General features: G+C 35.6%; 44 protein-coding genes, 5 tRNA genes, 1 other RNA gene and 4 pseudogenes (1 of these 54 running past the window's edge). 14 read left to right on the plus strand and 40 right to left on the minus strand.

The features are described 5' to 3' along the window. From tuf to tcdA, 7 genes are all read right to left on the minus strand, one after another. A partial coding sequence (tuf, locus tag A9G24_RS02230; protein WP_065637586.1) for an elongation factor Tu occupies nt 1–1,038 on the minus strand: 1,038 nt, incomplete at its 3' end. Nucleotides 1,039–1,221: 183 nt separating this feature from the next. Further along, a tRNA-Thr gene (locus A9G24_RS02235) sits at nt 1,222–1,297 on the minus strand. 3 nt (nt 1,298–1,300) lie between these two features. Continuing rightward, nucleotides 1,301–1,375 (minus strand) — tRNA-Gly (locus tag A9G24_RS02240). Between the two features lie 55 nt (nt 1,376–1,430). Beyond that, nucleotides 1,431–1,515, minus strand: a tRNA-Tyr gene (locus tag A9G24_RS02245). Between the two features lie 33 nt (nt 1,516–1,548). Then, a tRNA-Thr gene (locus A9G24_RS02250) sits at nt 1,549–1,624 on the minus strand. Nucleotides 1,625–1,786: 162 nt separating this feature from the next. Next, the gene (gene adhE, locus A9G24_RS02255; protein ID WP_065637587.1) at nt 1,787–4,471 is read right to left on the minus strand and encodes a bifunctional acetaldehyde-CoA/alcohol dehydrogenase; all 2,685 of its coding nucleotides are present in this window, start codon (nt 4,469–4,471) and stop codon (nt 1,787–1,789) included. 306 nt (nt 4,472–4,777) lie between these two features. Continuing rightward, a complete protein-coding gene (tcdA, locus tag A9G24_RS02260; protein ID WP_065637588.1) occupies nt 4,778–5,572 on the minus strand; it encodes a tRNA cyclic N6-threonylcarbamoyladenosine(37) synthase TcdA in 795 nt (264 codons plus the stop codon). A 284-nt stretch (nt 5,573–5,856) separates the two neighbouring features. On the opposite strand from tcdA, the gene A9G24_RS02265 reads away from it, so the two are divergent. Together A9G24_RS02265 and dhaL are read left to right on the plus strand one after the other, a co-directional pair. Then, a complete protein-coding gene (locus tag A9G24_RS02265; RefSeq protein ID WP_065637589.1) occupies nt 5,857–6,861 on the plus strand; it encodes a dihydroxyacetone kinase subunit DhaK in 1,005 nt (334 codons plus the stop codon). 1 nt (nt 6,862) lies between these two features. Next, entirely contained in the window at nt 6,863–7,492 is a 630-nt protein-coding gene (gene dhaL, locus A9G24_RS02270) for a dihydroxyacetone kinase subunit DhaL (protein WP_065637590.1), read from the plus strand. A gap of 191 nt (nt 7,493–7,683) precedes the next feature. On the opposite strand, the pseudogene A9G24_RS02275 reads toward dhaL, so the two are convergent. Then, nucleotides 7,684–8,160, minus strand: a pseudogene (locus A9G24_RS02275) (IS5 family transposase); the annotation flags it as partial. Nucleotides 8,161–8,226: 66 nt separating this feature from the next. On the opposite strand from A9G24_RS02275, the pseudogene A9G24_RS02285 reads away from it, so the two are divergent. Further along, nucleotides 8,227–9,292, plus strand: a pseudogene (locus tag A9G24_RS02285) (IS3 family transposase). An 18-nt stretch (nt 9,293–9,310) separates the two neighbouring features. Here the strand turns inward: A9G24_RS02285 and A9G24_RS02290 are convergent. Further along, a pseudogene (locus A9G24_RS02290) lies at nt 9,311–9,600 on the minus strand (transposase); the annotation flags it as partial. A 220-nt stretch (nt 9,601–9,820) separates the two neighbouring features. Further along, a complete protein-coding gene (locus A9G24_RS02295; protein ID WP_065566497.1) occupies nt 9,821–10,666 on the minus strand; it encodes a DMT family transporter in 846 nt (281 codons plus the stop codon). A 121-nt stretch (nt 10,667–10,787) separates the two neighbouring features. Here A9G24_RS02295 and A9G24_RS02305 point away from each other — a divergent pair. Next, nucleotides 10,788–11,869: pseudogene (locus A9G24_RS02305) on the plus strand (IS3 family transposase). A gap of 159 nt (nt 11,870–12,028) precedes the next feature. Then, a complete protein-coding gene (locus A9G24_RS13280; protein WP_141673032.1) occupies nt 12,029–12,184 on the plus strand; it encodes an integrase core domain-containing protein in 156 nt (51 codons plus the stop codon). Between the two features lie 51 nt (nt 12,185–12,235). Here the strand turns inward: A9G24_RS13280 and A9G24_RS02315 are convergent, their stop codons facing one another. The 5 genes from A9G24_RS02315 to A9G24_RS02335 form a co-directional block, all read right to left on the minus strand. Continuing rightward, nucleotides 12,236–12,898, minus strand: a complete 663-nt coding sequence (locus A9G24_RS02315) for a class II aldolase/adducin family protein (protein WP_065637593.1) — start codon at nt 12,896–12,898, stop codon at nt 12,236–12,238. A 27-nt stretch (nt 12,899–12,925) separates the two neighbouring features. Further along, nucleotides 12,926–14,989, minus strand: a complete 2,064-nt coding sequence (locus A9G24_RS02320) for a BglG family transcription antiterminator (RefSeq protein ID WP_065579788.1) — start codon at nt 14,987–14,989, stop codon at nt 12,926–12,928. Nucleotides 14,990–15,082: 93 nt separating this feature from the next. Continuing rightward, nucleotides 15,083–16,468, minus strand: a complete 1,386-nt coding sequence (locus A9G24_RS02325; protein ID WP_065637594.1) for a PTS galactitol transporter subunit IIC — start codon at nt 16,466–16,468, stop codon at nt 15,083–15,085. Nucleotides 16,469–16,478: 10 nt separating this feature from the next. Further along, the gene (locus A9G24_RS02330) at nt 16,479–16,757 is read right to left on the minus strand and encodes a PTS sugar transporter subunit IIB (protein WP_065566501.1); all 279 of its coding nucleotides are present in this window, start codon (nt 16,755–16,757) and stop codon (nt 16,479–16,481) included. Between the two features lie 9 nt (nt 16,758–16,766). Further along, entirely contained in the window at nt 16,767–17,243 is a 477-nt protein-coding gene (locus A9G24_RS02335) for a PTS sugar transporter subunit IIA (RefSeq protein ID WP_065579785.1), read from the minus strand. 460 nt (nt 17,244–17,703) lie between these two features. Here A9G24_RS02335 and glnD point away from each other — a divergent pair, with 460 nt between their 5' ends. After that, nucleotides 17,704–20,358, plus strand: a complete 2,655-nt coding sequence (gene glnD, locus A9G24_RS02340; protein WP_065637595.1) for a bifunctional uridylyltransferase/uridylyl-removing protein GlnD — start codon at nt 17,704–17,706, stop codon at nt 20,356–20,358. Nucleotides 20,359–20,382: 24 nt separating this feature from the next. Beyond that, nucleotides 20,383–21,306 carry an AEC family transporter gene (locus A9G24_RS02345; RefSeq protein ID WP_065637596.1) on the plus strand — a complete coding sequence of 308 codons (924 nt, stop codon included), beginning with the start codon at nt 20,383–20,385 and terminating at the stop codon, nt 21,304–21,306. A 117-nt stretch (nt 21,307–21,423) separates the two neighbouring features. Here the strand turns inward: A9G24_RS02345 and A9G24_RS02350 are convergent, their stop codons facing one another. The 4 genes from A9G24_RS02350 to A9G24_RS12795 all read right to left on the minus strand — a co-directional run bounded on the left by A9G24_RS02350 (nt 21,424) and on the right by A9G24_RS12795 (nt 25,383). Next, a complete protein-coding gene (locus tag A9G24_RS02350; RefSeq protein ID WP_065637597.1) occupies nt 21,424–22,092 on the minus strand; it encodes an HD domain-containing protein in 669 nt (222 codons plus the stop codon). A 17-nt stretch (nt 22,093–22,109) separates the two neighbouring features. Beyond that, nucleotides 22,110–23,633: a hypothetical protein gene (locus tag A9G24_RS02355; RefSeq protein ID WP_065637598.1), complete on the minus strand. Its 1,524-nt coding sequence runs from the start codon at nt 23,631–23,633 to the stop codon at nt 22,110–22,112. A 114-nt stretch (nt 23,634–23,747) separates the two neighbouring features. Then, on the minus strand, nt 23,748–25,238 hold the full coding sequence (locus A9G24_RS02360) for a hypothetical protein (RefSeq protein WP_141673033.1): 1,491 nt from the start codon (nt 25,236–25,238) through the stop codon (nt 23,748–23,750). Next, nucleotides 25,201–25,383 (minus strand): hypothetical protein, encoded by a 183-nt coding sequence (locus tag A9G24_RS12795; protein ID WP_065637600.1) that lies wholly within the window; start codon nt 25,381–25,383, stop codon nt 25,201–25,203. Before A9G24_RS12795 ends, A9G24_RS02360 begins: the two co-directional genes overlap by 38 nt. 319 nt (nt 25,384–25,702) lie before the next feature. Between A9G24_RS12795 and mprF the strand changes: the two genes are divergently transcribed. Together mprF and A9G24_RS02375 are read left to right on the plus strand one after the other, a co-directional pair. Then, nucleotides 25,703–28,306, plus strand: coding sequence for a bifunctional lysylphosphatidylglycerol flippase/synthetase MprF (mprF, locus tag A9G24_RS02370; protein ID WP_218056195.1), 2,604 nt, complete (start codon nt 25,703–25,705; stop codon nt 28,304–28,306). 1 nt (nt 28,307) lies between these two features. Beyond that, on the plus strand, nt 28,308–29,600 hold the full coding sequence (locus tag A9G24_RS02375) for a virulence factor family protein (protein ID WP_081303049.1): 1,293 nt from the start codon (nt 28,308–28,310) through the stop codon (nt 29,598–29,600). 72 nt (nt 29,601–29,672) lie between these two features. Here the strand turns inward: A9G24_RS02375 and A9G24_RS02380 are convergent, their stop codons facing one another. After that, a complete protein-coding gene (locus A9G24_RS02380; protein ID WP_065637602.1) occupies nt 29,673–30,569 on the minus strand; it encodes a DMT family transporter in 897 nt (298 codons plus the stop codon). Between the two features lie 1,918 nt (nt 30,570–32,487). On the opposite strand from A9G24_RS02380, the gene ssrA reads away from it, so the two are divergent. Next, nucleotides 32,488–32,852, plus strand: a transfer-messenger RNA (tmRNA) gene (gene ssrA / locus A9G24_RS02385). Between the two features lie 46 nt (nt 32,853–32,898). Here ssrA and A9G24_RS02390 read toward each other — a convergent pair. Further along, complete coding sequence (locus tag A9G24_RS02390) at nt 32,899–33,132, minus strand: hypothetical protein (protein WP_141673034.1); 234 nt, start codon at nt 33,130–33,132, stop codon at nt 32,899–32,901. Nucleotides 33,133–33,430: 298 nt separating this feature from the next. Between A9G24_RS02390 and A9G24_RS13125 the strand changes: the two genes are divergently transcribed. Continuing rightward, complete coding sequence (locus tag A9G24_RS13125; protein WP_255307220.1) at nt 33,431–33,559, plus strand: hypothetical protein; 129 nt, start codon at nt 33,431–33,433, stop codon at nt 33,557–33,559. Between the two features lie 100 nt (nt 33,560–33,659). Here the strand turns inward: A9G24_RS13125 and A9G24_RS02395 are convergent, their stop codons facing one another. The 3 genes from A9G24_RS02395 to A9G24_RS02405 form a co-directional block, all read right to left on the minus strand. Beyond that, complete coding sequence (locus tag A9G24_RS02395) at nt 33,660–34,358, minus strand: hypothetical protein (protein ID WP_065637604.1); 699 nt, start codon at nt 34,356–34,358, stop codon at nt 33,660–33,662. A gap of 326 nt (nt 34,359–34,684) precedes the next feature. Beyond that, nucleotides 34,685–35,359 (minus strand): hypothetical protein, encoded by a 675-nt coding sequence (locus A9G24_RS02400; protein ID WP_065637605.1) that lies wholly within the window; start codon nt 35,357–35,359, stop codon nt 34,685–34,687. A 34-nt stretch (nt 35,360–35,393) separates the two neighbouring features. Further along, complete coding sequence (locus tag A9G24_RS02405; protein ID WP_065637649.1) at nt 35,394–36,302, minus strand: DUF5655 domain-containing protein; 909 nt, start codon at nt 36,300–36,302, stop codon at nt 35,394–35,396. A gap of 416 nt (nt 36,303–36,718) precedes the next feature. On the opposite strand from A9G24_RS02405, the gene A9G24_RS02410 reads away from it, so the two are divergent. Further along, on the plus strand, nt 36,719–37,288 hold the full coding sequence (locus A9G24_RS02410) for a hypothetical protein (protein WP_065637606.1): 570 nt from the start codon (nt 36,719–36,721) through the stop codon (nt 37,286–37,288). A gap of 200 nt (nt 37,289–37,488) precedes the next feature. Here A9G24_RS02410 and A9G24_RS02415 read toward each other — a convergent pair whose 3' ends face one another. The 5 genes from A9G24_RS02415 to A9G24_RS02435 form a co-directional block, all read right to left on the minus strand. After that, entirely contained in the window at nt 37,489–38,019 is a 531-nt protein-coding gene (locus tag A9G24_RS02415; RefSeq protein WP_065637607.1) for an STY0301 family protein, read from the minus strand. Nucleotides 38,020–38,141: 122 nt separating this feature from the next. After that, complete coding sequence (locus A9G24_RS02420) at nt 38,142–38,669, minus strand: STY0301 family protein (protein WP_065637608.1); 528 nt, start codon at nt 38,667–38,669, stop codon at nt 38,142–38,144. Nucleotides 38,670–39,266: 597 nt separating this feature from the next. Next, a complete protein-coding gene (locus A9G24_RS02425; RefSeq protein WP_065637609.1) occupies nt 39,267–40,004 on the minus strand; it encodes a carbonic anhydrase in 738 nt (245 codons plus the stop codon). Between the two features lie 394 nt (nt 40,005–40,398). Next, a complete protein-coding gene (locus tag A9G24_RS02430) occupies nt 40,399–41,811 on the minus strand; it encodes a hypothetical protein (RefSeq protein ID WP_141673035.1) in 1,413 nt (470 codons plus the stop codon). 1,097 nt (nt 41,812–42,908) lie between these two features. After that, a tRNA-Asn gene (locus A9G24_RS02435) sits at nt 42,909–42,984 on the minus strand. Between the two features lie 148 nt (nt 42,985–43,132). Here A9G24_RS02435 and A9G24_RS02440 point away from each other — a divergent pair. Next, entirely contained in the window at nt 43,133–43,708 is a 576-nt protein-coding gene (locus A9G24_RS02440; protein ID WP_065637611.1) for a TIGR00730 family Rossman fold protein, read from the plus strand. A gap of 57 nt (nt 43,709–43,765) precedes the next feature. Here A9G24_RS02440 and fruA read toward each other — a convergent pair whose 3' ends face one another. From fruA to glnA, 11 genes are all read right to left on the minus strand, one after another. Further along, a complete protein-coding gene (gene fruA, locus A9G24_RS02445; RefSeq protein WP_065637612.1) occupies nt 43,766–45,457 on the minus strand; it encodes a PTS fructose transporter subunit IIBC in 1,692 nt (563 codons plus the stop codon). Nucleotides 45,458–45,466: 9 nt separating this feature from the next. Beyond that, nucleotides 45,467–46,402 carry a 1-phosphofructokinase gene (fruK, locus tag A9G24_RS02450; RefSeq protein ID WP_065637613.1) on the minus strand — a complete coding sequence of 312 codons (936 nt, stop codon included), beginning with the start codon at nt 46,400–46,402 and terminating at the stop codon, nt 45,467–45,469. Continuing rightward, complete coding sequence (fruB, locus tag A9G24_RS02455; protein WP_065637614.1) at nt 46,403–47,605, minus strand: fused PTS fructose transporter subunit IIA/HPr protein; 1,203 nt, start codon at nt 47,603–47,605, stop codon at nt 46,403–46,405. Between the two features lie 225 nt (nt 47,606–47,830). Next, on the minus strand, nt 47,831–48,835 hold the full coding sequence (gene cra, locus A9G24_RS02460; RefSeq protein WP_065637615.1) for a catabolite repressor/activator: 1,005 nt from the start codon (nt 48,833–48,835) through the stop codon (nt 47,831–47,833). A gap of 190 nt (nt 48,836–49,025) precedes the next feature. Next, entirely contained in the window at nt 49,026–49,781 is a 756-nt protein-coding gene (locus tag A9G24_RS02465) for an iron ABC transporter ATP-binding protein (protein WP_065637616.1), read from the minus strand. Further along, nucleotides 49,778–50,749: an iron chelate uptake ABC transporter family permease subunit gene (locus A9G24_RS02470; RefSeq protein ID WP_065637617.1), complete on the minus strand. Its 972-nt coding sequence runs from the start codon at nt 50,747–50,749 to the stop codon at nt 49,778–49,780. The genes A9G24_RS02465 and A9G24_RS02470 overlap by 4 nt, the downstream gene beginning before the upstream one ends. Next, nucleotides 50,739–51,698, minus strand: coding sequence for an ABC transporter permease (locus tag A9G24_RS02475; protein ID WP_218056196.1), 960 nt, complete (start codon nt 51,696–51,698; stop codon nt 50,739–50,741). The genes A9G24_RS02470 and A9G24_RS02475 overlap by 11 nt, the downstream gene beginning before the upstream one ends. Nucleotides 51,699–51,706: 8 nt before the next feature. Beyond that, the gene (locus tag A9G24_RS02480) at nt 51,707–52,660 is read right to left on the minus strand and encodes a siderophore ABC transporter substrate-binding protein (protein ID WP_065637618.1); all 954 of its coding nucleotides are present in this window, start codon (nt 52,658–52,660) and stop codon (nt 51,707–51,709) included. A gap of 220 nt (nt 52,661–52,880) precedes the next feature. Beyond that, entirely contained in the window at nt 52,881–54,335 is a 1,455-nt protein-coding gene (gene glnG, locus A9G24_RS02485) for a nitrogen regulation protein NR(I) (protein WP_065637619.1), read from the minus strand. An 11-nt stretch (nt 54,336–54,346) separates the two neighbouring features. Then, on the minus strand, nt 54,347–55,396 hold the full coding sequence (glnL, locus tag A9G24_RS02490; RefSeq protein WP_065637620.1) for a nitrogen regulation protein NR(II): 1,050 nt from the start codon (nt 55,394–55,396) through the stop codon (nt 54,347–54,349). Nucleotides 55,397–55,471: 75 nt separating this feature from the next. Continuing rightward, entirely contained in the window at nt 55,472–56,881 is a 1,410-nt protein-coding gene (gene glnA / locus A9G24_RS02495; RefSeq protein WP_065637621.1) for a glutamate--ammonia ligase, read from the minus strand. 536 nt (nt 56,882–57,417) lie between these two features. Between glnA and A9G24_RS02500 the strand changes: the two genes are divergently transcribed. Then, a protein-coding gene (locus A9G24_RS02500) for a rhodanese-like domain-containing protein (protein ID WP_065637622.1) crosses the window boundary here: on the plus strand, nt 57,418–57,671 show its 5' portion. The gene runs 187 nt beyond the window's last position; 254 of the gene's 441 nt are visible here — the first part of the coding sequence; it begins with the start codon at nt 57,418–57,420; its stop codon lies off the right edge, out of view.

Below are 57,671 nucleotides of genomic sequence, written 5' to 3' on the forward strand. Positions count from 1 at the left end.
TTCTGGTAATTCGATAGTACCTGTTACGTCAGTTGTACGGAAGTAGAACTGTGGACGGTAACCTTTAAAGAATGGTGTATGACGACCACCTTCATCTTTACTTAAGATATACACTTCTGATTCAAAATCAGTATGTGGTGTAATTGAACCTGGTTTTGCAAGTACTTGACCACGTTCGATTTCTTCACGTTTTGTACCACGTAGTAATACACCAACGTTTTCACCCGCACGACCTTCGTCAAGTAATTTACGGAACATTTCAACACCAGTACAAGTTGTTTTAGTTGTCGGTTTGATACCCACGATTTCAACTTCTTCACCAACTTTGATAACACCGCGTTCAACACGACCTGTGACCACTGTACCACGACCTGAAATTGAGAATACATCTTCAATTGGTAATAGGAATGGTTTGTCGATATCACGTTCTGGCTCTGGGATATAGCTGTCTAATGCTTCAGCTAATTCAACAATTTTGTCTTCCCATGCTGCTTCGCCTTCTAACGCTTTAAGCGCTGAACCACGAATAACTGGTGTGTCATCACCTGGGAAATCGTATTGAGATAGAAGTTCACGTACTTCCATTTCAACTAATTCTAATAACTCTTCATCATCAACCATATCACATTTGTTTAAGAATACGATGATGTAAGGAACACCTACTTGACGACCTAAAAGAATGTGCTCACGAGTTTGTGGCATAGGACCATCTGTTGCTGCTACGACTAAGATAGCACCGTCCATTTGTGCCGCACCAGTGATCATGTTTTTAACATAGTCAGCATGGCCCGGGCAGTCTACGTGTGCGTAGTGACGAGTTGGTGTATCGTATTCAACGTGTGAAGTATTGATGGTGATACCACGTGCTTTTTCTTCTGGTGCGTTATCGATTTGATCGAATGCACGAGCTTGACCGCCGTATTTTTTAGCAAGAACAGAAGTAATTGCTGCAGTTAAAGTTGTTTTACCGTGGTCAACGTGGCCGATTGTACCAACGTTAACGTGGGGTTTTGTACGTTCAAATTTTTCTTTAGACATTGATTGTCCCTCAAATGTAATACAAATCGGTGGTGATTCACCACATTAACCAAGTATCATATTTAATATCAACATAATACTAACTTAAAATTAGCTCTGAATGATAACAGATAAAGCTATCTAGTGACAAGCATTAAAGCAGGCAAATTCGATATTTTTAGAAGTTTAGGAAATTAACAAGAATGGTGCTGATAGGCAGATTTGAACTGCCGACCTCACCCTTACCAAGGGTGCGCTCTACCAACTGAGCTATATCAGCAATTGGAGCGGGCAGCGGGAATCGAACCCGCATCATCAGCTTGGAAGGCTGAGGTAATAGCCATTATACGATGCCCGCATGTTCAAACTCGGCTACCTAAATGCTTCAATTAGCTATTGCTAATATTAGATGATGGTGGTGGGGGAAGGATTCGAACCTTCGAAGTGTGACACGGCAGATTTACAGTCTGCTCCCTTTGGCCGCTCGGGAACCCCACCCCGAATCTTTATAAATTTGTCTACTTAGGAAAATGGTGCCGGCTGCCGGAATCGAACTGGCGACCTACTGATTACAAGTCAGTTGCTCTACCTACTGAGCTAAGCCGGCCTAAGTGCTGCGCATTATGAACTAGAACATTTAACCTTGCAAGCAAAAAAAACAAATTTTATTTTGTTTGATTAAAAAAAAATCAAAAACATAAAAAAGACCTGAAATTCAAACTATTCCAGGTCTTTTTTTAATCAAAGTGTAAATTTATATTATTTCTTTTTAGCTAGTTTTTTTAGAACTCTCCACACCTTTTGCTGCGGTATGTACAGCAACATCCTCACTAATGTCCCCTCTATCCTGATATGCACGACCATAATAAGTATCAAGCAGAATTTGTTTTAACTCTGCAATTAAAGGATAACGAGGATTTGCCCCTGTACATTGGTCATCAAAAGCATCAACAGCCAATTGATCAACCTGTGCTAAGAAAGTGTTTTCATCGACTCCAAATTCCTTAATTGAGAATGGGATATCAAGATCTTTTCTAAGCTGATCTAACCAAGCAATTAATTTCTCGACTTTCATCTCATCTTTATCAGTAGCTGCGGTTAAACCTAAATGATCAGCAACTTCTGCATAACGGATAATTGCTTTAGGATAACCATATTGGCTAAATGTGCCCTGCTTAGTTGGTTTGTCAGTTGCATTAAAACGCACCACATTACTAATTAACATCGCATTTGCCACACCATGTGGAATATGGAAAGCTGCCCCAATTTTATGCGCCATTGAGTGACAAACGCCAAGGAATGCCTGAGCAAAAGCAACACCGGCTAATGTTGCTGCACTATGCACTTTTTCTCGAGCAACAGGATTTTTGGCACCTTCTTTATAACTTGTCGGTAAGTAGGTTTTTAACAGACTTAATGCTTGTAAAGCTTGGCCATCAGAAAACTCACTTGCCATCACCGACACATAAGCTTCTAAAGCATGTGTTACTGCATCATAACCACCAGCAGCACAAAGTGAGCGAGGCATATTCATCACTAAATTTGCATCAACTATTGCCATATGAGGCGTAATAGCATAATCCGCTAATGGATATTTTTGACCTGTTGCATCATCAGTAACAACGGCAAACGGAGTCACTTCAGAGCCTGTACCTGATGTGGTTGTTACACAAATAAGTTTTGCTTTTTGTCCCATATTTGGGAAGTGACAAGCACGTTTACGGATATCCATAAAGCGCAATGCTAATTCTTCGAATTTAGTTTCAGGATGCTCATATAAAACCCACATGATTTTAGCAGCATCCATTGGTGAACCACCACCTAAAGCAATAATGGTATCCGGTTGGAATGCTTGCATTGAGTCGGTACCTTTACGGACAACACTTAATGTTGGATCTGCTTCAACATCAAAGAAAGTTTCGCAAATAACACCTTGTGCTTCTAATTGATCAGTGATTTGTTTTGAATAACCGTTGTTAAATAGGAATTTATCCGTTACTAAAAATACGCGTTTTGCGCCTTGCTCAACCACTTCACTTAAAGCAACAGGTAATGAGCCACGTTTAAAATAGATAGAACTTGGTAGTTTATGCCATAACATATTTTCTGCTCTCTTAGCGATTGTTTTCTTATTGATTAAGTGCTTTGGTCCAACATTTTCAGATACCGAGTTTCCACCCCAAGAACCACATCCTAAAGTTAAAGATGGTGCTAAATCAAAATTATACAAATCACCAATACCACCATGAGCTGCTGGTTGATTAATTAAAATACGGCAAGTTTTCATTTTACTACCAAAATAAGCAATACGTTCACGGTTGCTATCTTGATCAGTGTAAAGAACAGAAGTATGCCCCATTCCCCCCATTTCAACTAACTTTTCTGCTTTATCAACAGCCTCATAAAAATCTTTCGCTTTAAACATAGCAAGCGTTGGGGAAAGTTTTTCATGGGCAAATGGCTCAGATAAATCAACATTATTCACTTCACCAACCAGGACTTTTGAACCAGCAGGCACTTTAAGACCAGCCATTTCAGCAATTTTTGTTGCTGGTTGACCAACAATATTGGCATTTAATGCACCTTTATCGTTTAAAATGATGCCTTGCACTGCTTGTGTTTCTTTAGCATTTAAAACATATGCGCCATATTGGGTTAATAAACGGCGCACTTCATCATACACAGAATCAACCACGACAATAGCTTGTTCTGAAGCACAAATCATACCATTATCAAAGGTTTTAGACATAAGTACAGAAGCCACAGCACGTTTTAAATCAGCCGTTTCATCAATAACAACAGGTGTATTACCCGCTCCAACACCTAATGCTGGTTTACCTGAACTGTACGCTGCTTTGACCATACCCGGTCCACCCGTTGCTAAAATAGCAGCCACATCATCGTGATGCATTAATGCATTTGATAATTCGATAGATGGTTCATCAATCCAACCAATAATATCTTGTGGTGCACCCGCTTTAATTGCCGCATCTAACACAATTCGAGCTGCTTCAATCGTTGATTTTTTAGCTCTAGGATGTGGAGAGAAGACAATTGCATTACGTGTTTTTAGACTAATTAAGGATTTGAAAATTGCGGTAGAAGTTGGATTAGTGGTAGGAACAATTCCACAAATAATACCAAGTGGTTCTGCTATAGTAATAGTACCAAATGGTTCATTCTCGGCCACGACGCCACAAGTCTTATCGTGACGATATTTATTTAAAATATACTCAGCGGCAAAAAGATTTTTTATGACTTTATCTTCAACAATTCCCATTCCTGACTCAGCAACAGCTTGCTGTGCAAGAGGGATACGTGCAGCGGCAGCGGCGGTTGCTGCTGCCACAAAGATTTTGTCAACTTGCTCTTGAGTATAAGTTGAATAAGTCTCCTGCGCTTTTTTGACACGAACCATTAACTCATTTAACTCATTCATATTAGTTACTGCCATAGATTTCTCCTTGAAATTAAAAAATAAATCGGGATCGTTTGGCGTCTTCCATGAAACTATTTAATGCTTAAGCATAATAACAAAACGAAATTGACGTTATCGTAAATCAGATTTTTACTTTATACAATAATATATTGAATAAAAAAAAGCATGTTACTAAAAGTAACTAATTTATTTATGCTTTGAACCACTGAAAAAGAAAAGAAGTCATTAGACAGTAAACAAAAGGGTAACTACTTGTAATAAATAAGTAGTTATCTTTTAATGCGATTTGTGATCAAGAAAAAAGTGATTAGTTCTAAAAAGTTATACGTTACACAATTTATTTAACACATAACTAACAGCCACAAAACCAAAGGTAGCAGTAACTGTTGTAATTGCTCCAAATCCTGATTCACAGTCCATTTTTTTAGGTCCTTCTGCGTCACTTTTTGTAAAGCATATTTGTCCATTTTTAGCTGGATACGTTAATTGTTCCGTTGAAAATACACAAGGAATGGCATATTTACCTTTACTATCTTTGTTTAATTTATAATTGTGCTTTAGCTTTTCACGTAACTTCGCCGCTAATGGATCTTGAATGGTTTTGGCTAAATCAGCAATTTTAATTTGTGCTGGATCTTTTTGCCCACCAGCCCCACCAATAGTAATCACTTTTAATTTTTGTCGCTTACAATATGCAAGAACCGCTGCTTTATCATGAACACTATCAATTGCATCGATAATATAGTTATACCGTGGTGATTGCTTTGTTCCCAAATATTCGCTGACGTTATCGATATTAATAAAGTCATCAATTTCATTCACCACACATTCAGGATTAATTTGTAAAATACGCTTTGCCATCACTGAGGTTTTAGCTTTACCTATATTAGATTGTAAAGCATGAATTTGACGATTAGTATTTGTCACACATACATCATCCATATCAATTAAGGTAATTTGACCAATTCCGCTACGCGCAAGCGCTTCTGCAACCCAAGATCCCACACCGCCAATGCCAATTACACAAATATGCGCTTGCAAAAAACATTGCAAGGCTGATTCACCATAAAGCCTTGCAATACCGCTAAAACGTTGAAGATAAGATTCTGTATTCATAGACAATGATTAATGGTGCTTATACTCAAACACCTACTCTCCTGAAACTTTTTCACAAATTATAACTGTAATATTATTTTATAAACAAGTTAATAATAAATATTAGTGATACTATACCTTTTCAAGAATAAAAAACTAAATTTCTAGCTCTCATAAAGATCAACTAAATCATCCCGATGATGCGCAATAAGTAGGATATTATTTGTCATTAATTGTATTCGTTTGAGTTATTAATTTTCCCTACAATAAAACGTTGTTAACTATAATTAAAGAGGAAATAAAGAATGCGCAAACCCAAAAAACTACTTAATGATCCCAATAATGTAAGACAAGAAGTCATGCAGGGATTGATCTATGCCTATCAGGGTAGATTAACTGCAATTTCTGAACATTGTGCCGTTTATGGTAACCATATTGCTAACGATCAAATTGTTATTGTCTCGGGTGGTGGTAGTGGACACGAACCAACCTTTGCAGGATTTATTGGTAAAGGCGGTATTGATGGCTGTGCAATTGGCGAAGCTTTCACATCGCCATCTCCAGATCAAATTATTGAAGTCACCAAAGCTATAGAAAAAGGAAAAGGCGTACTATTTTTGTATGGCAACTATTCTGGTGACGGAATGAATTTTGATATTGCAGCCGAAATATTAGGAGAAGAAAATATTGTCATCAAAACGATTCGAGCAACGGATGATATTGCTTCAGCACCATTATCTAAGATTTCTGATCGCCGTGGCGTTGCTGGTATTATGTTTTTATACAAAATTGCTGGCGCTGCCGCACAATTTGAAAAATACGATCTTGAAAATCTCTACCAAGTTGTATCAAAAGCAAACAACAATGTTCGTACCATCGGTGTCGCCCTAGATGGATGCGCATTACCTCAATCAAATCATTTCAATTTTGAATTAGATGATAACGAAATTGAAATTGGTATTGGTATTCATGGTGAAGCAGGGTTGCGTCGACAAGCTATAACATCATCTGATGAGGTTGTTAAAGAGATGATAGACAGCCTGTGTAATGATTTACCGTTTAAAAAAGGCGACCGCGTGTGTGTATTAATTAATAATTTAGGCGCACTGAGTAATGCCGAACTGTTCATTGTAACACGTAAAGTCGGTATTGAGCTGGATACACGCGGCATAATCAGCCACGATGTCGTTGTTGGCCATTTTTGTACATCCCTTGAAATGTCTGGTTTTTCAATTAGCTTAATGAAATTAGATGAAGAATTACAACATCTTTATGATTTACCTTGCCAAACATTAGGATGGAGGAAATAGAATGAATTTATTACAAGTTCGTAAAATGATGTTATTTACTGCCGAAAAAATGATCGAAAGTGAACCAACATTAACCGCTTTAGATCAATTAGTGGGCGATGGTGATCACGGCATCGGTATGAAACGTGGATTTACAGCTATCATGGTGCTACTACAAGACGAAAAATTTCAACCAACGAATATAGGTGATTTTTTTACGCAAATTGGTACAAAATTAATGATAAGTATGGGCGGAGCTTCTGGTGCTATTTTTGGTACTTTATTTAGAGCGGGCGGAAAAAGTATTACAGGCGTAACAGAGTTTGATTCCGATACATTATCAAAACTCCTTAACGAAGGTTGGCAGGCAGTCTATCAACGCGGCAAAGCCAAACCAGGGGATAAGACTATGGTTGATGCCTTAGCCGCTAGTGCAACAACCGCAAGTCAATTAACATCTACGAAGTTAATCGATGCGCTACCTAAAATAGCACAATCTGCTATGGAAGGCGCGGAAAAAACGAAACAGATGATTGCTGTATTTGGACGAGCTAAAAATTTAGGCGAACGCGCAATTGGTTACATGGATCCGGGAGCGGCTTCAATGGCGTATATCTTAAAATATATGAATGAATATATCCAAACCCAATAAAACAATAAATCCGCCGATATCATCGGCGGACATCATCATCACAATATCGATAAAATAATATTCTAAGTATTATTGATAAAATGTCTAAGTATTCAAACAACATCTAATTTTTTAATATAAAATTTTTTACTGATGCACTATTTTTCTATTAATTGACTAGGGGCTGTTGATCTTTGCTGTACATAAATCACTCAACAATACATTGGCAGCCACATTAACATAAATGCCAGTGATACCATACTGGCATAATTCCTTTCTAACTTATCGTATCTAGTTGAGATTGAACGATATTGCTTGATTCTAGCAAAGGCATTCTCGACTAAATGACGATAGCGATAAAGGCACCTATCCATACTGCTTTTATCTATATCCTTACCATAATTACGTTTAGCAATCACCGTTCGTCCGCCTTTTTGACGAACAAAGCACCGAAAAGGCTCGCTGTCATAACCTTTATCGGCTATCACTGTATTCACTTCATCGAGCTTTTCAACTAGGTTTTCTGCATAAGTGATATCATGTCGTTGTCCTTCAGAAAGCTCAAAAAAAATAGGCAAACCACCACTATCAACCGCAAGATGAATTTTAGTTGAATGACCGCCACAGCTCTGACCTATTTGCTCGGAATGCTCCGTTGCAGCGCCTGTACTATGTTGATGAGCCCTGATCCTCGCCAAAAAAGTGGACAAAAGTCGCCTCTATGATATAAACAAAAATTATAGGAGACAAATATCATGGTCAAAAAATTTAGTATCGAATTCAAACAACAATCAGTGGATTATGCGTTATCTAATGCACACCTTTCTATCAGCGAACTTGCCAACCCTCTAGGTGTGGGTAAATCAACCCTAGATAAATGGATTAGGCAACTTTCCCCGAATAAAACTAGCCGTCGAGAGTTAACCGCTGAGCAACAGCGGATTATGGCGTTAGAAAAAGAGATTAAAGAACTGAAAATGGCCAATGATATACTAAAAAAGGCGCATGTGTACTTCATCAACAATCCAAGTCGGTGAAGTACGCTTATATGAAAAATCATTTAATCTGCTATTCCGTTACTAGGGTATGCTCATTACTTGGTGTCAGTTCATCGGGTTATTTAGCCTAGCTAAAAAGAGCAAACAAATCAACCAAACTCAGCGAGTATATCCAAAAGCAGTATTGGCAACATAAAGCCCGTTTGGGTGCGCCAAGCCTGCTTCATGATGCAAGAGAAGCGGGCTATCAAGTTTCAGAAAGGACAATTAGCCGTGTTTTGCAACAATTGGGATTACGGAGTAAAGCAGCACGTAAATTCAAGTATAAAACAGATACGGCTCATCACAATATTGCGCCCAACCCGTTAGATAGGCAATTTAACCCTGATAAGCCGAATACGACATGGGTAACCGATATTACTTATATTAAAACGGGTGAAGGTTGGTTATATTTGACGGTGATTATCGATTTATATGGACGAAAAGTGATTGCTAGGCAAACGAGTCGCTACATAGACCGCCATTTAGTGTGTAATACATTAAAACAAGCCTTATTTCGGCGTCAATTTCCTAAAAATGTACTCATCCATAGTGACCAAGGAAGCCAATATTGCAGCGCTGATTTCAAGCAATTATTGTTACAATATGGGCTAAGGCAAAGCATGAGTCGAAGAGAAAACTGGCTAATAAAGCACTATTTGAATATATTGAAATCTATTATAATCGGATACGCCGTCATTCAGCCAATGGCTGGGTATCACCTGAACAATATGAACAACAATATTACCAAAATGAAAAAATGATAGAGGTGGGCACTGTCTAATATTTTGGCGAGGATCACCCTGATAATCGAGCCATCTAGGAACACCCATTCAAAATCCGCTAGTTGTGATAAATGTTTGAAAATATCAACTAATATTCCTTTTTAGACCACAAATTAAATCGCCTATAGACGGTGCTCCATCCACCAAATTCTTCTGGCAAATCTCGCCAAGGAATACCGGTTCTCATTCGGAAAAGGATCCCTTCAAACGTCATCCGATGCTCGGATTTATTATAAACTCGGCCGGTATTTTTCATTATTTGTAGTAGCTTTTCCCACCGTTTATCTGTTAGCATTGTTCTTGGCATGATGAATCGAGTTAGGGTTGTTTTTTGCAGAATTATTATAACTCACATCATGCCGTCTAAAAAACAATCACGAAAGATCAACACACTCTAATTCTTTGAATTATTTGAATTCTTTTTGATAGAAAGTTGTAACTAATTTTCCATCCGCTTTAGCAACTACAAAAAGTAAAAACTGAATTCTAAATTGTACCGAATTCAGTCTTAAAAAAGGATAGAAAAGTCATTTATTTTTAGCAAAGAAAATCCCGACTATAACAATAAATATTCCTAGAATCTCTTGGAGAGATAGATTTTCATGAAAAAGAATATAAGCATATAATGCGGAAATAACAGGCTGCATAAGAACTAATATTGATGCAAGGCTAGCAGATATTTTTCCTAGAATATAGCTAAGGCCACCTTGCCCTAGTATTTGGGAAAAAATAGCTAACCCAATAAGAGGCCATAGTTCTCTCCAACTTGTAGGGTAACTAACTCCCTCCATAATTAAACTGGCTAATAAAAGGACAACAACTGAGCCAAAGGCACTATAATACATAACTTGTACGCTAGATACTCTAGTTCTTACTTTGTAAACAATGAGTAAAAATAAGGCATAAAAAATAGATGTCATAAATGCAAGAAAATCACCAAAGACATTTCCTTCGTTAGTATTTTGTTTACCGGTGATCAGGATAAAAAGCCCTAATAAAGCTAAAAACAATCCTAGTAAAAATTTTTTTGATATTTTTTCTTTATATAAAAAATAGCAGGCCGGCACTATACTAAAAGGGACTAAATTTGCTAATAAATTTGCATTTGCGACTGTCGTATATGAGAAAGATATATTCCACAGTATTAAATCCCCTGCTAGAAATCCTCCAGAAATATAGAGTAAAAGTTTATCTTTACAGATCACTTTATTCCTTTTTTCTATTTTAAAAAAAGGATATAGTATTGGAATGCTAAACAGTACCCTATAAAAACCTGTACTAATAGGTCCTAATTCACTTAATTTGACAAAGATCCCTCCAGTGGCTAAAAATGACACAAAGAGTAATGTAAGGAAAAAATATAAATATCTCATTGAACGGCTACCTTAATATATTGTTTAGTATTTTTTATTGTTACAATGTGTAACTATCCCCTAAAATAGTACAGCAAAAAAGTAGAAAATTCTCTATGATAAAAGTAAAGGGGATTTAATTATGAAAAAAATGACTGAACATCAAATCGTCGCTATTTTAAAAGAAGCTGAAGCGGGTATTCCCGTTAAAGAACTGTGCCGTAAATAGGGCATGGCAAATTCAACTTTCTATAAATGGCGTGATAAATACGGTGGTATGGAAACCTCTGATATTAAACGTTTAAAGGAGCTTGAGGCTGAAAACCGTAAGCTTAAACAGATGTTTGCCGAACTGAGCTTAAAATCCCAGCTTAATGAAGAAATCATAAAAAAGCTTTAGTGCCAACTGGGGCACGTAAAACGTGAGCACAGCAACTACAACAAAATCATTCTGTTACTATTGCTATGAGTTGTGCCATTGTTGGCTTAAGCCGTTGTGCTTACTATTATCAACCTAAGTTACTGGATGATTCGGTGATTATTTCGGTGTTGAATGCTATCACAGACCGGCATTTACGCTGGGGCTTTCCCAAATGTTTTAATCGCATCAGAAAGCTTGGCTATAAATGGAATCATAAACGGGTGTATCGGGTGTATTGTGAATTAAAGCTTAATCTCAGGGTAAAGCGTAAACAGCGCATTCCTCCACGAAACCCAGAAAGGCTATCAGCACCCAATAAACAAGGTGAATGTTGGTCAATGGATTTTATGAGTGATAGTAGTGGTAATCAACGTCGCTTTAGGACATTCAATGTCATCGATGACTTTAATCGTGAGGCGCTAGGCATTGATATTGCAGTAAGCTTACCGGCAGGGCGAATTACCCGTTACTTAGATAAACTGGCTGAATATCATGGGTATCCATTAAAAATACGAGTCGATAATGGACCAGAATTTACAGGAAAAACCTTTATAAACTGGGCTAAATCCCATGATATAGCCATTGATTATATAGAGCCCGGTAGCCCATATCAAAACGGGTATATTGAACGATTTAATCGCACCTATCGCATAGAGGTATTAGATTTATATTTATTTAATAATCTGGAACAAGTAAGAAAGGTAACCGAAGAATGGCTAACCAGTTATAACACCGAAAGACCGCATGAGGCATTAAATAACATGACACCGCTCGAATATAAAACATTAAAACAGGCAGCTTAATTTTCTACGTAAGTTGTGTACTAAGTTTGGGGTATTTACAAAGTGAACACTTATTTGTTAAAACGTCCCATAGCCATCGTATTAATCAAAAATTCACCAAACCCGCCTGCCCACAAACGAATGGGAAAGCCGAAAGAGTGATACGAACTTTGAATTGCGATGTGGTATAATCAGCATATATTTAGCGATTCACAAGATAGAAAACAAAAACTGAAACGCTTTATTAATTTTTATAATACCGTTAAACCGCATAAAGCGATTTCAAGGAAAACGCCTTATGAGTTTTTAGAGGATTATTTTAACCATGAAGTGTAAACAACTCGGCGTTTTCCTACAATTAACGTATTAAAATAAATAGACTAAAAATTATTTTTTAAATTTAATTTGTGAAGGATAGGCCCAACGCTGTAACTCCTCTGACGGAAATCCACCCGGATCTTTACCGCCATTAATCAGTAAAGCATGATAGTATATTTCAGCCATTTCTTCAATATATGCAGCTTTTAATACAGCTTCATAAGGATCTTTGTCTACGGCAATAGCACCATGCTTTTCCATTAAAATGGCATCAGCTCGTTTTATGGGTTCTATAACGCTATTTGAAAGGTCTGGTGTACCCGGTCGCCCATAGGGTGCAACAGGGATCACACCATCTTTTAAATTAAGAATTGCACACTCATAAACAACGGCTGGAATAGGTTTTGCTAATACAGCAAATGATGTTGCAAAAATAGAATGCGTGTGTGAAATAGCAAAAACATCTGGACGAGCTTTATAAATCTCAAGATGCATTAAACACTCACTGGTTGGTCTCAATCCTGAATCGGCTTCAATAACGTTAGCATCAAGATCCATCACAACAATATCCCGAATTGTTAACAACTTTTTATCAATTGTTGTTGGCGTGACAAGAACATATCCTGACTCTTTATCACGAACGCTAGAATTACCTGCTTTATGTTTACAAAGTCCCCACTCACTCGATGTTTTAGCCATGTCGACCACATATTGTTTTTGTATCTCTAACATTGTGTAACTCCTATTTTGACAAGATATTCATTGATAATTGGCAAACAACTCCCAAATTTCATTGCTATTTTTGGCATTTCGTATGCGCGTTGCGCCTTCGTGAAATTCTAATAATTCATTTAATTGGGCAAGTGCTTTAAGGTGTTTTTGTGGATTATTTGTTGCTAAAACAACAATTAAATCCGCTTGCATATAACCACAAATAGTGATTCTTTCTGATAGTTTAAGTAAAGACATAGCGACTTTATTTACACCATCATCAATGCCAGCATGGGCAATAATTAACCCATCGACTAGCATAATGTAAGGTTGCTCAAATTGGATTTTATTCACCATTCTTTCAAGATAATCACTTTCTATGGATTGGTTGTTTAACAATGGCTGTGCGGCTAATGCCAATGCGTCCTCCCATGCTATATTCACTTTTTCTATAATGTTGATATGTTCTTTTTGCATTAAGTCGGCTAATGAGGGGATTTCTTGTTGTGTTATTAGTACGGGGTTATCATTCATTTCATCGTTATAAAGATATGCAGTTAACTCCTTTTGCAGTGCTTTTTGATCTTTGATATTGCTATATTTTTCAATAATAAACATCAGCTCATCAACTTGAATAATGCTAGGATCAATACCTTGTAAAGTGCCAATCACTTGATGACGAAAAGCATTTTTATGAAAATTATTCAGTGAAGGATTAACAATAAATAACAATTTATCGGTAGATAAATGTGAGGTAGAAAAAACAATATCATAATAATGATGATATTTTTCGAACTCACGTTTAGACATGGCATCAGAAAAATGTAATTCAGGAAGCAATACTTGTAAAGTCAGGTAAAGATAAGTTGAGACAGTTGCACTATTTTCGCAAACAAAAATTGCGATCTTCTTTGTTTTAATTCGGTTGATCAAACCTTCTCGAGTTAACCAACCGCCCAAAAGTACAGTAATAAAAGCGACTTCTTCATCTGGCATATTACAATGCAATATTTTTTCAAAAGGGGAAATCGCTTTTCGTACCATTTCATGTAAGTGACCAAACTCTTGCAATACAATGTCATATACACTGTTGATATTAGAAATATGATATCGAATACGATAATAAGCAGGTTTCCAATGCTGATAAATGCGTTCAATCAGTTCGCTCTTATCTTTAAAGGTGATACAACTAATCTGTTCAAAATTAGCAATAACCTCAACAACACTTTCTAATAGCACCGCATCTAAATGGAAATATTTATCGGATAGAGTTTGTATATTAGAGCTTTGCACTAATACCATTAAAAAAATTTGCTCATTAAGATCAGTAATACCAAATTTTTCAATGAGCTTTTTCAATAATTGAAAATCACGACCATTTGCAACTTCAGTATAATTTTCTGGCAAAAGCGCAATTTTTTTATCGGTTTCTATGCGCTGTAACATAAAACAAATAAAGTAAGTTAGCTCTTGCAACTGCTCATCAGTAAAAACAATTTTTAATTTCTTTTCTATTTCGCTAAATACCTGTCCTACTTGTTCTAAGCGGCCTTGGGTAATAATCTCATTTTCTCTAAAAATTTTGTCAGCTATTGGCATACTAATAATTCGACGAATTAATTTTAGCAACAAATAACGTTTGTCAATTTCATTACCGATAATACGATAACCATTCTCGCGGTCATAGTTGATTTGTAAATGATATTGAACAATCATTGCTTGTACTTTTTTGATATCATTGATAACGGTGTTTTGACTGACAGTAAGCGATGAAGAAAGATGTATTAACGACATCCTTTCCGTTCTAATTAACAGAAAAAAGAGTAGTAAATGAACTCGTTCATCTTCAGAATAAATATAACGTCCAATAGCAAGCGATACAGGCTCATCCCTAAAGGTTTCGATCACTAATTTAGGAACACTAAACTTACCAGTTTTAAATCGTTTAATTAATTCAAGATTAGATGATTCAAGAAAGTCATTAATTTTCTTAATGGTATAACTAAGCTGTTTACGAGTTAACCCAAATTCAGATTGAAGCTCAACGCCACTCATATTTGGATTATGAATTAATGCTTTTAAAACAGCATGAATTCGCTTATCGACAACCATATAATAATTACCTTATTGTTCGTTGTCTGATGGTAACTAACCTTACCACCAGATTTACTGCAAAATATGTTCAACGAATACTTTAGAACTCATTTATTCATTATTTTTTTCTGCTATATCCTGCATAGCCTCTTTACGCAGTTCACGGGCATAAAAGCAATACCCCACACACCAATAAACAGCAAAAAATAATGGAGCAAAATAGCCTTCTAAGCATTGCCAAATAAATGAAAATGCATAAGTAAAAATAGGCGCATCAATTGAACTATTTGAAATTAGCTGATTAGCTGGGATATCAATAGCCTTAGTTGTTAATCCTAAATCGGTAATAATCGGTGCAAATTGAGTTCCAACAAATAAGAAGAATGGCACACCAATGATGGCTAAAATCACCATTCTTAATGTGTTTCCTTTAGTTAAAATATATGCAGGAACAATAAGTGCCAAATTGATAATGCCAGCAAAAGGGAGAAGCTTGTTACCAGGTAAAATAACAGCCCAAATTAAGGTAAAAGGAATAGCTGCGATAACTGTAAACCAAATCTCACTTGAACCACCCATAAATGGCCAATCCAAGCCAACAAATAATTTACGTCCAGCAAAGCGTTTATTCATATATTCACTAATTGCTTCAGAAATTGGCGATAATGCCTGCATAAATAACTTAGAGATCATTGGAAATAACATAAGCGCTGTAGCGGCTTGCACACCCAGCATTAGGATAGCAGCAAGATCATAACCAGCAATAAGTCCGAAAGTGACACCTAATAAAAAACCAATTACATGATTTTCAGCAAAAATACCAATTTTTGAGCGTAATGTCGCTGCATCCATTGGTTTATTTAAAATAGGTATTTTGCGAAGGAGTAGATCAAAAGGATAATAAATCGCACTGAAAAATAACATTCTATGAGTACAAGTTACCCCCGGAATGCCCGTTAGTTTTTCAATTCGATGTTGGTTAATATCCCCCGAATTAAGCTCTAATATGATCTGCAAAGTAGCAATAATAAAAGCAAGAGGCAAAGCCACAACAGCACCTAAAATTGGGGTAGCGATAGCAACCACAATAAATGCGGTAAAAATTTTTCCCCACACATTCCATAAGTCTGCGTTAAAGGTATCAGTCTTTTTTAGTACCAACATTAAAATATTGACACCTACTTGCAAAGGAAACATAAGAAAAGCATATGGCCAAGCCCAAGATACGTTCGCCATAGTTGTCCAACCGCCATCGATAATACTCAATTCAATCCCTGTTCGCTCCATCATAGTTTGCGCAGCTAAGCCAATAGCACCCACCATAAAACCAATCAACATACTCATACCAACAAATGCCACACCTAGCGTAATGGCAGCCGAAGCGCCATCTCTAAATTTCATGCGTACAATTAAACCCGCAATGAGCATAATGAATGGTACAAAAACTGGCGCACCTAAATTCAAAATATAATTTATAATTGTTCCTAAAAATTCCATATTTGTACTCCTATTTACAGGCATCAATTATTTTTTGTAGCTCTGCTTCCATATTTATTCCTGTTAGAAACGCAATACCATTGATGACAGGAATAGGGTACTGTTTTTCAATTTTAGTTATCGCTATATAAGCAGCACTATTTTTAATGTGAGTATCGACAGATTTCAGATCCACAACTTCTACTTTTATCTCATCAAGATTCCGTTCTTTTAATAAACGAGTCACCTTGCTGGCGACGGTTTGTGATGTGGCCACTCCGCTGCCACATGCAACAATAACTTTTTTCATAATGCCTCCTTATAAATTGATATTGGATGTCAATAGTGTAAAAATTTCATGTTCAGTTTTTGCGTGATAAAGTTCTTCTAAAAAACGCGAATTCACAAAGCAGGACATCAATTTTTGCAATAAATCAATATGCCCATCCTTTTGATTAAACCCTAGCAAAAACACAAAGTTAGCCTTTAACAAATGGTCATTATTTGCCATTTCACGCCATGGAATAGTTCCTTTGGATCGAGTAAAAAAGATAAACGGTCTAATAACATGTTCGACATCAGTATGCGGCATCGCAACCACATAAGGCTCAGTTGGTAATGCTGTAGGAAATGAAGACTCTCTTTGTTTAATTGCATCTAAAAAGGAATGATTCACATAACCACCACTTTTTAAAATAGGAAAAGTAAAATCGAAAAATTGATTTGTATCTTGAAAGTCTTTATCTAAAAGAATCAAATCTTCAAAAAACATTTGGTCGTTAGATTCATTTCCCATTTCATCCTCCATCATGATGTGATCAGCAAACTTTTAGAAATATTGTTAATTTGCTATTGCTAGAATTAAATCAACACTAATTTGATAGCATCAATTGTAGGAAATTAAGATAAAAGAAACGAATGGATTTGATACCAAATAATATCCATGATATTGCTCATCACAGGGACAATGATGTAACTCTCCCTTAAACTATTGCAACTCAGAAGTAGCAATTCGCTATTATAAAAACAAAGGGAGGTAAACTAGAAAACCATGATAAAACACCAAATTGTATCAATATAAAAAAACAAGCGCAGAAATTCGAGTTAAATCTCTATGCTATGGAGTGGCCTCTAAATAATTTAAATAAGATACGTTAATCAACGTCATTGTTAATGATAACAAACTGTTGCTTGACAGCAACGTGAAATCGGGTAAGGATATTGTTTAATATTTTCTCTATTTTAATGTTGTTACTATGAATCAAACGCACTTATCTTACCCTGTCTCTCCCCTTGATTTTAGTGATGATCAGATAAATGTTAGCTACCTTAAACAGCAACTTGATGAGTTTCAGCAATGGTCAATGGCTCAATTTGAGCAACAAACAGATATTGATATATTAGTGCATTTGCGCAGCCAATTTATTGACCGTTTACTTCAGCGTTTGTGGTGTTTTTACCAAATTCCTAAACATGTCTCTTCTTTTTTCAAACGTAATCGCATCGCTTTGGTTGCCGTTGGGGGCTATGGTCGGGCTGAATTACATCCATTGTCAGATATTGATATTTTGATTCTAAGTGACTACCCATTGACTAAAGAGATTGAAAAACAGATCGGTGATTTGGTTCGCTTGTTATGGGATTTGCATTTAGATATAGGTCACAGTGTTAGAACATTGAGAATTTGTCTACAAGAAGCGAAAAATGATATCACCATAATGAGTAATTTGATTGAATCAAGACTTATCTCTGGCAATCAATTACTATTAGATGAATTACACAAACAAATTTTTAGCGATAAGATATGGCCTTCTCGTGCTTTTTATAAAGCAAAAATTAAAGAACAACAAAATCGCCACCAGCAGTATCACAGTACCTCTTATAATCTAGAACCTGATTTAAAAAATAGCCCAGGCGGATTGCGCGATATGCAGATAATCCAATGGATCGCCATTCGCCATTTTGGGGGTGAATTTTTACAAAAAATGGCTGACTTCAATTATTTAACCCCTGAAGATATTGAAGACTTCAAAACTTGCCGTAAATTTTTATGGCGAATGCGTTTTGCCTTACACTGCGTGATCTCACGTTATGATAACCGCTTGCTTTTTGATAGGCAGCTTAGCATTGCCAATATGCTAGGTTACAAAGGTGAAGGTAACACACCAGTAGAAAAAATGATGCACGACTACTACCGTGTCGCTCACAATATTACTGAACTCAATCAGATGTTATTACAACTGTTTTATGAATCGATACTTGAGCATAACCCAAAAAATAAACCTTATGATATTGATGAATATTTTCAAATTAGAGAAAACTTAATTGATATAAAAGATGATAACCTCTTTAAAAAAGATCCTGTCATGATTATGCAGCTTTTTTATACCATTTTGCTTAATCCACAAATTACAGGGCTTTATTCAAACACCATTAGGCAGTTACGTTCGGCAAGAAGAAAATTAAAAGCTTTGCTATGTGAAGATCCTAAATCTCGACAAATTTTTATGATGATCATCAAACACCCTGACGCAATAAAAAAAGCCATTTTACCCATGCATCAATATGGCATATTAGCCGCATATATTCCAGATTGGAAGCATATCGCTGGCATGATGCAATTTGATCTTTTTCATGCTTATACCGTTGATGAACATACCATTCGATTGCTAATTGAATTAGATAACCTAAAAACAGATAGTGGCAAACAAAAACATCCTAATAGTTCTAGGGTATTTGCTAAATTATCCAAACCCGAACTACTTATTATCACAGGTTTATTTCATGATATAGGTAAAGGTCGACATGGTGATCATTCTGAAATAGGTGCACAGCTCGTTGAAAAATTTTGTCAATTACACCAGCTAGATGCCAAAGATACCGATTTAATTATTTGGTTAGTACGCTATCACTTACTGATGTCGGTAACCGCACAAAGTCGCGATTTGCAAGATCCCGCCGTCATTAGAGAATTTATTCAACAAGTAAAAAGTAAGCGCCGCTTACAGTATTTGCTCTGTTTAACTATTGCCGATGTTTGTGCAACCAATGAAACGCTTTGGAATAGCTGGAAGCAAAGCCTAATGCGTGAGCTCTATTTTACCGCAATGCGATCTTTTGATTCAGGTATCCACCAAATTCCAGAGCAACGAAGTATTGCAAGGCAACACAAACAAGACGCACTCGCGACTTTACTCAAACAAAATTACGATGAATGGCAAATCAAGAATCTTTGGCAAGACTGTCGAGTTGACTACTTTCTGCGGTATACAACAGAACAAATTGTTATACATGCTCAAAATTTATTACATCATGATTTAACGCAAACCTTAGTGTTAATCAATCCAAATCCATACCATGGTGGCAGTGAGATTTTTATTTATTCGCCAGATAGGCCTTATCTATTTGCAACTGTTTGTAATACACTCAGTATGCATAATTTAACTATTCATGATGCACTCATTATTACCAATAAAAAAGGCTTTGCCCTTGATACATTTATTGTACTTGAACCAAATGGGCAAACAGTGCAAGCAGATCGGCATCAAGGTATTATCAAAGCTCTAGAAAAGGCACTACAACACCCCGTTTATCAAGGAGTAACAATTAAACCACCAAAGAAAAGATTGCAATCTTTTTCTGTACCAACACAAGTCAATTTTTTATCCGCTTTCAATGAAAGACAAACGTATATGGAGCTCATTGCATTAGATATGCCAGGCTTACTTGCTTGTGTTGGCGAGATATTTGCTAATTTAGATTTATCATTACGGAGTGCTAAAATTGCCACTATTGGTGAACATATTGAAGATTTATTTATCTTAACAGATAAATACAACAATGCACTGGATGATGCTACCTGTAATCAATTACGAGAATTGATCGTAACTACCATTGATTCAATGAACTAATTAATCAAATTAAAGACATCGCTTATGCAATTTTTTATTATTTTGTTTCCCATTTTTGCTATTTTTATTGTCGGGTTTATCGCACAAAAAGCCTTAAATTTTGATGTTGCTAATCTATCAAAAATGTCACTTTATGTACTATCCCCATTTTTGGCATTTAAAACATTTTATACGCATACGTTAACAGCCGATTATTTATTTTATATCGGTTATATTTTTGGTCTCTGTTTTTCATTAGTCCTTATCATTTCCATTTGGTCTATGATGATGAAATATTCAGCCAAAGAGCGCTGTGCCATGATTTTAAGTTCATGTTTTATGAATAATGGTAATTATGGTACCCCTGTACTTTTAGTCTTTTTTGGCGCCGTGGGATTTGACCTTGGCGTAATTATGATGGTATTACAACAATTTGTAATGAGCACAGTTGGCATCTATTATGCAGCAAAAGGCAGTGCCCGTAGTGATATTGTCAGTCAAAAAGATGTCATCAATAAAGTTATCCGCATGCCTGTGGCTTATGGTGCTTTATTAGGTATGCTTTTTCAGTTATGCCATATTCCTTTGTCCAAATCCATCATGACATCCATTGGCATGATTGGCGACTCATCAATCGTTGTCATTATGATTATTTTGGGAATGCAACTAGCCAAAATCAAGATCCAACAACTGGATTATCCTAAGCTTTCATTTTCATTACTAACCCGAATGATCATTTCACCGTTAGTTGCATTTGGCATGGTCTATTTTATGCCTATTTTACCAGTTTATAAGCAAATATTAATCGTATTAGCGGCCATGCCAAGTGCCGCCAATACCACTCTCATGTCAGTACAGTTTGATACTCATCCCGAACTGGTATCAAGTGCAACCTTAGTTAGTACATTATTAAGCTTAATCACATTACCTATTGTGCTATGGCTTGTTGGTGCACCAATACCGTTTTAATCGTAAAAAGCGCTCTCTAGTCTGAGAGCGTTGCGCCAGATAGTTTAAAATCCGTTTTACAGTCGCCAAAATCATTGCCCACACTTTACCGTTTATAAAAAATAAAACAGCGACTAATTAATCCTTACCTAGCCACTCTTTTTCAAACTGATTGACAAACTCAACCAAAAAATGATGCCGTTGCTCAGCGAGCTTTTTAGCTATTGGGGTATTCATCTTATCTTTAAGCAAAAAAAGTTTTTCATAAAAATGATTAATAACGGTATTGCCTTGTCTATAATTATCTTCATTCAATGCTGTTCTTGGTGAAATATCAGGATCGTACATAATATGATGTTTATTGCCGCCATAATAAAAGGTGCGAGCAATGCCAATTGCCCCCAATGCGTCTAAGCGATCGGCATCTTGTACAATTTGCCCTTCTAATGATAATGTTTTTTTCTGATTAAGATTTTTTCGATATGACATATTTTCAATAATGTCAAAGATCATTTTAATTTCGTTATCGGTTAACGCCTGTAATATTAAATAATTACGCAACTCCATGATAGCTTGATTCACATCAGCAACGACTTTTTCATCAATCACGTCATGCAAATAAGCACTCACAATCACAATAAACGCATTCGCTTTTGGTTCATGCTGTAAAATCTGCTCGGTCAATCTCACCACGCGCTCAATATGCGCCATATCATGCCCCGAAAAGTCATTAGCTAATTTTTGTTTAACAAAAGCTTGTATGGCTTGAATCACGCCCTGTTTATATTTATTTGTTTTATTATTCATAATATTATAGCAACATTTTAATTTACACAGACCGTGCCATAACTCGTGTCACCCCAAGTACTAACCATTCCTATATTAGAGTGTACTTGAAGATTCATAAGGGGCTCGTAAGAAGGTTTATATGTATTTTGCGTCCAATAAGTCCGATGACTTGCGAAATTACTACCAGGGTAGCCCACGTTAATGTTAGCAGAATCACGAGTTTCTCCCCATTCTGAAAATAGCCCTCCACCAATACGGCGTTGGTAGTTATTACCTTGACCCGCTAAGCCTTGATTCCAATACTGAGAATTAGCATTAGTCAGTTGATCAACTGTAGGTATTTGATAGCCTAACTGATTACAGTATTGTTTAGCCTGAGCATAACTATGACTAATACCATTATCATTCTTTCTTGCGATAAACCATTTTTTAATGGTAAAACTATATACTTTATTCGTTCTGGCTTTATCGGAATATAAGATAAAGGTCGTCGGTACTGCGGTTGCTGCCTCGGCAGCGCTAGCCCCCTCTTTGGGTCCAACTAACCGAATCTTGGCAATGCTGCCATTGCCTGTTATATTTAAATCAATGCCCGATGTTGCTGGTGACTTGTCAAACGTCATCTCACTGCCTAAGCTATCAACCATATCCATGGTAAAAAATAGTCCATATGCCCCCATGGTTGGAAAGTTTGATGCTGGATTATTTAAATCTTGACGTTTAAAGCCTTTTGCATCATCCCACTCGCTTGGTGGCCCTGAATAATTCGACCCACTCCAATTATTTTTGCGACTATTGCTTAAATATAAGTTAGGCTTGGCAGAATAAGTACAAGCGCCTTTAGGCGGATTTAGATAATATATAACATTATTACCGTACACCATCGGAGTTGAATTAGGGTAACCATAAGCTGTTGATAAGGTAAAAGTATCATGAAACATTTGGATACTATACGGTGCATAGCAATCCTGAAAGGTATCATCTAATCCCATTTCAGTACCATTGGCATCTCGACCAGTAATGGTTAAATTCCCTGTTGCGGTAATATCACCATCGCCATCTTTATCCGCCCAAAAACCATTATTATTCAGCAAATCGGTCATTGAAATAGCACTTTGACCCGATGGAATAAGCGTTTTAATATCGCTAAGTTTTATACCATCATGCGGCAATGGTATTGGATTGGCTTTAGATGAGGGATTGTTTTTTGGGGTTAGCACCTTACCATCAGGTAGCTCAATATCTAAAAATCTATCCGTATCCCATGATTGGGTTTGCCCACCATCAAACGTTAAATAAGGCGCCGAACCCTGTATTGCTTTTGCAGTTTTTGCGGGTTCAACATTAGGTAACACAGCAAATAAAGGATAGCTAATCCCCATTAAACAACAAAAAGGTAAAATTGATTTAAAGGTGATTAGGTTGTTTATGAATTTTAAATACAAATCACAAAGCAAGTACTGTTTATCCTCATAAAAAAACGGAAAAAGATAGTTTAACTGTCTAAATGGTTTTATTTTATTCTTTTTTATTAAAGCCAGTTGCTTTTTTGAGTTCATGTTACTATTCCTTTACATAGACATCCACATAAATACAAAACACGAGTGCAATTATTTTTGTGAAAGAATGCCTCGCTGTTGCTGGTTTATTTAATTATTCATCACTACATATCACTAATTGACACATACCGTATGACCACTGCCAGGCCAAACGCCAACACTCCCCATATTGGAGTATACTTGAAGATTTGTAAGGGGTTCGTAAGGAGATTTATATGTATTTTGAGTCCAATAAGTATAATTGCTAACCATATTACTACCAGGATAGCGGTAATTATTTACCTCACCCCACTCAGCTAAAAGCCCACCACCAATACGACGTTGATAATTATTTCCCTGACCTGCTAAGCCTTGATTCCAATAATGAGAATTAGCATTAGTCAGTTGTACAACTGTAGGTATTTGATAGCCCAAATGATTACAGTATTGTTCAGCCTGAACATACTGACTTACAGAATCTTTCCTTGCGATAAACCATTTTTTGATGGTAAAACTATATACTTTATTGGTTTTGGCTTTATCGGAATATAAGATAAAGGTCGTTGGTACTGCGGTTGCTGCTTCGGCAGCGCTAGCCCCCTCTTTGGGTCCGACTAATCGAATCTTGGCAATGCTACCATTGCCCGTTATAGTTAAATCAATACCCGATGTGGCTGGTGACTTGTCAAATGTCATCTCACTGCCTAAGCTATCAACCATATCCATCTCAAAAAATAACCCATTCATTCCGGTTGTAGGAAAGTTTGATGCAGGGTTATTCAGATCTTGACGTTTAAAGCCTTTTGCATCGTCCCATTCACTCGGTGGCCCTGAATAATTCGACCCACCCCAATTACCTCGACTATCACTCAGAAAAAGACTCGGCTTCACAGAATAAGTACAAGCACCTTTAGGCGGATTTAGATAATATATAACATTATTACCGTACACCATCGGAGTTGAATTAGGGTAACCATAAGCTGTTGATAAGGTAAAAGTATCATGAAACATTTGGATACTATACGGTGCATAGCAATCCTGAAAGGTATCATCTAATCTCATTTCAGTACCATTGGCATCTCGACCAGTAATGGTTAAATTCCCTGTTGCGGTAATATCACCATCGCCATCTTTATCCGCCCAAAAACCATTATTATTCAGCAAATCGGTCATTGAAATAGCACTTTGACCCGATGGAATAAGCGTTTTAATATCGCTAAGTTTTATACCATCATGCGGCAATGGTATTGGATTGGCTTTAGATGAGGGATTGTTTTTTGGGGTTAGCACCTTACCATCAGGTAGCTCAATATCTAAAAATCTATCCGTATCCCATGATTGGGTTTTGCCGCCATCAAACGTTAAATAAGGCGCCGAACCCTGTATTGCTTTTGCGGTTTTTGCGGGTTCAACATTAGGTAACACAGCAAATAAAGGATAGCTAATCCCTATACAACACAAAGATAAAATGGATTTTAAAGTGATGAAATTAGTTTTTAATATTAACGATAAATCATCACAAAGGCATAATTTACGTACGTAAACAAATAAAAAATGACATATGCCTAGCTGTTTAACTGTGCTAATTTCATTCTTTTTTCCAATCTGTTGCTCCATTGACTTCATGACAATGTTCCTTTACATTGATATCCACATAAATACAAAACGGCATAGCAACAATGCTGGTATAATTTTTACAATTTTCATATTGTGTGCCGATTGTACGATAATGTTTAATTACTGCAAATACATCTTCAACAAAAAATGACATTCATAAATCATTAACCAAGTCAATACCATTATAGTATAACTGTCAGGTTTTTACACAATATTTTTTAATATACTGATTACTGATACCACTGAAAATTAAGCCATTCCACCATCTATTCCCTATATCAGAAAGGAAAAATACATTTTATGGGAGCTTAACAAAGTGTACACAAAGCAAACAGATTGTTTTAATAATCAACGTGATGAAATTAATATTTTTTTTATATATTTTTTATTTTCTTTCGATTGTTTTCAGTAGATTGGAAAGGTAGAATGCGCAGATCTCAGGCATCATGAAAGCAAATTTTGGAGTTCACCTAGTGAAAACATTAGTACGCAATGTCTTGCCATGGCAGTTTATTGAACGCTTCACTCGATACCGCCAATGTTTCGCTTTACTGCTAGGGCTATCTATCTTTTTTATTGCATTAATGATTTGTTGGAATCTATTAAAAGAAATTAATCTGAGAGATTTAAAACAAGCCTTTCGAGATCTTCCAATTAACGCAATTTTATTTTCTTGCTTATCGGCTCTGGGTAGTTATTTTATGTTGATCTGTTATGAATGGTCAGCAGCCCGTTATGCGGGTGTCAAATTAAAACCATCAATACTAATTCTTGGCGCAATTTGTGCCTCTGCGATTGGTAATGCAATAGGTTTGTCTGTTTTATCTGGGGGAGCTGTGCGATGCCGCCTTTATTTTAAACAAGGCTTAACCGCCATAGATGTGGCCAGAATGTCACTTTTTGTGACGTTATCATTAGGTTGTTCATTACCTTTATTCGCAACAATTGCCGCTTTAATCCACACACAACAAACAATACTAGCGCTTCATATGTCAAAAAATGGCATATGGTTAACCGCAATATCGATATTTTGTGTTTATGCCTTAGTTTTTGTTTTTTTGTATCGACATCAATTACCCGAAAAACCCAATAAAGACACAAGGCTATTTCAACTATTCCGCTGGACAATTCGCTTACCAAGCATGCGCTTAGCAAGCTGTCAGCTTATTATCACGTTATTTGATGCTATTTTAGCTGGTGCTATTCTCTACTTTTTATTGCCAACACAGCCTAATTTCATCACTTTTATTATGGTTTACATTTTAGCCTTAGTTGCTGGCGTACTAAGCCATATTCCTGGAGGAGTCGGTGTTTTTGAAGCAATTATGTTAGCGGCATTATCATCAGAAATTGGCACAGCACCATTAACCGTTGCACTTGTTATTTATCGAATTATTTATATTTTAATCCCACTTATTCCCGCAGGGATCTTATTACTGGTTAATGAAGGCAAGCACTATTTAACTGCACCACAAGTTAAAGAGACCGAAACAGGCATTGCTGCGTTGGTTATGGCCTCTACCGTGTTTTTCGCAGGTGTTGTCATGATGTTTTCAAGCGTATTACCTGGTTTTAATCATGACTTAGTTAACACATTGATACCCAAAAAAGTGATCAACATTGCCCATTTAATTGCGAGTTTAATCGGTATTTTATGTTTATTGCTCGCAATGGGATTACGTCGTCGGCTCTTTTCGGCTTGGTGGGGTGCGGTCATATTATTATTAATAGGGAGTGTGCTTTCTTTATTACGGGGATTACATTGGATCGAAGCTACCGTATTATTAAGCATTGCCATCTTATTAATCAATTTTAGGCACTCTTTTTATCGAAAAAGCCGCTTGATAATCATTCCTTTTTCTTTTAAATTTTTTGCCATCTGTTTTGGTATGATCGCACTGTTTGTATGGGTGATTTTATTTATCTACCAAGATGTACCTTATAGTCATGCTTTATGGTGGCAATTTGAATTAGACAGCAAAGTGCCACGAGCATTACGTGCCGCCTTGGGCAGCTTTATTTTATTAAGTTGTGTGATGTTATTTTGGATTTTTCGCCCAGCATTACCTATTTTAACTAAACCCAACAAAGCACAGCTTAGCAAGGCTTACCAAATTATGCTAGATTCTAAACAGCCTGAAGGCGGGCTTGCTATGACTGGAGATAAGTCATTACTATTTAATGAGGCCGAAACCTCATTCATTATGTACGCAAGGCGTGGGCGAAGTATGATTGCGCTTTATGATCCCATTGGCGATAATGCTGATCGTGCTGATTTAATTTGGGCTTTTCGTGACCTTTGTGATCAACATAATCTTCGCCCTGTTTTTTATCAAGTCAAAGCAGCAAATTTACCTTTTTATATGGATATTGGTTTACATGCCGTTAAATTAGGCGAAGAAGCCTTAGTCAATTTAAAAATATTTGATTTGGCGTCAAAAGATTATAAAGATCTTCGCTATACTTGGAACCGCGGGCAACGTGATGGGCTTTCGCTAAAATTTTATCCACCAGGAACAGCACCGATCAATGAATTAAAAGCAGTCTCTGATGCATGGCTAAAAAACAAACATTCGAAAGAAAAAGGATTCTCATTAGGATCGTTTTCTAAACAATATTTGGATAATTTCACTATCGCGGCCATTACCTATGAAGATCGCATTATTGCTTTTGTCAATCTGTTAGAAACCAAGCAAAACCATTCAGCGAGTATTGATTTAATGCGAGTGGAGCAAGATATTCCTAAATTAACCATGGAATTTTTAATGGTTGGATTAATTTTACATTATCAAGAAAAAGGATATAAATATTTTAGCCTAGGCATGGTACCCCTTGCTGGCATGCAAAGGCGCCGCGGTGCTCCCATGATTCAAAGACTAGGTGCATTAGTTTTTCGCCGTGGTGGGCGTTTTTATAATTTCCAAGGTCTACGTCGCTTTAAAGAGAAGTTTGCAACACATTGGGAACCCCGTTATATGGCGGTGCCTGCTGGACTGGATCCGTTAGTTGCAATCATTGACACAACCATGCTTATTTCAGGCGGCATAACGGGTCTAAAAAAGAATAAGAATCCATAATATGAAAAAAATCATACGTTGTATTTTATTTTTAATTATCATGCTCCTCATAACCTTGCTGGGCTTGGTTGGTTGGTATCTGAGAAAAAACCAAAGCAGTGCATCAGTAAACGTCATCACTATCAACAATGATCTGTCTATTATATCGGCAAGTCCTAAACAAACTGCTGAAGCAGCTGCTGTGATTGTAGCCACCAAAGATAATCATTTTACAGAACAACAACTATTAAACTTATCAGAAAAAACGGGCGCAAAACTGGTTCAGTTTGAATTAAAGCCACAGGCAAGCTGTGCCGAACAAAAAAATCGGTTTAAACAAGCCGTAAAAGTATTAGACGAGTCCAATTTTGCTGTCGCAGGTATGCAAGAAGGGGCAGCTTTTGCATACCGTTGGTTAGCCGAACAACAAAGTGATGATGCTAAAGCGCTATCAATTGAATTCACTCTCGATCATAAAGATTGTGATGATCCGCTACCAACACAAGCAAACCACGGAACATGGCAAGTAATTTGGAATAATCCTCCCGAAGAAGAAGTGGCTGTATTTCCTCGTGAGCAAAAAAAAATCGCTGTTACAACGGCAATTGGAGAATATCAGGCTTCGCCAGTTGAACTACTGAGTATACACCTTGCGTCGATTTTATTTGGCAAACATGAACAGCTACCCGTTATTGAATTACCCGCAACTAGCAAAGAAGTTCACCCTAATACGGTTACGCTTTATTATTCGGGTGATGGTGGCTGGCGTGATTTAGATAAGGTATCAGCCGAGTATATGGCTTCCCACGGTTATTCGGTAGTGGGGGTTGATGCATTAAAACTATTTTGGCAACATCGTTCGGTTGAACGTAGTGCAAAAGATCTTGCTTACTTAATGCAACAATATCGTGAAAAATGGGGAACAACCCGTTTTGTGCTTGCTGGGTATTCATTTGGCGGAGATATATTACCTGCACTTTACAACCGTTTATCAAGCGCAGATCAAAATAGCGTTCAAGCCATTGTGATGATCGCATTTTCAAAAAATGCTAATTTTGAAATTGAAATCAGTGGTTGGCTTGGTCAATCGGGTAACGAAATGAAAACAGCTCCAGAAGTCAATAACATTCCTGCCAGCAAACTATTTTGTATTTATGGTGAAGAAGAAATAGATGATACTGGATGCTTACAACCAGAAATGAAAGGAGAAACATTTAAATTACCCGGTGGACACCATTTCGATGAAAATTATGAACATTTGGGTAAAGTTATCATGGATGCCATTGATAAAAAAATGCAGCCATTCGATTCGTAATACCAAAATGTTTTAAAAAATGATCAAACAGGCGCTAATGCGCCTGTTCATATTCAATTTAGCAAAAACGGCTTATTTTCTTTTTACGCTGATTTTGCCTTCTGATAATAACACGCCACAAAGCGTAAACAATGTCCCAATAGCGGCAATCCAAGTAAACGGCTCATGCAAAATCACAACGGCAGCGATAATAGTAAGAATCGGAACCAAATATAAATAAATACTAATTTTAACTGCTCCTACTAATTTAACGGCATAATTCCAAGATGCAAAGCAAATTGCCGAAGCGCCAACACCCAAAAACAAAAAATTACAAAGGTTAACAGTATTGGTAAAACGTGATAAATCCCATTGAAAGTCAAAGAATGGCAATACAGGAAGCATCAACATCAAACCATAAAAAAAGAATCTTCTTGTTAATAAAATTGTATTGTAACCATAATTGCTACTCTTTTTTACTAAAATTGAATAACAAGCCCAAAACAAACAAGCTAACATAGTCAGCAGATCACCAAGGGGATTTAGCGAAAGCACAAACTGCCCATTAAAACTAATTAATCCAACGCCTACAATTGCAAATAAACACCCAATATAAAAGCGTTTAGGTGGTGTTTCGGCCTTCAAAAAGAATATCGATAATATTGCAGTAAATATTGGTGCTAACGTGGTAATCACTCCAACATTAGACGCCGTTGTATAAGTTAATGCAATATTTTCACACAAAAAGTAACAAGTTACCCCACAAAGCCCGACGCATAAAAACATACACTCTTGCTTAACGCCCTGCCAAGCCAAAAAACGTGGCGATAATATCCAAAGAGTTAGATAACCAAGTCCAAATCGAAAAAACAAGATCTCAACCGGTTTAAAATCAATTAATAATATCTTAGTTGCGATAAATGTTGTTCCCCAAAGAAACACTGTCATTAAGGCAATTAAGTGTCCTTGTGTCCTGCTTGAAAATAACATAATAATTCTCTCTGCTCACATAACGATTTCGCAAGCCAAGCACAGCTTATTGCCTAATCTATTATTAAAAATAATGATACTCAAAATAGTTTTAAACAATTTTTTGTAAAAGCTTGATAACGAATAAAAAGCGCTATTTAAATAACCAAAATTTTAGCCATACTATCTTTCTGCCTATATAAGCGCAAATGATTTCTAGCAAAAATAATAAAAAAACTAGCGCCAACGGTTAATAATAAATAGAGGATTTAATAAATTGCTTTAGAGGGGAAAAGATAAGACAAAAAAAATCCACTCGAATATTCGAGTGGAAGGCAAAAAATGAAAAACGTAATCTGTTAATATAGACAGATTAAACGGCAAAAAGTTCAATTTAATTTCATATATTTTTTATATATTTAAGCAAAAACAACTAACAATTTGATTTTAAATACAAATTATTTTTTTAAATATTTAAAAATAGTTATAAATATTATAAAACTTGCTCATTCACATTAATCAAAATACAAAATGATCAGACTGTCATATACCTAATTTGTAAAAAACGTGGTTATGCCACATCACCATAAAAATCCCTATGCTTTCAACTTGCCTATTCATTTATTAGCTGGCAGGTTTTGTGAATATTTGATTGATACCATGGTTATTACACGATCTAATAAATACTGCAAAGTCGCAATGGATCACGAAACGGTATAGAATCCTGAATATTTTTTACAAAAAATATAACCTGAAAAGCAAACATCACATCTTCACTAAAGCCCTTATCGCTTTCAGTTTGCCTATTCATTTATTAGCAGGCAGGTTTTGTGAATGTTTGATTGATACCATGGTTATTACGCGATCTAATAAATACTGCAAAGTCGCAATGGATCACGAAACGGTATAGAATCCTGAATATTTTTTACAAAAAAATATAACCTGAAAAGCAAACATCATATCTTCATTAAAGCCCTTATCGCTTTCAGCTTGCCCATTCATTTGTTAGCAGGCAGGTTTTATGGATGTTTGATTAATACCATGGTTATTACGCGATCTAATAAATAAATACTGCAAAGTCGCAATGGATCACGAAACGGTATAGAATCCTGAATATTTTTTACAAAAAAATATAACCTGAAAAGCAAACATCACATCTTCATTAAAGCCCTTATCGCTTTCAGCTTGCCTATTCATTTGTTAGCAGGCGGGTTTTGTGAATGTTTGATTGATACCATGGTTATTACACGATCTAATAAATAGAGACTGCAAATTCTCAAATAACCGCGAAACGGTATAGAATCCTGAATATTTTTTACAAAAAAATATAACCTGAAAAGCAAATATCACATCTTCATTAAAGCCCTTATCGCTTTCAGCTTGCCCATTCATTTATTAGCAGGCAGTTTTTGTGAATGTTTGATTGATACCATGGTTATTACACGATCTAATAAATAGAGACTGCAAATTCTCAAATAACCGCGAAACGGTATAGAATCCTGAATATTTTTTACAAAAATATAGCTTGAAATCAGGCTTTTTTAGCACGTTATATATGGTCAAACGTCTGAAACATTGTAGCGGTGATTTTTCTTTATGATATCAACGCCATATCGCCTATCTGTGATTTGGCATTAGTTTTGTTTTTTTATATCTATTTATAACTTATAACATTCGTTTCTCAAATTACAGTAAATAACGCGATTAATTCCGAAACCTAATTTAACTGTTACAAACTTTATTTTTATACTGAAACACATAGTTACCTGAAACTTTTTTACAAAATTAAAATGGGTAAATTTTGATTAAATAGCAAGCCTAAAACGATCGCGATATACTCCGCTCAAAAATCGGGCTAACTCAGTTCTTGCCTAACTTGTATTCCATCTTGAATTCACCTATAATGCCCTGATATTGTGCTTAGGTACAATTCACAATTGGGGCTGATTCTGGATTCGACGGGATTTGCGAAACCCAAGGTGCATGCCGAGGTGCGGTAGGCCTCGTAAATAAACCGCAAAAAAATAGTCGCAAACGACGAAAACTACGCACTAGCAGCTTAATAACCTGTATAGAGCCTTCTCTCCCTAGCCTCCTCTCGTAGGACGGGGATCAAGAGGAGTCAAACCCAAACGAGATCGTGTGGAAGCCTTGCTTGGGGCGGAAGCATTAAATTTAATCAAGCTAGTTTATCAGTGGCGTGTTTGTTCGCAGCGGGTAGATGAAATTCAAAAACAAACTACGCATGTAGTACCGAGGATGTAGAGATTTCGGACGCGGGTTCAACTCCCGCCAGCTCCACCACTTAGTCCTTTGTCATCCGCATTAAGTTAAATTTATAAATAAATTTTTACTTAACATACAATTCAGATGTATCTAATTTAAATTCATCATAAATATCAAGTTTTTTCATAATATGCGCTAAAACTTGATTAATAGTTCGCATTCCAACTAATAACTCATCCATATAAATATCTGGATGTAATCGCGATGAATTGTAACCTAAGCTTTCCTTTTCTGCTTTACAGCCCAATTCATCGTTTGAATCATAAACTAAATTAAGAAGTTCTGCCCTCAATGGCATACCAGCCTTAAATGCATTTTCTTTCACGAAATTCAACCAATTAACATAATCATTATTAACTTGATACTTAAACATTTTGATATTTATTGGGAAAAAGCATATCTCTACTGAACAAATGAAAGCCCCAAAAGCCCACAATGTGCGCTTATCCAATGAAACTTTAAGGTTATTAGCACAAAAACTACTAGGGAGTAATAGTGAATATGTGTCTCCTAACCGTATTAAACATAATGAACCACTTAATCCCCAAAAAACTAACGCCGCAAGCGTATAGGCTACGGAGGTCAGCTAGTAGCACATGGCTTACGCTCTATCGCTATTACCATCAATGAACGAAGCCAAATTTAAACCCGATATGATTGAAGTAGTATTAGCACATAACAATAAAAACAAAGTAAGACTAGCCTATAACGCTCAACTTATATAGCGCAATTCAAAGAATTAATGATTTGGCGTGGGAAAAACGGGTTTATAAAAATTAGATATGAGCGTTAATAAAGCCCCTATATAGGGCTATTTATTCATAATTATACTTTTTTTTTCAAAAATTCTAGCTGTTTTTCACTTAAAATAACTTGCTCTTTTGATAGGTAATCAGTATTTGTTTCAATTATAGTTACTTTTTGTGTACTACCATTTTTATATGAGATCCTAACTAAGCGAGAAAATGCACCTTGATTAATCCATAAATCCTCATAAGTATTAATTCTCGCTTCATAGAAAAAGCAAAACTTTAATTTTCGTTGTTTATTATAACTTTTACTTGGCAAATAGTTTATTAGGGTTACATAAACATAGGGTAAGAGTTGAGGATTAAGATTTGTATATTCGTAAATATTGAGTTTTTTTGCTTCATTAAGAATTGACAAAAACTCTGAAAAGTCAAAGAATGGAACAATTTCTTTCAACCTTTCCCAAATTTTACCTATATTTTCTTTAGCAAAATTAAGGTTTTTTTGTCGTATTTCTGCGTTTTGTTTTGTTATTGGCAAGTTACCGTAGGATCTTTTATTTGCTTCTTTTGTTGGGCAATAATATTCATCATTGTGATAAAAATGCCCATCATCCTTTTGTTTTCCTGCTCTGACTTTCAGATGCCTTTCACAAACAGGACAGCGAGCACCTGGCGCATCATTAGGTTTTTGAAAATTATGATCTAATGCAAATTTTAGGTATTCCGTATAAGAAATTAGCTTATTATTATATGGATGTAATGCACTAAACATTTTATTCTCCTTGTTATATTAAGCTCTTTTAAATTCTGAAATGGCAACATATATTCAATCAAAAAATTAAGAGCTGTCTGTTTTTTAAACTCAACTGTAGGCAAGTAGCCTAACGACGAATATAACTCTGTTATTATTATACCAATATGCATATGCAGAAAAAGAATGTTATAACTCCATAGCCGAGATGAGGAATTGACCTTTATAAACTCCGTTTAATCGTTTTAAATGTCGCTTCCACCACCGCTATAGGTAAATAACGATAAAAAAGAGCTTAATCCTATTAAGTCATTTTGTTATATCGACTTATTTATTAATAGCTAAGTTTATTTCTCTGCTTCAACAATATTAAATACAGGTGGAATTGTTAACTTAATCGAATAACATTGCGCATTGTTTTTTCTAATATAAACAACGTCCTTATATTTTTCCCCACAGTCAGAAACAGGGTAAGCATCAGCGATAATACAATAATCCCTCAACAAATCTTCTGCATAAGATAATGGCATAATTAGGCTAAACATACCTATCATCACAAATCGAGCAAAGCAAAATTCAAGTGATTGTGTATTTCTCTGATACTTAGAGGTAAAAAAACTAAGAAAGCCCCACCAATAAGATTTTATTTCATAAGAAACAAAATAATATAGAAAAATTAAGATAATACCAAGATACAATGCAACTAACGTCGCATATATACTAACTGAGTAATTTAAATACTCCGGATGGATGCCATAAATATAGCTTAATGACTTTTCAGCATAAATGCGGGAAAAAAAGAATAATACACCAAAACCAAGTAATATCCATTTTTTTATACGAGATAGTAATCGTTTATAATGCGTAACAATATAAATAGTAGTAGGGATATAAAAAATAACTTCAGCAATAAAATAATATTGATTAAATATAAAATAAAGTATTATAAAACAAAAAAATATACATAATGGTGTGTTCAAAAATCGGTTTTTATTTAAATAAGTACTTATATTCTTCCACATAGTATTTTTTATTCCTAATATAGAGTTCTGCTTCTCACAACATCTGTTTTACCAAACTCATAATATATTCTAAGTTTTTGGTATCAGATACAGTTAACTCATAATCACCAGTTGCCCAATGACCAACATTTGAAACGTCTTTTGTTAACTTTTTAGGATCATCAAGATTGCCTCTTTTGGCATTAATCCAGATTTTTAATGATTTATTTTGTAAATGAATGGATACGATATTATTTTTGCCTTGTTTAAAAGCAACATAAAGTTTTTTAGGTGAGATGTCCAGCTCTGTCGATAAAGCTAAAATCGCATTTTTAAAGCTTTCGTAAAGTTCAAGTACATCATCAGATTTATTATTTAAATGGTAATCTTCATCATATACAACAAATCCTTTAGTCACTTTATCTAATACGGAATCTTTTGTATGTTGTACTTGCTTAATACTTGGTGCTGACTTAGAACGTTTGATCGGGTTAATCAAAATTAAGTCGTTATCAAACCGTTTAATTTCCCACAGTTCTATCGCTAAATCTTTAAAGTTCGTCGACTGTTTTTGGTAGTCAGTAAAGGAAGGAGAAACAAAAATAATTTTACTTTGTGACCAGTCAATTTGATTACGTTTTAAATTCTCTTGACAAGATTCATTATACTCGACAATAAAATCAGCCTGATAATCAAGCATAAGATTTAAATAGGTCACTCCCTGATCGATAACACTAAAATTACGTTCACGTTTATATTCAATAATGACAAATGCATTCGCTTCGGTATCATAAGCTAAGGTGTCAATACGGTAATCTTTAATTTTAAATTCAGATTTTACAAAGGTTAAATTACCAATAATATCTAAATTATGCTCAAATAATGATTGGATCTCTTTTTCTAGTCTGAATGGTTTTTCTTTTAAAATAGTTAATTTTTGACTTTTATTCGAGAAGATTTGCATCCTTATTCCCTGATTAACGGTATCATTTTTCATAGAATAAACGATTTCATATTTTTTTGCATTACGCATAAAAACAAAAGTATTATAAATATTAGCTCATTGGCACATGAATTTGACTACGAAAAAATTAAAATATTCTTATTTTTTAATCAATTCAACATAAAATAATTCAACTCCCGCCAACACCACCACTTCAATATTCAGTAAGATTCTTTAAAACCACAAAAGCACACAAAACCAAGCAATAACATGCCTCAAAGACTGTTCTATTATTCTATAATCATCTGTAAGATGTATTATAAAACCAAATGTTTAGTTATACTATAAACAGCACAGTTTTAAGACTGCTGTTAAGATAGCATTTCATTGCTTTTCAAATATGTTAAAATGCAAATAAATTAGGATAAGGAAATAATATGATAACAATTAATATGTTAACTCAGAATCAAAAGCTATCTGATTTTGAAGATGTCATCGCGTTCTTTGATAAGATTTATGAGTGTATCCCTTGCGAATCAGAGCTAAGCACAAAACTGGATCGAAATGCTTTCTATGCTTTTGTTGTCATTCATACCATTAGTCATTGGCAAAGTGATGGTTGGTGTAATCTTTTATGGAATTATGCTACAGCAAAATATGTTGTACCGGCAATGAAAGCAGTAAATTTACTGCAAATTGCAGATGCTTTTGAACAAGTAGAACAAACTTATCCCTTTTCCTATTCAGAATGTGAAAATGAGAAAGAATTATGTAGTTTAGGCAATTTTATTGAAAACCCACGGCAAAAGCGCAAATACATTTCGTCAGAAAGGTTGCTAGCCATGTCAGATGAACAACGTCAAACCTATTCAAAAAATTTTCTCGCTAAATTGCAAATATTAGATGAGTTGGTTACACCTTTATGGGATTATCAAGCACCCGAACAAGAAATTTGGCAACCTGTCATTGATTTTATAAATCAACATATAGAGAAACAATCTATATAACGATTTAACCAAACCAGATTTTCATTATTTATATCACTTGCTCCAATATGGTTATAAGTGTGATAAAGGACTATATAAAACGCCAATCTCCGACAAAAGTAAAAGGCAGTCACAAACGACTACCTTTTACTGTCTTTATTGAGGTATAACCTTTGTGGGAAATGTGAACATATCCCCGAAATATCCAAACTAATATTAATTTATTTTGCTTTTTCAGTACTACACACTAATTTAGCAAGTGTTCCTTGATGCTGATCTTGGGTGTCAACTGCCCAACAAGTTTTCAGTGATGTATCAATAGGCTTTGTCAATTGTACTTCGTTATTGTAGTTATAATTACAGCTAGCCCAAAAGCTCAGTTGATTATTAGTATCATCACTGCTCTCTAACAACCAAACTGCCTTATATTTTTTCCCATTTATCGTTGCGGGCTTGGGTTTTATTCGTTTTGCTGAGTCAGTTGATTTTCCTGAATATACTTCCACTTGATTTAGTCGAATAAGAGAACTGGTGTGAGCGATATCTTCTGGCAAGATTAAACCATTAATTTTATTCATATCATAGCCTTTTTCAGACACTTCCCAGCCTTCAGGCACAACTTGTAGTTCAGGTTTAGCATATTTTATTTTTACCGATTCGGGACAAACTATCTCTTGATTTGCATTAGCTGAACGGCAAAGACTCCCCCCCATTACGACAATTGCTGCTAGACTTAAAATTTTACCTTTCATGTTTGCTATTCCTTCTTAATCTTATAAAAAAGCAATGATTTCTAATAGTTAATATCGTTTTATTAAGTTAAATGCATTAGGCTATTAACTATCCAAAGCAAGGCTATTTTTGCTATCTAACTTTATCCGATGTTAGAGCTTAAACTAACTTTATTTTCACGTTTAGAGTATGATTGTGGACCTTCATATATTTTTTTATCGCAATTTAGTTTTACTTTCGTATTATCTTTTGCATCTTTTGAAGTGATTACCCAGCAGGTTTTCATGGTCGGATCGATGTGTTTTATCAGGCGAACCCGATTACGTGAATAAGAACAATTAAACCAATAACCAGTATCATTGGGTGTATCATAACGGGTATCAACACTCCATGAATCCTTATATTTTTTACCTTTAATGGTAATTGTAAAGGGTATCATCTGTCCTAAATTCACTGGTTTACCATGGTATACTTCACCACTATCAACTCGCAAAAACAGATTTTTTTGTTCGGATATTTGCCATCCTTCAGGTAATGTTTCTAATTCGGTGGGGATAGCGTTTACCTGAACCGAATCAGGGCAAGTTATCTCATAAATTGCATTAGCTGAAAGGGGCAGACAAGCTCCAGCTAATAATATTATGGCAATACTAAAAATTTTTCCTTTCATGTTAACTATCCCTTTTTAATTATAAAAAACACAATTTTTATTGTTGAATAATATAACCTTTTTTAAAATATAAGTCATTAATCACTTATATTAGGTGATCGATTGTGGATTAAATACATTATTACAAACCTAACTTGTTTTGTAATTCGTGCTGGGTTATGTATTGCTGTTTATTTGTGGGCGCAATTGCTCTTGAGCTGGAGAAACTTTTCTTTGATGATTTAACCTTAATTTGCCGATAATCATGCTTTTATTCCTCAAATAATATAACAATAGTTGGGTCAATTAGTTTAACCTATCCACTCGTATTTATAGAATATGAGTGTTGACTATCAAGACACTAAAGCACTAAAAATAAGATAAAGATAAAAAACACCTGAACATAAAATCAATAAAGCAGCCCTGATTATATGAATTTTCATGTTTTGACAGGATATTAATATTATTTGATGATAGCGCAAAATTTTTATACGGTATGCGTATCATGTTTAATTACGAAAAATCATTAAAAAATACATTATATATTTTAGTGTGTTATAAATGATAAGTGCACTAATTATTGGCTCTATTCGCTTTCACCGATAGAGCCAAAAAGTATTAATTAACTATCACACGACCATTTAAAGGCTGAATTGGACGGTTGTTATCATGATGTATGATTGAGTGGAATTTTTCAATTTGTTTGGCAGATGCGCTACTTTCTTGTTCTAAAATAATCCATCTCACACCTTCCGTACAAGGCGGTGTTGTTAGTGAGCCGCTAAAGCGGTAAAAATCTAATCTATTTGGCAATAATGCCTTAATATTAACCGACTGACTTAATGTCGCAGTGTTTCCTACTTGTGTCGGAATATGTTTCCAAGCTTTAGCTAATTCGGGGTTAGATTTTCCCCTATTAAACATAAGACCAACAACCGTTAAGTCACCATTGTCATTTTTATAAACAAAGTGAGCTTCCATCGGAAAGGGTTTACTTTTAATCATATTTTCGCTTGGTGCATGAAAATGGAATTGTTGTAACGTAAAGATTTCATTATCAATTTCTAAGGTATTACCTTCGTTAACATTGATTTGAATGGTATGACCGTTGTTGATGATTTCTTGCTTGCTGGGTTTAAACACCAGTTTAAGTTTATCATGATGGGTTTTTAGTGCATGTTCAATATTGATCGGCGATTGATTTTTGCCGTTTTCACAGGTTGAAAATTCAGGTGAAAGTTTTCCCCAATTTTCGGGTTTAAATTCGCCTTCATAATCCCAATGCGGAGCAGGCTCTACAGCAGCACAAGATAAACTGGTTGCCATTAAGGCTGCAATAATTACATTAAATTTCATGTTGATTTTACGTTAGAAAGTTGTTTATTGGAGACCAAATTATACGCCACAAAAAACCACCTTACTACAATCACACATCATCACTTTTTGATATTTTTATAAAAAAATCGTTTGACATTTATACAAAAAAACCAGCTAAAAAATAGCTGTTTTTTTGGTACTAATTTTACTCAATTTTTATTATGATAATGTCTAATTGTTTATGTTGAGTAACTCTTCACAGCTTAGGCATCGTCAGTCGGGGAAGTATTTTTCTTGACTTTCCGTCATTAAAGTACAAGTTTGCTAGATACCCCGCTCAGCGCCTCGGCTTATGCGGGCTTGGTTCTTTGATGGTTTGTCCTTGGTTAGCTTCATAAACCTAACTGCGACCTACAGGATTCAGTGATAAATGCTAAGGCGTGACACAAACAACTGGACTGGTTTGTTTTTCCGACACATTCTCATTCTTTCCCCCAATTATTGTTGCATTATAAGCATCCACTACGAATTTTCCAATTGTCCAGGATTCTATCTCTTTTGCATCTGGGTAATCAATCATGTTGCCCCATTCCGCCAATAATCCAGCTCCTATTTGACGCTGATAATAATTGCCACTTGATGATGGTTTGCCTCCAACAGCACCCTGACAACGACTTCCTAACAAACCAGAACAGACAGCGTTAGTTAGCTCATTTACCTGTGGCAAACGATAACCTAAATCACGACACCAAGTTTCTGCTTTAGAATAAGTTCTGTAATTTACAATTCCTCCATTGACAAACCATTTCTGTAATATAAACCCATATTTCACTACTGCATTACCACGACTATCTCTACCCACTAACTCAAATGTCTGCGGCAAATTTGGCTTAGTAATTGCACTAGGATGAGGATTGTTCCATTGGCTCTTTGCCTCTGGACCTTTTAGCGTAACACGCGTTACTGGTACTGAATGATCGGATATCCAATAATCGTTTGCATTTGGTAACGCCCTTGTTACAGTAGCGGTTATTCCCCCATGCGTAACGGGTAACCACGTTAGTTGACTGGCATCAACTCCACCTATATCTAAGTCAAAATATACACCATCAATTCCTGCGGTTGGAAAGTTTCGTCCGTATTGCGATGGCGTGACTGAGCGCGTAAGGAAACCTTTATCCGGATTCCAGACAGTAGCCGGACCAGTATGGTCAACAAAAATGCCGTGTATCCAAGTTTCAACTGAGCTCTTTAAAGCTGGTCTTGCAAAGCAAATAAATGGTGATGATTTTGGGTTGATATAATATGTTGCTGTGTCACCAGTGAAAGTACTACTATTAGGAACGCCGTAACGGGTACTTAAACTACCCTCTTCGCTACTTATTACCACTTTATAAGGCGCATTACATATCATTAATACTTCACTACGATTCACTGTTTTACCATTCTTATCTGTAATACTAACCGCTAAATTCCCTGTTGCGGTTATCTCTCCTGCTTCCTGCCCATCGCCATCATCATCGCCCCAATAATTATAGTTTGTTACTAACTCATTTAAACTTACAGAATTAGTTGATGGCGGGACTAACATTTGAATATCAGCAAAGCTTTGACCCACTGCAGGTAACTCAATTGGATTTGCGGGTGATGAACTATTGGTTGTAGGGGTGAATTCTCGACCATCCGATAATTTAATACCTAATAACTCCGTTGTTGTGGTCACTTTGGTTTTACCACCATCAAACGTTAAATACGGCGCACTACCTTGAATCACTTGGCTAGTATGTACCGTTAATGCTTGCGAACCTTGCGAATACGGCAATAACAATACTGGCGCTAATGCCAACGGGATTTTTTTAAATAATTTGGTGGATAATTTTGATGATATAAACGAGCGAAGTGTAAAAAACCGGCTAATGCAATTGTTGGATAAACTTAAGACATAGGTTTGCCATGTCTGTTGTCTGTTGTCTGTTGTCTGTTGTCTGTTGTCTGTTGTCTGTTGTCTGTTGTCTGTTGTCTGTTGTCTGTTGTCTGTTGTCCAAGATTATACTGCATAACATCCCACCTTACAAATAAAATATTGTTTTATTTATTTTTTATGATTATTAGCCTGTAAAAAAGCTAATTTAATTTTTACCGTTAAAATTATAATGTTAAAAAAAAGCTTGGCTAGTTTTTTTGGTGATTTTTTGTAAAGGAATGTAAAAAAAACATATTAAGCTTTGGAGAAAGCTTTAAGGGATTGAAATTTTTTTTTGATTTTTGTAAAAAACAACAAGGTAAAAACATAATAAAATCAATACGCACCTGACTGTTTTTATAGTTTTCGGGTTTGGGTGACAGTATTTGACTATAATTTGTGTGATTGGGTTTCGGACATGTTGAGCTTTTTGTAGTGGAACCAATAGCAACAGTGACAACGGTCGAGTTAGGAAATTAGCAAACTCCTTAACACCCCACACTTTGGCTACAGAATGCGACCGACTTATATTTACTCGTATCAACCTGATACTCGTCTTTTGATGTCATATTCACTTTGCTCAGGTGTTCAAATTTATTCCAAACAAAGCCCTGATCCTCGCCAAACATCCATATTTGCTATGCTAAGCTCGCTTAGTTGTCGACGCATTCTAGCACAGTGAAAGGGTAGCCATATTGACCTTACAATATTAAGGGAATGTTTTTTTACTATAAAAACCTTTCATTTATCAAGTTGATTTTACTTAATATTTAAAAATAACTACAATGATAATATTCAATCCAATTGTGATCATTTAAATTTCTTTTAGCAACCCATTAATTTGATAAGAAGATTAAAAAATTAAATACATATCCAAAAAAACGTGGTTTTAAGCGTATTTGTTGTAACAACGAAATAAATAAGTGGGTATTTTAAGATAAAAAAAACCTGCTATAAACAGGCTATAGGGATTCGGAAATTGGCTCCTCCAACAGGACTTGAACCTGTGACATACGGATTAACAGTCCGCCGTTCTACCGACTGAACTATGGAGGAACACTTAACACGCAGAATATTAACTATTTATAATGACAATGTCAATCTCTAAAACACTAAACAAAATCAACTGCTCAGCTTGTAAGCAAATTCTATGATTACTGTGTTAAAATAATAGGTAAGTGATATAAAAGGTAGAATAAAATTGATGAAAAAAAATATTTGTGTTTTTTGTGGTGCAAGCGATGGTAGTCGCCTAGAATATCGGACTTATGCTGAACAATTAGGTAAAATATTAGCTGAGCAAAACAGGCGTTTAATCTATGGTGGTGGTAATAAAGGCTTAATGGGTATTATTGCTAACGCAGTCTTAGCTCATGGAGGCGAGGTAATTGGCATCATTCCTGAGCGTTTAGTCAAAGCCGAAACAGCTCACCATGGTATCACTCGTTTAGAAGTGGTGGATAATATGCATCAGCGCAAAGCAAGACTTTCTGAGCTTGCCGATGGCTTTATTGCAATGCCGGGCGGAACAGGTACACTAGAAGAAATTTTTGAAGTCTGGACGGGTATGCAAATCGGTTATCACGAAAAGCCGGTGGCTTTATTTAATCCAGCTGAATTTTGGCAACCTATGCTCAATTTTTTACAACATGCTGTGAATGAAGGGTTTGTTCGAGATAGTTTTTATAAAACATTAATCGTTTCGGAAGATCCACAATCGATATTACAACAAATAGATCACTTTATTCCTAAAGATTTACAGCGTTGGGTAAAAAAATAATGTATTGATGATAAAAAACGCCATCTTTTGATGGCGCTTTTATTTATATGATTAAAATTAAGCGGCAGTTGCAGCTTCTGACTCTGGTTGTTTAATAAATGCATAAGCCACACCAGCAATAACAGAACCTGTCACAATAGATAACAAGTAGCCAACTACAGGTTTAACCACGCCAGGAATCGCTAAGGCAAATAACCCACCATGTGGCGTCATTAATGTTGAGCCAAAGGCTAACGCCATGCCACCAGTAATTGCCCCACCAATAATACAACATGGGATAACACGTAATGGATCACGAGCAGCAAATGGAATTGCTCCTTCGGAGATAAAGCATAAACCTAATACCAATGAAGCTTTACCACTTTCTTGTTCAGTTTTAGCAAATTTTTTGCTCGCAATAAGTGTTGCTAAGCCCATTGCTAAAGGTGGAACCATACCACCAGCCATAACCGCTGCCATTGGTGCATAAACTTGTGCTGAAATTAAACCTGTACCAAATGCGTAAGCAACTTTATTAATTGGCCCACCCATATCAGTACACATCATTCCGCCTAAAATAGCCCCCAATATAACCGCATTCGCCGTACCCATTGAATTTAACCATACTGTTACAACGTTCATTAACCATGCAATCGGAGTACCAACAATAAATTGCATCACAAGACCTGTAATAAGCGTTGCAAATAGTGGTACGATTAGTATCGGTTTTAATGCCTCTAGCGTTTTTGGTAATGGTAAATATTTTGTGATTAATAGCGCCAAATAACCAGCAAAATAACCAATAATAATCCCACCTAAAAAGCCTGCACCAGTTGATACCGCAAGTAAACCACCCACAAGCCCCGGTGCAAGCCCAGGTCTATCAGCAATAGAATAAGCAATATAACCTGAAAGCAATGGCACCATAAGTGAGAAAGCAAGCCCTCCAATTTGAGCTAAATGTGGTTCACCTATTAATTTTTGCACCCCATCAACCATTTCAAATGAACCAAAAGCAAATGAAAGCGCAATAATCAAACCACCGGCAACCACCATTGGTAACATGTAAGATACGCCGGTTAATAGATGTTGATAAACACCTTTTTTATCATTGCTTGATTCAGTTTTTGCAGCGTTGGCTGGCTGATAAACCGTTGCTTCTTCAAATGCTTTATCAAATTCTTGTGCTGTTTTTTTCAAGGCTGGGCCTGTTTTAGTGCGATAAAGTTTTTTACCTACAAATTTGCTTAAGTCGACATCGATATCACAAGCAGCGATAACCACATCAGCCGAAGCAACCTCTTCTGGAGTGAGTTCGTTACCTACACCAACTGAACCACGAGTTTCAACTTTACACCACCAACCCCGTTTTTTGGCTTCTTCTTCAATGGCTTCTGCCGCCATAAAAGTATGAGCAACGCCTGTTGGACAAGCCGTAACAGCAACAATACGTTTTACACCATGACTTGGCGTTGCTGTTGGTGCCTCCTCGGCAGATTGTTCATAAACACCCGCTTTACTTTGTGCATCAGTTAAAATCTGTTTTGGATTAGCAAAAAGTTGATTTAAGTCTTCAACGACATACACTTTTTTGCCAACCACAGATTTATCACTTATGGTTCCCGAACCGACAGCAACAATAACGTCTGCCGATACAGCAGTGTCAACCATGTTTAAATTTAAGGCATTTGCCGCTAAAGCTAATTCTGCTTTAGCTAAACGTCCATTAACTGGACCTGCATGACTACCTTCAATAATATATATATTCATGAATACTCCTTATGCAGCAATTATTTCAATTTTTTCTAGCATATTATTTACAGCTTGGCGCTCAGCGATGCCAACACCAGCCTGTCCAACCGATAGAGCCGCAACACTTGATGCAAAGACTAAAGTGTCTTTAATTGATTGCTCAGTGATTAAACCATACATTAAACCAGCGACCATTGAATCGCCAGCACCCACAGTACTAACTACTTGGCATTTAGGTGGTTTTGCTAACCATGCTTCATTTTTAGTGACCCATAATGCACCTTTACTTCCAAGCGAAATGATGACATTGTCAACGCCGCCATTAACTAACTCCATAGCAGCCTTTTTTACATCATCCAATGTCGATAATTTACGACCTATCCACATTTCGAGCTCTTTATCATTTGGTTTGATTAACCATGGTTTTGCTTTTAATCCTGCGACCAATGCATCTCGACTACTATCGAATACAATTTTTGGACAAATCGCTTTAACTTGTTCCATCCAATTTGTAAATTTATCAAGTGATACTCCAGCAGGTAAGCTACCGCTAATAGCAACCATATCAATGTCTTTTAACCATTCAAGAGAATTTTTTACAAAGCTTTGCCAGTCTTGCTCACTAATAGTAAAGCCCGAAAAGTTGAGATCTGTTACTTCACTATTTTCTTCGGTCAATTTAACATTAATACGTGTACGCCCCGCAATTGTTTCGAATTTATCAACCACATTTAATGATTTAAATAATAAATTAAAGCCATCACGATTTTCTTTACCTAAAAACCCACCGACAGTGAGTTGAACGTCTAAATCAGACAAAACCTTAGCCACATTGATGCCTTTGCCAGCAGCAAGTAACGCATTGGTTTGGACTAAATTAACATCACCAAGCTCCACTTTTGGGCAAAAACCTAAAAGATCATAAGCAGGATTTAAGGTGATTGTTGCAATACGATAAGTCATTTAAACATCCTCACCTAGACCGCTTTCAATCGCTTTACCAATAGCATCAAGTGCTTGAGCCGCATCATCGCCAACCGCTGTAAATTTTAATCGACTGCCTTTTTTAGCACCCAATGCAACAATTTTCATTAAACTCGTTGCACTCACTGGCTCGCCTTTGCCATCTAAATTAGCAACAGTTACTTTACTGTTAAATTCTTTAACGAGTTTGACTAAAACGGATGATGGGCGAGTATGTAAACCATTCTCATTAGGAATAATAAATTCACGACTTAATGATTCATTATTTGATTCGGTAATAGCCGACTCATTTGGAGAGGTTGATTGAATTTCTGATTCATCAGATCCTACAGTCTGAGAACCAGATAACAGAAGATTGATAAGCCCATCAATATTTGCTGATAATAGTAACGCTAATTTTTGATTAAAAGCTAAAGTAGCAATGTTATTTATAATTTCAGAAACAGAATCATCAACGACTGACATAGTAATAAGTAACTTAACAGGCTTACCATCTTCATTGAGATTACTAGTGGTACGGCTGATCGCCACCGCATTTTTTAAATTACCTTCTTTGCTATCATTTAACCAAACACCCTCGCCTAGGTAAGTTGGTTTATTATCTAATACATCAGCAATAAAACTTGCATTGACTGCATTTTGCTGTTTTAAACGTGATGCATTTAATGCTTGTAGTGTTGATAAACTATCCGCAGAGATATCCAATAACAATGCAGATTCATTTACAGTAAATTGACTATCTTCTGGACTTGTTTTGCCGGTTAAAATAGCTATTGCTTCGTCGGCCGATTGAATTTTTTTGATTCGTTCCTCTACCCCATCAGCGCCAAGCACATGAGTAAGTTGACGAAGTAATTCTAAATGCTCATCAGAGCTTGCTGCAATACCAATTGCAAGATAGGCCTTTTCACCATCATCCCCCCATTCAACACCATTAGGAAAACAAAATACTTGCACCCCTGTTTTTTTCACCAAATGACGAGTTTTAGTGGTGCCATGAGGAATAGCAAGGCCGATACCTAAATACGTCGCTGCTTGAGATTCTCGTTCAAGCATGCCATCAACATAACCATCTTCAACATATCCTGCTTGGGTTAATGCCGATGCAACTTTCTTTATTGCTTCTGTTTTATTTGTAGCTTGCTCATTTAAATGAATGTTTTCTTTAACTAAATGAAACATATAATAAATACCTCTGGGTTAAAATGTTGGGTCGACTAAAATGACTCAGCAAATATAAATCCTTGAATTAACATTATTGAATCGTTTCAGCAATAATGAATAAATTAATATTAATTATCAAATAAATTATTTCTATTGATCAATAATTTGTGATCTGGATCTTATTTTTTATTTAAAATTTAAACTGTTTTAGAGCCAATATAGCGTTTGGTGTCTATCAATATCTTAACGGCTTAAGCTACCTCGATAGATCAATCGCCTCGGAATTATTGTCGTACCTGATTGATAATTCTCGTTATGCAGATAGTTTAAAAACAGTTTTATTGTTACATTGGCAACTTCTTTGTGATCTTGTGAAAGCGATATGACTTTACATGGCAAAAAGTCTAATAACTCATTATCACCAAAGGTAGCAATCGTTAAAGCTTCGGGTAGATGTCCAAATTTTCTTAAAATTGCATCAATACTTCCTTGTAATAAAGAAAAAGAAGTCGTAAAAATGCCATTAGGCATTTCATGGTTTTCTAACCATTGACTAAAGGCAAAATCAGCATCTTGACGACTATAGTTATTTGCATATAAAAAATCAATTTGACTACAATTATTAAGTTGAATATCTTTAAAACCATCTAAACGAAGTTGACTAACCGATAAGTTGGGCAAAGCCCCAATATAAACTACCGAATCTTCTACAAAGTTATTAAATGCTTGAGCCAGTAATTTAGAATCTTGTTTATCGGCACCTACAATATTTCTAAATTTAGATATGGATAATATTCTATCAAGTGCAAATAATGGAATCTTTTCGTTTTGCCAGTCATCATAAAAAATATAATCCTGAACAGAAACGAATGATGATGAAATAATCAAAGCATCTACCCTGCGTTGCTGTAGATGTTTAACGCACTCTTTTTCGATTTGTGGATTGTCTTCGGAACACGCGAGTAATAATTGATACCCCTCTTTTCTTACTAGTTGTTCTAAATAATTGGCAATGCGGGTGTAACTATTGTTTTCTAAATCAGGAATAATAAAACCGATAGTACGGGTTTTACCAGCTCTAAGCCCTGCTGCTACGGCATTAGGTTGGTAATTATGCGCTTTTACCACCGACATGACTTTTTCAACTGTTTTGTCACTCACGCGGTACTTTTTGGCTTTTCCATTGATCACATAACTCGCTGTTGTTGTTGAGACACCAGCCAAAAGAGCGATTTGTTCTAATTTCATAACACCATCCCAACTAAATATAGTTAGTTATTTAACCTGAATCAAAATAATTTGTAAATATTGATTATCATGACTACTCAATAAGTTAGCTGTATTTTACGTTTTATACAAAAAGCCTAAAGATAAAAATGACTAATCAAAAAAATAGGATTTAGTTAGATCTTACCAAAAATGATAAGTTCATTAATCATTAGTAATAAATAGCAATATTTTGATCATGGACATTTTCAATTTTAACGGGGGTATCAAATATATCTTCTAAAATAGTCGAATTCATAATTTGTTGTGGGCTGCCTTGGTATATTAGCTCGCCATTTTTCATGGCTAAAATGTAATCTGAATATACAGATGCAAAGTTGATATCATGAATAACAATCACAATGGTTTTACCCAGTTCATCAGCAGCACGGCGTAATTGTTTCATCATAGTGACAGCATGTTTCATATCGAGATTATTGAGTGGTTCATCAAGTAATACATATTCAGTATCTTGGCAAAGTACCATGGCAACATAAGCACGTTGCCGTTGTCCACCAGATAATTCATCTAAAAAGCGCTCTTTATATTCAGTAAGATCTAAAAAATCAAGTGCACGATGAATATGGTTATAATCATCAGCATTTAAGCGCCCTTTGGTATAAGGGTAACGCCCAAACCCGACTAACTCAAAAACAGTTAATCTACTGGTAAAACGGTTTTCCTGTCTTAATACAGATAAATAGGTAGCAAGCTTATCACTTGGTGTATTAACTACATCCATATTTTGAATTTTGACTTGCCCTTCGTCAGCGAATAAAAGTCGACTGATAATCGATAGTAACGTCGATTTACCCGCTCCATTTGGACCAATAATGGCAGTGATCCCACCTTGTGAAATTGTCGCATTGACATTTTTTAGCACAGGTACTGTTTGATATTTTTTACTAATATTATCAATTTTTATCACTTCGAAACCTTTTTTAATAATAAGAAGATAAACAAAGAACCACCAATAAATTCAATGACAATGGATAATGCACCAACCATATTTAATACTCGCTCTAAGAACATTTGCCCACCAACAAGAAAAATAATACCTAATAAAAAAGCAGTAGGAAGTAAAAAACGATGTTGACTTGATCCACTAATACTATAAGCTAAATTAGCAATTAAAAGACCTAAAAAAGTAAACGGTCCAACTAATGCTGTTGATATCGATACCAAAACAGAGACTAGCAACAAAATAATAGTGATATTTTTTTGGTAATCGATACCTAAATTTATTGCATTATCACGCCCCAAAGCTAGCACATCAAATTTAAATCGCATTTGCCATAAAAATAGACCAATAATGGCGGCAATCATTAATGAAAAGATGATCAATACAGGCTCTGCGCGTGTAAATGTCGCAAAAATACGACTTTGTAATACAGCAAATTCAGACGGCGTCATTAAACGCTGTAATAGATTAGAAAAACTACGGAATAATGTACCTAAAATGATGCCGATTAATAACACCAAATGTAAGTTTTGTTTGAGCTTGGTAAACAAACCTCGATACAAAAATAGAGAAAATAAAATTAATAAAAGTGATTCAAATACAAATTTGCCAATAGTACCGATATAAGGAATGCCTTGTGTATCAATGCAAAAGATCACAACAGTTTGAATGAGCACAAACAGAGATTCAAATCCCATAATCGAAGGGGTTAAGATTCGATTGTTGGTAACCGTTTGAAAAAGTAATGTCGACGTCGCAGCCGAAAAAGCAACTAGGATCATAGTTAGCACAATCCATGTGCGATGGATCAAAATATAACTGATATTGCCCTTAAGACCAAAGGTCATAAAGCAAGTTACGCAAATTAGCGCCATAATAAACAATAAAAATACTCTTTTTTGGCATAAACAATGGCGTTTTTGATTAACTAACATGACGTTTTCGACTCAACAATATTAAAAAAATAATAGCGCCAACTACGCCAAGAATCACACTAACCGGAATCTCAAATGGATAGCGAATAACGCGCCCAATGATGTCGCAAATTAAAACTAATCCACTACCAAACAAACAGATCCATGGAATGGTTTTACGGACGTTATCACCAAATAATAAACTAACAATATTTGGTACAATCAATCCTAAAAATGGTAAAACACCCACCACTACAACCACAATACCACCAATTAATGCAATAACAATAAGTCCTGTCAACATAACAAGTCGATAATTAAGCCCCACATTAATGGAAAAATCTCGACCCAAACCAGCTACAGTAAATTGATCTGCACTCCAACAAGCGAGTAATGTCAACCCACCCACCAACCATAATAATTCGTAGCGACCTTGTAAAACTCCAGAAAAATCACCCGATTCCCAACCACCAAGTGATTGTAACAAATCAAAATACATGGCAAAAAAAGTTGTAATTGCGCTAATAACCGCTCCTAACATAATACCAATAAGTGGTACCATCAAAGCGGATTTAAAAATGACTTTTCGAGAAATTACCATAAAAATCATTGTACCAAGCATGGCAAATAAGCTGGCAACGACCATTTTAGTCATAACACTTGCGCCAGGCGCTAAAACCATCATCACTAATAAGCCAAGACTAGCCGATTGAGTAGTGCCAACCAACGAGGGTTCAACAAATCGATTTTGTGTTAACAGTTGCATAATTAAACCAGCAACACTCATAGCACTACCGGCTAGTAATAAAGCAGCAGTTCTAGGTACACGACTTACAAAAAAAATCTCGCGCATGTTACTATCAGACCATAGTTCCAATAGCGTCACATGCCCAGCGCCAATAAATAAACTTATTGCAGTCATTATCAATAAAATGAAAATGCCTGCAATAATATAAAAGGACTTAATCATGTTTTACATCAATTCGTTGATGTTTTTTGTAAAGCTTCACGAATTTGATCTATCAAACGGCTATAAGTTTGAATACCGCCTGCAATATACATAGATGATGAATCTAAATAGATAATATGTTGATTTTGCCATGCCGCTGTTTTTTGAATTAAGTCATTGCTTAGTACTTGTTGTGCAGATTGTGCTTCTTTATTACCAATTGCACTATCTCTATCTAACACAAACAACCACTGCGGATTAACACTTAAGATAAATTCAGAGGTCACCGCATTACCATGACGACCAGCTTCTTGGAAGGTGGTTGCAGGTTGAAAACCAAGTATATCAAACACAAAACCAAAACGAGATTTTGGACCATAAGCTGACATTTTACCGCCATTAACCATAATTACTAATGCACTTCCAGCAGTGCTTGTCTTTGGCTTTAATTGTTCAATTTTTTGATTAAAATCATTAATAAGCTTTTTAGCTTCATCTTGCTTATTAAAAATAGTGCCTAACTGCTCTGTTCGTTGAGTTAAACTACCTAAAAAGTCTTTTGGATCAATATCTAACGAAATTGTCGGTGCAATGTCATTCAATTTTTTATAGGCATCATTAGCACGACCACCAGCAATAATAACATCAGGCTCAATTGTGCTTAATACCTCATAATTTGGTTCAAATAAGGTTCCCGCATTAATATAGGTTTTATCACTATATTTAGATAAAAAATCAGGTAAATGCACATCAGATTGAGGAACAGCCGAGACAGGAATATTTAAAGCATCAATAATATCAAGTGTTGCAATATTAAAAACAACGACTTTTTTAGGATTTTCAGGTATATCGGTTTTGCCTTGAGCATGTTCAACGGTAATCGTTTTCGCTGGTGTTTGCTGTTCTTTTTTATTGTCACATCCAACCAAAACAAGTAATACGGTAAGTAAAACTAAAAATTTCACTTTGATATATGAATACATTATAACTCCTAATTATCAACCTGAATAAAAAACCACAAAACGATAATTATAATAATTATCATTTACATTATGATTGTAACCAAAAAACATGCAAGGTTCAATGCACTTTAAATGTTTAAAAATGTAATATGTAATAAAAGACAGGTTAAATAGTAATAGAATTATAATAAATATATTAAAAAGCTATCGATTCACTCGATAGCATCATTAATATTGATAGTTAAAAATCTTTATTGGGATCAAAGGATAAATCCTTAAGCTTGCGAGACAATGTATTTCGCCCCCAACCTAATAGATAAGCCGCTTCTTGTTTATGACCACGGGTAAAATTGAGTGCACTTTTTAATAAGATATATTCAACATCGTTTATTGCCTCAGTCAAAATACCGCTTTTACCCTCCGTGAGTGCTTGTTTTGCCCATTGTTCTAGCAATACTTTCCAATCGTTTTCTTGTTGAGCAAAGTGGTTTTCGTGCATGGTAATATTTTCATTTGTGACAATTGTTTTTGTCGTTGATAATTGCAACAGTTCTGGTGGCAAATCTTGAACTAAAACCTCTTGATTTGAGGACATCACTGTCACCCAGCGACAGGTATTTTCAAGCTGACGCACATTACCAGGCCAATTAAAGCGACATAAAACACTTAATGCTTCGGGACTCAATACTTTACCATCAACACCTAATTCTTTCGCTGTGGTATGTAAAAAATGTTCGGCAAGTTTTGGAATATCCTGCGCTCTATCTCGTAAAGGTGGAAGCACTATACGAATCACATTTAAACGATGAAATAAATCATCTCTAAATTTGCCTTCTTTTACTCTTGTTTCTAAATTTTGATGTGTGGCAGCAATAATACGCACATCAACTTTGACGGGTGAATAACCACCAATACGATAAAACTGCCCATCGGCAAGCACTCTTAATAATCTGGTTTGTACATCAAGTGGCATATCACCGATTTCATCTAAGAATAACGTTCCACCGTTAGCTTGTTCAAAACGTCCATGACGAATTTGAGCCGCACCAGTAAATGCGCCTTTTTCATGCCCAAAAAGCTCAGATTCAATGAGATCTTTAGGGATTGCCGCCATATTTAACGCAATAAAAGGTGATTGGGAACGAGGACTATGAGTATGTAATGCTTTAGCAACCAACTCTTTCCCCGTACCTGATTCACCATTAATTAATACGCTAATAGATGATTTAGATAATCGACCAATAATACGAAACACGTCTTGCATTGAAGGTGCCTCACCAATAATGCCAGTTGATGCTTTCGTGGTTGTATTATTGCTGGTTTTGTTATTTTGAGTTTGTAAAATAGCTCGTTCTATAAGCTGAATAACTTCGTCAACATCAAAGGGCTTCGGGATATAATCATAAGCCCCTTTTTGATAAGCATTTACTGCCGCATCAAGATCAGAATGCGCGGTCATAATAATTACTGGTAAATTTGGCATTTGCTCTTTTACGTGATGTAGCAATGTAAAACCATCAAGCCCCGGCATTTTAATATCAGAAATCAATACAGCTGGTTTTTGCACATGTGCATCTAATGCATCAATAACCTCTTGACCACTGGTAAAACTGACACAGTTGAAATGAGCATTCGTTAATGCTTTTTCAAGTACCCACCGAATAGAACTATCATCATCAACAATCCAAACATTCATTTTAATTTACCTCACGGCCTAATTGGCAAATAAACAGAAAACGCCGTATGCCCAGGCCAACTATTAAATTCAATTTTACCGTGATGTTGATCAACAATATTATGTGCAATCGAAAGTCCAATACCTGTCCCTCCTTCATAGCCACTAACCATAGGGTAAAACAAGGTATCTTGTATATGAACAGGCACACCTGGTCCAGTATCTTCAATATCAATACGAGCACAAAGCCGATAACGCTGGCCATGTAAAGTAACCTGAAAAGCCGTTCTTGTTCTAATGGTAATTGTGCCAGCTTTAGAACCAATAGCCTGTAAAGCATTACGCACAATATTCAAAATTACCTGCTCTATTTGTTCAGAATCATGAATAAAATCAGGTAAGCTTGGATCATAATCACGCAGAATTTCAATATTGATTGGTTTTTCCAAACACAGCAAAGCATAGATTCGTTCTATTGCTTGATGAATATTTTGTTCTTTTTGGTGTAATCGCTGTTGTGGACCTAACAACCTATCAACAAGATTTCTTAGTCTATCGGCTTGTTCAATAATAATTTTGGTGTAATCTTGCAATTCATTTTTTGGTAATTCTCGTGATAATAATTGAGCCGCACCTCGAAGTCCGCCTAGTGGATTTTTAATTTCATGAGCAAGTCCTCGAACTAATTCACGTGCAGCGCTCTGTTGAGCTTGTTGCAATTGTTCTTGACTAAGGCGTTTATGATTATTTAACGGTACCATTTCAATCAAAATCCGACCATTACCTAATAGTTGAGCTGTCAGCGATAAAATATGTAACTCATTATTAATAACTAAATTGACTTCATTATCGGTAAAACCTTGATTTTGTGCCAATGCACTGAGCATTAAATCAATATCTAAAGAAAAATAACCCAACAAATCAGGAAGATAACTGTCTAATAATTTTTTAGAACTTTGCGCTAATAACTGCTGTGCAGCAGTATTGGCATAAAGAATGTTGAGTTTTGTATCAAGTAATAAAATACTTGTAATTATAGCATCGAGAACAAGATTAGCATCAGATTCATTTTCAAATGTCATCGTTGGTTTTCCGTCCTGATTAGAAACCACCGCAAGTTAACGGTGGTTTAATGGTTTAAATTATTATAAATTAACTTATAGACTATAGTACATTTCAAACTCAACTGGGTGTGGCGTCATACGTACACGATCAACATCTTGACGTTTTAAATCAATATATGCATCAATTGTATCATTAGTAAAGACATTCCCACGTGTTAAGAATTCACGATCGGCATCTAATGCATTAAGTGCCTCTTCAAGCGAACCTGCGACTTGAGGAATTAATTTAGATTCCTCTGGTGGTAAATCGTATAAGTTTTTATCCATCGCATCGCCAGGGTGAATTTTATTAATAATACCATCTAAACCAGCCATTAACTGCGCAGCAAATGATAAGTATGGGTTACCGGCTGGATCTGGGAAGCGAACCTCAATACGACGTGCTTTAGGGCTAGTCACAACAGGAATACGAATTGACGCAGAACGGTTACGTGCAGAATACGCAAGCATAACTGGCGCTTCATAGCCCGGTACTAGGCGTTTATAAGAGTTAGTTGCTGGGTTAGTAAATGCATTGATGGCTTTTGCATGTTTGATAATACCGCCAATATAGAATAGTGCCATTTCTGAAAGACCCGCGTATTTATCTCCTGCGAATAAATTTACGCCATTTTTTGCTAATGATTGGTGACAGTGCATACCTGAACCATTATCACCAAATATTGGTTTTGGCATAAACGTCGCTGTTTTACCGTAAGCATGTGCCACATTTTGTACAACATATTTATAGATTTGTACTTCATCAGCTTTTTTAGTTAGCGTATTAAAGCGACAAGCAATTTCGTTTTGACCCGCAGTTGCCACTTCATGATGGTGAGCTTCAACCACTAAGCCAAGCTGCTCCATAATTAAACACATTTCAGAACGGATATCTTGCGATGAATCAACGGGAGGAAGTGGGAAATATCCTCCTTTTACGCCTGGGCGATGCCCTTTATTGCCTTCTTCATATTTTGTACCAGAATTCCATGCCGCTTCAATATCATCAATATGCACAAAACTACCAGACATTGGCGAGCCAAAACGGACATCATCAAATAAAAAGAATTCTGGTTCAGGTCCAAAAATAACAGTATCAGCAATACCTGATGATTTTAGATACTCTTCGGCACGTTTAGCGATTGAACGTGGATCACGATCATAACCTTGCAACGTTGCTGGCTCTAAAACATCACAACGGATATTTAATGTTACATCTTCAAAAAACGGATCGATAACAGCACTTGATGTATCAGGCATTAACACCATATCTGATTCATTAATACCTTTCCAACCTGCAATTGATGAACCATCAAACATCTTACCATCTTCAAAAAAATCGACATCAATTTGACTAACAGGAATTGTAACGTGTTGTTCTTTACCTTTTGTATCAGTAAAACGTAAATCAACAAACTTAACATCATTTTCTTTAATTAGTGTTAAAACTTTTATTGTAGACATTTATATTCTCCATTAAGAACAAATAATTTAATTATTCTGTATAAAAAGCAATTTTTAAAGATAATTGGCTATATTCATTTATATAAAATAAATTGCATGCAAATATGATGCCAATTTTCCAACGATACATTTATGAAGCAAACGTTAAAAATAGTAACATGGATCCCAATATTGCACCATAATAGTTAGATAAGCACCAACTTGATGCACCAAAATCATTCATGATACTTTCACTGCTGTTTAACTGTTTAAATCCACAATATTTACACTTGAATCAATGATACATTACCATGCTGTCGCAGCAATCATCTATATCACTATCAGCAATCACACACGAAACAGAAAAAATAATAAAAATAGTAAGATAAGCACTTCAAATTGCATTAAAAATTTGCCTTATATCAGACATGTTTTATAATCTTTTAAAATAAAACAATTTACTATAAATCAATTTTTCAATTATTGGCACTATATTTCATCACGCAATATCGCTATAATCTCTCCTTATATTGAAAAAACTAGGTAATTATACAAGTATGGACTTTATCACTCTCGAAATGCTGCCTTTTATAAAAAATCATCTTTTACTTTCTGTAGGTTGGGTTGTGTTGTTTGTTGCAATTATTGTACTAACCATCAAAAGTAAACTATCTAAGGTTAAAATTATCAATAATGCTCAAGCAATCCATATGATTAATAAGCAAGGAGCTGTTATTGTTGACATTCGTTCTGCAGATAGCTTTAAAAAAGGACATATCACTGATTCTCACAATATTTTACCTATCGATAT

Source organism: Gilliamella sp. App6-5 (assembly GCF_001690525.1).
Taxonomy (GTDB): domain Bacteria; phylum Pseudomonadota; class Gammaproteobacteria; order Enterobacterales; family Orbaceae; genus Gilliamella; species Gilliamella apicola_H.

Bases quoted from the DNA above. Each gene is read 5' to 3' on its own strand.
- A9G24_RS02480 (WP_065637618.1), bottom strand. From the start codon at position 52,660: ATGTATTCATATATCAAAGTGAAATTTTTAGTTTTACTTACCGTATTA.
- A9G24_RS02390 (WP_141673034.1), bottom strand. From the start codon at position 33,132: ATGCCATTGAGGGCAGAACTTCTTAATTTAGTTTATGATTCAAACGAT.
- A9G24_RS13280 (WP_141673032.1), top strand. From the start codon at position 12,029: ATGTGGTATAATCAGCATATATTTAGCGATTCACAAGATAGAAAACAA.
- glnG (WP_065637619.1), bottom strand. From the start codon at position 54,335: ATGAATGTTTGGATTGTTGATGATGATAGTTCTATTCGGTGGGTACTT.
- A9G24_RS02380 (WP_065637602.1), bottom strand. From the start codon at position 30,569: ATGTTATTTTCAAGCAGGACACAAGGACACTTAATTGCCTTAATGACA.
- A9G24_RS02400 (WP_065637605.1), bottom strand. From the start codon at position 35,359: ATGTGGAAGAATATAAGTACTTATTTAAATAAAAACCGATTTTTGAAC.
- A9G24_RS02295 (WP_065566497.1), bottom strand. From the start codon at position 10,666: ATGAGATATTTATATTTTTTCCTTACATTACTCTTTGTGTCATTTTTA.
- A9G24_RS02335 (WP_065579785.1), bottom strand. From the start codon at position 17,243: ATGGGAAATGAATCTAACGACCAAATGTTTTTTGAAGATTTGATTCTT.
- A9G24_RS02330 (WP_065566501.1), bottom strand. From the start codon at position 16,757: ATGAAAAAAGTTATTGTTGCATGTGGCAGCGGAGTGGCCACATCACAA.
- A9G24_RS02470 (WP_065637617.1), bottom strand. From the start codon at position 50,749: ATGTTAGTTAATCAAAAACGCCATTGTTTATGCCAAAAAAGAGTATTT.
- glnL (WP_065637620.1), bottom strand. From the start codon at position 55,396: ATGACATTTGAAAATGAATCTGATGCTAATCTTGTTCTCGATGCTATA.
- A9G24_RS02355 (WP_065637598.1), bottom strand. From the start codon at position 23,633: ATGAACTCAAAAAAGCAACTGGCTTTAATAAAAAAGAATAAAATAAAA.
- A9G24_RS02315 (WP_065637593.1), bottom strand. From the start codon at position 12,898: ATGTTAGAGATACAAAAACAATATGTGGTCGACATGGCTAAAACATCG.
- A9G24_RS02375 (WP_081303049.1), top strand. From the start codon at position 28,308: ATGAAAAAAATCATACGTTGTATTTTATTTTTAATTATCATGCTCCTC.
- fruK (WP_065637613.1), bottom strand. From the start codon at position 46,402: ATGACTTATCGTATTGCAACAATCACCTTAAATCCTGCTTATGATCTT.
- cra (WP_065637615.1), bottom strand. From the start codon at position 48,835: ATGAAATTAGAACAAATCGCTCTTTTGGCTGGTGTCTCAACAACAACA.
- A9G24_RS02265 (WP_065637589.1), top strand. From the start codon at position 5,857: ATGCGCAAACCCAAAAAACTACTTAATGATCCCAATAATGTAAGACAA.
- A9G24_RS12795 (WP_065637600.1), bottom strand. From the start codon at position 25,383: ATGTCATTTTTTGTTGAAGATGTATTTGCAGTAATTAAACATTATCGT.
- A9G24_RS02415 (WP_065637607.1), bottom strand. From the start codon at position 38,019: ATGAAAGGTAAAATTTTAAGTCTAGCAGCAATTGTCGTAATGGGGGGG.
- adhE (WP_065637587.1), bottom strand. From the start codon at position 4,471: ATGGCAGTAACTAATATGAATGAGTTAAATGAGTTAATGGTTCGTGTC.
- tcdA (WP_065637588.1), bottom strand. From the start codon at position 5,572: ATGAATACAGAATCTTATCTTCAACGTTTTAGCGGTATTGCAAGGCTT.
- fruB (WP_065637614.1), bottom strand. From the start codon at position 47,605: ATGTTTCATTTAGTTAAAGAAAACATTCATTTAAATGAGCAAGCTACA.
- A9G24_RS02405 (WP_065637649.1), bottom strand. From the start codon at position 36,302: ATGCAAATCTTCTCGAATAAAAGTCAAAAATTAACTATTTTAAAAGAA.
- A9G24_RS02325 (WP_065637594.1), bottom strand. From the start codon at position 16,468: ATGGAATTTTTAGGAACAATTATAAATTATATTTTGAATTTAGGTGCG.
- A9G24_RS02395 (WP_065637604.1), bottom strand. From the start codon at position 34,358: ATGTTTAGTGCATTACATCCATATAATAATAAGCTAATTTCTTATACG.
- A9G24_RS13125 (WP_255307220.1), top strand. From the start codon at position 33,431: ATGGCTTACGCTCTATCGCTATTACCATCAATGAACGAAGCCAAATTT.
- dhaL (WP_065637590.1), top strand. From the start codon at position 6,863: ATGAATTTATTACAAGTTCGTAAAATGATGTTATTTACTGCCGAAAAA.
- A9G24_RS02345 (WP_065637596.1), top strand. From the start codon at position 20,383: ATGCAATTTTTTATTATTTTGTTTCCCATTTTTGCTATTTTTATTGTC.
- A9G24_RS02425 (WP_065637609.1), bottom strand. From the start codon at position 40,004: ATGAAATTTAATGTAATTATTGCAGCCTTAATGGCAACCAGTTTATCT.
- A9G24_RS02440 (WP_065637611.1), top strand. From the start codon at position 43,133: ATGAAAAAAAATATTTGTGTTTTTTGTGGTGCAAGCGATGGTAGTCGC.
- A9G24_RS02420 (WP_065637608.1), bottom strand. From the start codon at position 38,669: ATGAAAGGAAAAATTTTTAGTATTGCCATAATATTATTAGCTGGAGCT.
- glnD (WP_065637595.1), top strand. From the start codon at position 17,704: ATGAATCAAACGCACTTATCTTACCCTGTCTCTCCCCTTGATTTTAGT.
- A9G24_RS02475 (WP_218056196.1), bottom strand. From the start codon at position 51,698: ATGATTAAGTCCTTTTATATTATTGCAGGCATTTTCATTTTATTGATA.
- fruA (WP_065637612.1), bottom strand. From the start codon at position 45,457: ATGAATATATATATTATTGAAGGTAGTCATGCAGGTCCAGTTAATGGA.
- A9G24_RS02410 (WP_065637606.1), top strand. From the start codon at position 36,719: ATGATAACAATTAATATGTTAACTCAGAATCAAAAGCTATCTGATTTT.
- A9G24_RS02350 (WP_065637597.1), bottom strand. From the start codon at position 22,092: ATGAATAATAAAACAAATAAATATAAACAGGGCGTGATTCAAGCCATA.
- A9G24_RS02320 (WP_065579788.1), bottom strand. From the start codon at position 14,989: ATGGTTGTCGATAAGCGAATTCATGCTGTTTTAAAAGCATTAATTCAT.
- glnA (WP_065637621.1), bottom strand. From the start codon at position 56,881: ATGTCTACAATAAAAGTTTTAACACTAATTAAAGAAAATGATGTTAAG.
- A9G24_RS02360 (WP_141673033.1), bottom strand. From the start codon at position 25,238: ATGAAGTCAATGGAGCAACAGATTGGAAAAAAGAATGAAATTAGCACA.